The organism is Psychrobacillus sp. 05T411 (assembly GCF_056396485.1).
Genome location: NZ_JBFTLO010000023.1, coordinates 1 through 46,261 on the forward strand (window position 1 = coordinate 1; position 46,261 = coordinate 46,261).

Consider the following 46,261-nt stretch of genomic DNA (forward strand, 5'->3'; position numbering starts at 1 on the left):
TGGGAGCAACCAGTTCTATATGGAAAGCAACTAAATCAGCACGAGAGCAACCAAATTACTCGTGAAAGCAACCAATTCTCAAAATGGCTCTTTACTTGATGTGAGACAACTATAATTCCGACCTATTATAGGAATTATATGTCTTAAAGTCCGTCGAACACGCCTGGCCGGCATCTACTCGACTAGTTTGTTGTGTTCAGCTATCTTATTGGCGCGTTCACAGTGGATATTGTCTCGTTCAACCATTTATTGTTAATATGGGATCTCAATAATTTAGCAATCTCCATTGATTTTCGCTGCAGGCGGCGACTCCAGTGGGATCAAGTGAGTAAGATGAGACTTCACAACGTACGCGCAAGCGGCGGTGAAGGCTCATCACTCACCCCACGGAAAGCGTCCGTCCTGCAGCGAAAATCATAGCGGTCACTAATCAACACACTACGTCGCCGTTTCCCTACACGGCGCAAGTTACTATTTATTAGTGAATATCCTTCTTCTTAAACCGGCCGCCGCGTACTTCTGCAATATTGCCAATGGCTAAAAATGCATGGTCGTCAATTTCTTCAACAATCGACTTAAGTTTTGCTTCTTCTATCCTAGTAACGACTGTAAAAATCACTTTTTTATTGTCCCCCGTATAGGCACCTTCCCCGTGTAAGTAAGTTACTCCGCGACCAAGTCGATCCATAATGGCGTCCCCGATATCTTCGATCTGCTCGCTAATAATATAAACAGATTTGGACTCATCCAGTCCCTGAATGACAATATCAATTGTTTTGAAGGCGATAAAATAAGCCAAAAAAGAATACATGGCCTGCTCCCAAGTAAATACAAAGCCCGCCACACTGAAAATAACTAAGTTAATAATCATAATAATTTCACCAACTGAAAATGGCAGGGCTTTATTGAATAAAATCGCTAAAATTTCTGAACCATCTAAGGAACCACCGTTTCGAATAACTAGACCGACACCCATTCCTAAAATGATTCCACCAAATACAGTGGAAAGCAATAAATCAGAAGTTATAGCATCAATATTATGTAAATAAGAAGTAAAAATGGATAAGACAGTAATGCCAAAAAGAGTTGATAATGCGAAGGTTTTTCCTATTTGTTTATAGCCTAGGAAAAAGAATGGAATGTTGAGGACAAATATGAAAATACCTAAACGGACCCCAGTTAGGTGAGAAATGATGATGGATACCCCAACGACCCCGCCGTCTAATATTTGGTTTGGGACTAAAAATAACTCTAATCCAACTGCCATTAAAATGGCACCAATAGCAATCATTAGCGTACGCGCAAAAATTACTTTTTTGGGAGCATTTTTATGAGGGAGCTTTCCAACTTTTGTGTTGCTATTTAGTTCTGCTGATATGTCACTCAATTTAATCTCCTCTTTTCTAGTAAGTTCTCTTATTATCATTTTATAGAAATTTGCAACATATGAAAAGAAAAAGATAGAAGGTTTAACAAGTAGCAATCATTTTGTTTGACGAAAAAAGAAGATGTAATTATAATGGTTACATCGGGAGGCGAATAGATATGAAAATCAGTAGTCGATTTACAGTTGCTGTGCATATACTATCTCTTGTAACTTTAGATCGAAACGTCGTTTGCACTTCTGAGTGGATTGCAGAAAGCGTGAATACAAACCCAGTAGTAATTCGGAGAATAATGGGTATGTTAAAAAAGGCAGAAATCATTGATATTAAACGAGGGCCAGGCGGTATAACATTACAAAAGCCATTACATGATATTACATTATTAGATGTATATCATGCCGTAGATGTAGTGGATAAGGGCGAGCTTTTTCAAATTCATGAAAACCCTAATCCCAATTGTCCGGTAGGAGCCAATATTCAAGGTATATTGGAACTTATACTAGTTCGCGCACAAGATGCAATGGAAGCAGTTTTAAAGGAAGTTACGATGGATGAGTTAGTTCAAGTGTTAAGTCAAAAAATTGGATCATAAGCATTCAATTTTTTTGCAATAGTTGTAACTTTAGTGGTTACAGCAAATTAAAATTTAATCGGAGGTAAGTAATATGAAAATAGGTGTAATTGGAGCAACAGGTAAAGCAGGAAATTTAATCTTTAAAGAGGCAGCAGACAGAGGGCACGAAGTAACTGCTATTGTGAGAGATGCTTCTAAATTGAATGATCAACAAGTTCAAGTTTTAGAAAAAGGCATATTTGATCTTACAACAGATGATGTGAAACAATTTGACGTAGTCGTAAATGCATTTGGAGCTCCACTTGGAGAAGGGCAAGCACATGTAGATGCAGGGCACGCTTTAATCGAGGCACTTAAAGGAACGGACACACGAGTAATTGTAGTAGGTGGAGCAGGAAGCCTATTTGTAGACGAAGCTAAAACAATCCGTGTAATCGATACACCGGAATTCCCGGAAATATTTAAACCAACTGCTGATGGTCAAGGACGCAACTTGCAAGAACTTCAAGAAACAACGGATATCCAATGGACATTTGTAAGTCCAGCTGGTCACTTTGATGCTGAAGGTAAAAGAACAGGCTCTTATCAATTAGGAAAAGACAATCTAATATTAAATTCAAAAGGCGACAGCTATATAAGTTATGCAGATTATGCAATTGCTATTGTAGATGAAATCGAAAATCCTAAACATATTAACACACGTTTTTCTGTAGTAGCAGAAGCGGAGTAAACGATGGAAATTGGAATTTATACATTTGGAGACATCGGTCCAAATCCTCTCACGGGAGAAACAATTAGTGCAAAGCAACGCTTAAAAGAAGTTATTGAATTAGGGAAATTGGCGGATGAAGCGGGCCTTGACGTTTTTGGTGTGGGGGAACATCATCGATTGGATTATACTGTTTCATCGCCAGCAATTGTCCTTTCTGCCGTTGCTCAAGCAACTAAACGTATTAAACTGACGAGTGCAACGAGTGTGATAAGCACTCTAGATCCTGTTCGTTTATTTGAAGATTTTGCTACACTAGACGTCATTTCCGAAGGTAGAGCGGAAATCATTGCAGGAAGAGGGGCATTTATCGAATCTTTCCCTCTTTTCGGCTATGACTTGGATGATTATGATGCGTTGTTTGAAGAAAATATTCAATTGCTTCAGTTATTGAATAAAGAAGAAATCGTCACATGGCAAGGACAATTTCGTCCAAAACTTTCAAATGCAATGATTTCGCCAAGACCCGTTCAAGAAAAGCTCCCACTTTGGGTAGGAGTAGGCGGGACTGCAAAAAGTGCAATTAGAGCTGGGAAACTTGGAACAGGGCTGGCACTTGCTATATTAGGAGGACCATTAACCCATTTTAAAGATCTAGTTGATTTGTATAAGCAAGCAGGTGTGGAAGCTGGACATAAACTAGAAAGCTTACCGATTGCTGTCAATGGGCACACGTATATAGCAAAAGAAAGCCAACAAGCAAAAGACGAATTTTATCCTTATTACGCTAATTATTGGTCATATGTGAATAAGCAAAGAGGGATGGGAACTAGAATGTCTCGTTCCGATTTCGAGCATATGTCAAGTCCAAAAACTGCATTATTTGTAGGTAGTCCAATGGAAATCACAGAAAAAATTCTTCGACAACATGAAGCATTTGGACACGACCGATTTATCGCACAAATGGATATAGGTGGCCAATCATTTAGCGAGATTGCAAAAGGTATTGAACTGCTAGCAACAGAAGTAGCACCTATAGTAAGAAGAGAAACAAGTAAATAACTTTAAGGAAATGGCTAAGATGCATAAAGTATCTTAGCCATTTTTTGTTCTGGGAACAAGTAAATCTATGACGTAAGGTATGACACTATTTAGGGATAATGCGTCGTAAGGAAATGCAGTAATTCCAATAAATGACTAAGGGCAACTGATCAGGCATTGAAAGCAACCAACCCTATTCGCAAAGCAATTAAATCAACGCGAAAGCAACAAGATTCGGACGAGATCAACCAAATTGTTGATGAAAGCAATCAATTCATAAAATAGCTCTTTACTTGGGGTGAGACGCTAATTACTATGACGCATTATCCCTATATTTTTATTACGCACACTATTATTTGTCAGAAGCTGAGAATCGCACTTAAAGTACCCTTCTACTTTTAGTAAATATACTAAACTTAATATTTGTAATTGTAATTCTAATCTGACAAAATGATATAGAGACTATTTTTTATTTTAATAGTTTTGGAAGCGCATACACAAATAGATATCTGCATATATATTTGTGATGTGCAAAAAAATGTTGCTAAGGGGAGGAATTACAAAATGGTTTATGCATTTCCGAATACTGAAGGTTCAAAGGTTTCGTTTAAGGACAAGTATGAAAACTATATTAACGGTGAATGGACACCCCCAGTAAAAGGACAATATTTTGATAACGTTACACCAGTAACAGGTAAAGTATTTACACAAGTTGCGCGATCAACGGCAGAAGATATCGAACTTGCATTAGATGCAGCACATGCAGCAAAGGATGCGTGGGGCAAAACTTCTGTTGCAGAACGATCCAATATATTAAACAAAATTGCAAACAGAATCGAAGAAAACTTAGAAACATTAGCGGTAGCAGAAACATGGGATAACGGGAAAGCAGTTCGAGAAACATTAAATGCCGACTTACCACTGGCTATTGATCATTTCAGATATTTTGCTGGAGCTATTCGTGCACAAGAGGGGGGACTAAGCCAAATTGACAATGATACAGTCGCGTATCACTTCCATGAACCGCTTGGCGTTGTGGGACAAATTATCCCTTGGAATTTCCCGCTTTTAATGGCTGTTTGGAAGCTAGCGCCAGCTCTTGCTGCAGGTAACTGTGTTGTGTTAAAGCCGGCTGAACAAACACCTGCTTCTATTTTAGTATTGACGGAGTTAATTGGTGATTTATTGCCGCCTGGTGTTTTAAATATTGTGAATGGCTTTGGTTTAGAGGCTGGAAAACCTTTAGCGTCTAGTCCGAGAATTAGTAAAATTGCATTTACTGGAGAAACAACAACTGGTCGATTAATCATGCAATATGCTTCTCAAAACTTAATCCCAGTAACGTTAGAACTTGGAGGAAAATCACCAAATATTTTCTTCGAGGATATTATGGACGAAGATGATGCATTTTTAGATAAAGCGGTAGAAGGATTTGTTATGTTCGCTCTTAACCAAGGAGAAGTATGTACATGTCCTTCACGCGCACTTATCCAAGAGTCTATTTATGATAAATTTATGGAACGTGTTCTACAAAGAGTAGAAGCAATTCAAACAGGAAATCCACTAGATCCAACTGTGATGATGGGTGCTCAAGCTTCTACAGAACAAATGGAGAAAATCTTATCTTACTTAGATATTGGCAAGCAAGAAGGTGCAGAATGCTTAATCGGTGGAGAACGCAATACACTGGAAGGGGAACTTTCAGAAGGGTATTATATTAAACCAACTGTGTTTAAAGGGAATAATAAAATGCGTATCTTCCAAGAAGAGATTTTCGGACCAGTAGTATCTGTTACAACGTTCAAGACGAAAGAAGAAGCACTAGAAATTGCAAATGATACATTATACGGACTAGGTTCTGGTATTTGGACAAGAGATATGAACACGGCGTACCGATTTGGGCGTGGCATTCAAGCTGGGCGAGTTTGGACAAACTGCTATCACCAATATCCTGCACATGCGGCATTTGGTGGATACAAAATGTCCGGGGTAGGTCGTGAAAACCACTTGATGATGTTAAGTCATTATCAACAAACGAAGAATCTGCTTGTAAGCTACAGTGAAAATAAATTAGGATTCTTTTGATAGAGGAAAGGGTGAGTGTAGATGGTTGAGCGCGTAATTGCAACAGACGCTGCACTGGAACTCATAGAATTGTTAAAAAGTAAGCATGGACCTTTGATGTTCCACCAGTCAGGTGGTTGCTGTGATGGTTCATCCCCGATGTGTTATMCCGATGGAGATCTTATTGTAGGAGATCAAGATGTATTATTAGGGCGAATTGGGGAAGTGTCGTTTTATATGCATAAAAATCAGTTCGATTACTGGAAGCACACGCAGTTAATCATTGATGTGGTAGACGGTAGGGGAGGAATGTTTTCATTAGAAGGAGTAGAAGGAAAACGTTTCCTAACAAGATCGCGTGCATTTACGGAAGAAGAAAATAAGCAACTACAAATATAATAAAGGGGCGAATGAGGAAGTCAAAAACTTCTTTATTCGCTTTTTATAATGAAAAGAGAAAAAACAATGTTTAATAAAAATATAAGTTCGAATATTGTTATAATTATGTTAAACTATTAATAATGATATTTATTAAAGTTTGGTTGGATATGTTTAGTTGGAAGGGAAGATTACATAGCAATGATTATTGGTTTACTTATTATACTACTGTTCGTTTTATTTTTACCTTTTAGTGTTAAATACGTGGAGCATAACTTAGAAGTCTTTTTATTCATCATGGGTATTGCAGCGGCGATTGTTAGTGGCGTGTTGGATATGTCCCTATTTATAAAAGCACTAGAAGATCCTATTAAAATAACGCTAGCTGTTTTAGTAGCGGGATTATTATTCAAATGGCTTCAAACTCCTTTAGAAAAAGGGATTTTAGGCATCAGTAATGCAATGCCTTTTCGCTTATTTATTGCACTAGTCGTTATTATTTTGGGGTTACTTTCTAGTGTCATTACTGCAATTATCGCGGCTTTAGTGCTAGTGTTAATCGTTAGTGTGATTAAGCTTGACCGTAAATCAGAGGTACGCCTCGTTATTTTAGCTTGTTTTTCTATTGGTCTAGGGGCAGCTTTAACGCCAATTGGAGAACCACTTTCGACAATAGCTATTAGTAGATTAGATCAAGACTTTTTCTATCTTTTCCGTCTAATCGGACCTGAAATTATTTCTGCGGTTATCATTTTTGGGATATTAGCAGCTTTCCTAGTAAAGCCGAAACAAAACGAAGAAGGTCTATCTAGTAAGCAAGAAAGCGAATCATATAAGGAAATCATTATTCGAACAGTTAAAATTTACTTGTTTGTAATGGGGCTAACATTACTTGGAGCAGGTTTTGAACCACTCATTAATAATTATTTACTTGATTTGAATCCTGCTATTTTATATTGGATCAATATGATTTCAGCTGTACTAGATAATGCTACGTTAGCAGCTGCTGAAATTAGTCCAGCTATGAGTGAGGAAACGATTCGAGCGATTCTACTAGGACTTATGATTAGTGGAGGAATGCTCATTCCTGGGAACATACCGAATATTATTTCGGCAGGTAAACTAGGTATTCAAAGTAAAGAATGGGCCAAGTTTGGTTTTCCACTTGGACTAGTAGCAATGGTTGTATATTTTATTGTGCTATTCGCATTCTAAATTATTTAAAGCATAAGAGCGGATGAAAGTGTCTATGGAAGGCACATTTGTCCACTCTTTTCGTTTTTTCGGTATACTTATAAATAACAATTAAAAGTGAAAGAGGTTATCGCAAATGGTAGAAAAACTATTACGTTCCCATTCATCGGTTCGAAAGTATAAAGACTATACGCTAACGAAAGAAGAGGTCTCAGAGTTAGTCCAAACCGCTCAACATGCAGCAAGCTCTCACTTCGTACAAGCATATAGCGTCATTTGGGTAAGGGACGCGGCTAAAAAAGAGGAACTAGGTAGACTTTCACAAAATCCTAAACAATTTGAAACAGCGGGAGCTGCTTTATTATTATGTGCTGATTTTCATCGCCTACAAGCAGCAGGAAAACTACATAACACGCAAATTGAAATCGATACAACTGAAAATGTATTAGTTGGAGCAGTCGATGTTGCTTTGTTTGCCCAAAATCTAGTTATTGCTGCAGAATCAAAAGGTTTTGGGATTTGCTTCATAGGTGGAGTGCGTAATGCACCAGCAGAGATTAGTCAATTAGTCGGCTTGCCGGAAGGAGTATTTCCGTTATTTGCGATAACTTTAGGGGTACCAGATCAGCAAAACGAAGTAAAACCTCGTCTTCCTGTCGCTGCAATTTTACATGAGAATAGCTATGATAGCGCAAAATACGAATCGCTATTAAAGGAATACGATCACACGATGGAAGCGTATTATGCAAGTCGTGGTTCCAATCAAAAAGTAGCAAATTGGACCGAACAAATGGCAGAATTCCTAGAAAAACCACGCCGTCCACATATGGCAGAGTTCCTTGCAAGTAAAGGATTCCACTTAAAATGAAATGGTCAATCGATCTTGTGAAAAGTTATATGGAACCTCACCGAAACGAAGAAAATGCATTGCCAATGGCTGCGTATATGAAAAACAATTTTCCGTTTTTAGGTATTAAAACACCCGAAAGAAGAATGCTATTTCGTGCACTGATAAAGGAAAATGAACTTCCACCAATAGATTCTGTACAAGAAGAAGTTTGGGCACTTTTCCAATTAAAAGAGCGTGAATATCATTACGTAGCGATTGAATTGCTTGCCAAATACCAAAAGCAATTAACAATCGAGGATTTACCTTTTTGTCTAAAACTCATTGAAACGAATTCTTGGTGGGATAGTGTCGATGCAATTGCTCCTAAAATTGTTGGAAACATTGTGAAAACGGATAGAGTAGAAGGGGAAGCTGTTATGATGGAGTGGGCCAAGTCTGCTAATATGTGGACAAATCGTGCTTCCATTTTACATCAGTTAAAGTATAAGCAAGAGGCGAATGAAGAATTATTATTTGCAATCATTAATCGACATTGGAGTTCAAAAGAATTCTTTATCCAAAAAGCGATCGGTTGGGTACTTAGGGAATATGCAAAAACTAAGCCAGAAATTGTTCGTCAGTTTGTAGAAAATACACAACTTGCACCGTTGAGCAAAAGAGAAGCGTTAAAACATTTTAAATGAAAAAAGAATCCTTCGACTGGAAGGATTCTTTTATTTCGAGAAAAAGTTCTCCGTATAGTAAGGGGTAGCATTTTTATTGAAAGCCGTTCCTACACCTAAATTTCGGTAATCTCTATTTAATATATTTTCCCGATGACCCTTAGAATTCATCAACCCTTCATGGGCGAAAATACTACTAGTTTGTCCATAAGCTAAGTTCTCACCTGCATATGAGAAAGTTAAACCGTCATCCTCTAGTCGATCAAAAGGGGACTTTCCTTTTAAGTTTTCGTGACTAAAGTAATTATGATTCGCCATATCCTCACTATGTTTACGGGCTGTGTTACTGACAGCTTCATCATATGTAAGAATAGACAAGCCCCTAATAAATCGGGCGGAATTTGTTAAGTCAAAAAGCTGAAACTCAAAACCTGTTTTTAATTCCTCGGATGGTTCCCCGAATGTTGTAGAGTGATTTTTTTCTACAGATTCCTTCATAATTTGTATAGCGGTAATTGTATTATTCTCATGTAAGTCGTAAAAGAAGGTTACATAATTATGATCGATTAGGAATAAATCATATTCCCCTGCGTCAGGAAGTATATAGATAACATTTCCTTTTTTTAATTTCTTAATCGGTTCCCCTAGTTTAGCGAGAACTTCATCTCTTGTACTATCCATAGGTAATCCTAAAAAGGAAGACTCGGAAGGCTGGTTTGTGAACATGGCATTCACTGCATTTTTGCTATCGTATGAAACCATCATGAAATTTTGATATTCTTCATGGTAGGTATGCCAAACTAAATCATATTCATTTAAGCTCACTCGTTTTGCATTGCCATGAATTTTTTCAATCTCACTTTTTTTCATCCCAATGGTGATTTGATCTAATTCGATTCCTTCGCCAGGAAGTGTTTGTTGATCGGAAGAAATATTGGTGACTGGTTCATCTTTTATTTCTTTCCAGTATGCCTTTGCTTCGTCCAAATAGTGCGTAACCTCTATTGACTCGATCCATTCATCAACGGGTTCTAAAAAAGCAAGATCAACATATTTTGTAGCATGCTCTTCCCATAATGGTCTAGAGAAGAAAATGGCTATAACTAAAAGGAGCAACCAGCCTATCGTTTTCATCCGAATCACCTTCCAACCTATTTCTTAATTTCCCCACAAACGATACGATTTCCGGAATTACCGGAAGGGTCTGTCTTATAATCGTCTGCACTTTCATGGATAATAATAGAACTTCCATCCGCGTCTAACAAGGAGTTACTTTTCCCTGCTGCTAACACTACCGCTGGAGATACTGTTTCTAATTCAACTATGCCATTTGCATCAACTTCAATATTAGGTAAATCTCCTAAATGATAGCCTTTTGGGTTTTGAAAGCCATGCTCTTTATGTGTAGGGTTAAAATGGGCGCCGGCAGTTTTGAAATCTGGTTTTTCACATAAAGCCGTCTCATGAAAATGAATTGCCTTCACACCTGGTTGTAGGCCTTCCGCTTTTATGGAAATATGAACCCCTTTTGCTTGGTCTGTTAAAGTAGCTTGTCCTACTTCCTTCCCTTCCGTGTTTAGCAGTGAAACTTGCACTTGTTCATTTGAACCAGCATCTGCTAACGGAAAACTACATCCGCTAAGTATAACTATTATTAAAACGTATAAACTAATGTATGGTTTCTTCATCTGTATTCCCTCCTGAATATATGTCCATTCAAGTCTTGCCAAATAGAGGGATAATATACATAATATAAACGAAAAAATTAGAAAAGAAAAACCGTTCAGCTTTTACGCCAAACGGTCTTTTTTCTTTTGTAGTCCTATAAATAAAAGGAGGGCTGCAAAAACGATTACGCTAGACATTACATATAAGTTTTGATAGCCAAATTGTGTAGCAATTATTCCAAGTAAAAAAGATCCTATTGCTAATCCTGTATCAAATAATGTAAAGAATGTAGCGGTTGCATATCCACTTCTTTCATGCGTAGTAGATTGGATAGCAAGTGTTTGAAAGCTGGGTACAACTGCTCCATAACCAAGGCCGATAAATGCACCTGAAAGTAAAAATAGGAATGAAGAGTTCATAAAAGCAAGTAAAACAAGGCCGACAATGAATGAAATTAGCCCAGGGATAATAATATACTTCGGTCCCTTTTCATCGAAAATTCTTCCAGTTAACGGACGAGTTACAAGCATGACGATTGCAAAGACTGCAAAAAAGCTACTTGTTAAATGTAGCACTCCTTTTTGTTGTGAATAAATCGACAAATAGGAGAGGACACCTGCATAGGAAAACCCAACAATACAAGCATTAAGCGCAATAGGCAAAGCCTTTTTCTCAAATAGGTCATTCCAAGTCAATCGGGACTTGGCAGGAGGAGTGGAAAGTTTCTTATCAGCGGGTATCATTAAAGCTGCAATTGCACCAATAATAAGCAGTGCGGTCAACATTAAGAACATCATATCATATGAGAAATATTGAATAATAGTTAATGTGACAAGAGGTCCGACAACAACAGCTAAGTTTGTTGACATAACAAAATATCCTAATCCTGCACCACGTCTAGAGACAGGAATATTGTCTGCTGCCAAAGATCCACTTGCTGTCGTTGCAATACTAAAGAAAATTCCTTGTACAAGTCGTAAAACTAATAACGCTTCAAATGGCACCACGAAGTAATAAAGTGCAGTACATAACAGATAAAGAAAGAAAGTAGTCCACAGTACTTTCCGCTTACCGACTAGATCTAACAATTTTCCAGAGAACGGACGCACAATAATGGCGGAGATTAAAAATATTGTCATTAATAAACCGGCATCTTCGTCAGAACGAGATAAAATATCCGTTGCATACAGAGGAAGGGCGGACACTAAACCATAAAATATAATAAAAATAGAAAAGTTTGTAGCAAACAAACTGATAAATGCTTTTGTCCAAATAGGTTCTTTTTTGTTCACATGTATTTCCCCTTACTTCATTTTGCGTAAAAGTTCGATAAATATAGTTTCTTCTTCTTTTGTGAAACTTTTGACCATTCTATCTTCAAATTCCAAGATAGATTCTTTAATGTCGGAGAAGTCTTGAGAAGCCTTTTCGGATAAACGGACAATTTTTTCACGACGATCTTTTCCAGGACGAATGTCAATCCAACCGAGCTCGACTAAACGATAAACAGTACGAGTAATGGTTGGTGCTTCCACGTTTAAATACTTCCAAATTTGTGTTAATGACATTTCTCCATGTTTTTGAATTGTATAGAGAACTGTCCATTGGGAAGCGTATAAGTTGTGTTTTTTTAAAGTAAGGTTTATTTCATTCGTTAAAAAACGAGATTTTTGAAAAAGTTCATGAAAAAGTGGGTTCATCGATTAAACGACTCCTTTTTAATTGGTTAAAGAAATATATTTACCTAGCTAAACATATTTTACTACGATTTAGGCACTCTGTAAAGAAAGATGAAAAAGCACAAGTGTTGATTAACCAAAAGTGCTTAGTGAATTGCTTCATAAAATTGTAATATCAAACAAGGCTCTTTAAGTATTGGTGCCTTTGGAGTACTTTGAACTAAACTAGTTCTACACTATTTCCTCGGTAATTATGTAGTGATCATTTTGTCCAAAGCGAACCGAAACGTACAGGTGGAAAAGGGATGCTTGCTCAATTCTTGAGAAATTTTAATGGTGGAAATTGATTATGCAACAGACATGATAAAAAACGAATTGAATTGAATTGAATTGAATTGAATTGAATGCGGTAGACTTGTCCAAACTAATAAGAAAGGTGAAAAAAGGAGATGGGATGAGATGACAGAATTTCCTATAATACATACAAATATTTGGGATTCTCTTTGGGCGGTACCGGTTATTATTGTGATAACTGAAATTTTGAAAGTAATGCTACCTATTCGACCGCAATACATTTCGACTATTGCCACGTCAATTGGACTGATCATTTCTATTTTTATAAGCCATCCACATAATTTATCGGCAGGTATCTTTATGGGCTTTTTCTATAGTGGAGCAGCAATTGGAGCATATTCTTCTATTAAAACCTCCCTTATGGCTTACCGTAATCGTGCATAAAAAACCGAGCATCTCTGCCCGGTTTTACGTTAGAAACATTGAAAAGAAGAAATTCTATTTAAATCTGTTCCATAATATGTCCACATACGTCCAGTCCATCTAAATCCTGCTACCGACCTTCTACCAACAAACGTTGGGAAAAACCAGAAAGAACTTCCGTTTACTAGCCAGATGAATGTATTTCGGAATAAACACCCTCTTATAGAACCCGCATCCACAGCAAAAGTACCTATAGACTGTTGCTGACGTTGTGGGGTAAAGGACGGCGGTGGGCTTGTTGGTGGATTCCCTTCTGGACTATGCTGTTGCCCTGGCGGAAAACTAGGGGGAAAAGATGGTCCTTGTTGCCCGGGGAATTGCCCAGGAAATTGTCCAGGGAAACGACCAGGGAATTGATCAATTGGTGGCATCATTGGCATCTGATTCCCGGGGAAACGTGAACTGCCCGGTTGAAATTGGTTTTGGTCTTGTGGAAATGGAAATTGATTGTTCAAAGTAAAAATCCTCCTTTCCTTACATTGTCAAGTTAGTATATGGAGGGAGGATTTTTGTGGAACGGTGATTTACCTTATTGCATATAAAAAAGTGCTTTTTCTATTAATTGTTCACTAGATAATGTATTTTCGCCTCCTCCTTGTGCCATTTTATCATTGCCTCCTCCTTTTCCATTTATGTAAGGAAGAACGTTTGTGATTAATTCTTTCATGCTTTTTTCTACTATGTCACCTTTAGCGGCTATGATTTGTAGGTTGTGTTCATTTTCGGATACAAGGACGCAAATCGTTTCAGGTGCGTCTGCTACTACCGTCTTTGCTAATTTCTGTAGCTCTTGAATAGAGCGATTTTGAAAAGTATCCGTAATAATAGATGTTTCTGCTTTCGATATTAGCTCTTTTGCTTCGTAGTGTATAAGTGTATCTTTTAAATCGGCTATTTGTTTTTCAGAAGCTTTTCCGTTGTCTAGAGAAACCCTTGCTGCATCTACTAACTTTTCTTCAGGAGCATTTAATGTACTTATTAAATTTAATAGTATTTGTTGTTTGCGGTGTAAATGAGTAAGGACTCTTTCCCCACAAACGAATTCGACTCGAATATGTCTTTTTTGTTTTTCTGTCTGTAGTATTTTGATGAGTCCAACTTGTCCTGTTCCTTTCGGATGTGTACCTCCACATGCGTTGTAGTCGAAATCCGGTATGATGACGAGTCGAATATCTTCTTTTAGAGTGGTTGCTTTTCGCAACTTGTACTGGGCAAGCTCATCCAATGTGACCCATTTCGTTTCAATTGGTCGATTTTCTAGGATGATCTGATTGGCGAGTTTTTCTGCTTCTTTTAATTGTTCGGGTGTAACGGCGGTCGTGTCTAAATCGATTGTTTCACTTTCTTTTCCTAAATGAAAACTAATCGTCTGAAAACCAAATAAACTTTCAAAAGCAGCAGATAAAATATGTTGTCCAGCGTGTTGTTGCATATGGTCAAACCGTCTTTCCCAGTCAATGGAGCCTTCTACTACTTCTGTATTTTCTGGAAGGGATTTTGCTAGGAAATGTCTTATTTCCCCGTCAATTGTTTCCACATTCATCATATCAATCCCGTTTAAGGTACCGGTATCATGTGGTTGTCCGCCGCCAGTAGGGTAGAATGCAGTCTCTGAAAGAACGACGTAATCCTGTTCCTGTTTGATGACACGTGCGGAAAATGTTTGTATGTATGGATTTTCATAATATAGCTTGTTAGTCATTTGCGATCTCTCCTTTATAAAAATATAGCATGTTAAAGAAAAGACCGCATTTTTAGGCGGTCTCCTCTGGTTGGTTAATCATCTGCAAAGCATAGGCGATTGCATCATCTTTATGTGCAAAGAACTGATCGGAACCAATCAGTTCATAGATACTTCCTCGTTTTAATCCATTGATAAACTTTGGCGAAGCTTCAGCAACAAGTAGTATCCCATTATTTTTTTGCACGTATTTTATTATATTTAATAAATTCTCTTCAGCAGTTGTATCAATGAAAGGGACATTTTTCATGCTGAGTATAAGTACGTTCGCCTCTGAATGGATCATGTCGATTACTCGTTGTTCAAATAGCTCGGCCGTCCCAAAAAATAAAGGGCCATTAATCGTGAACATATCGATTTGAGGAGAACCGTAGTCTGGTACTATTTTTGTAACGATTTGGATAGTAGTCATTTTTCGAATAAATAACACGACAGATAATATAAGTCCAACTAATACAGCAGTTGTAATGCTTGTGAAAACCGTAAAGAAAAATGTTGTTAATAAAACAAGAGACTCGCCATTTTTAAGTTTCAAAACTCGACCAAATGCTTTCCGTTCACTCATATTCCAAGCAACCATCATGAGCACGGGTGCCATGCTGGCAAGTGGAATTTGCGATGCAAATGGAGCAAATAGTAATAAGGTCACTAAAACGATTAATCCATGAAAAACTCCCGACATTCTAGAAACAGCACCAGATTTAATATTGGTAGCAGTTCTAGCGATTGCTCCAGTAGCGGGGATACCACCGAAAAGGGGAGTGACGATATTAGCAATTCCTTGTCCGATTAATTCTTTATTACTATTATGTTTTGTACCAGATATTGTGTCTGCAACAACTGCAGATAGGAGCGATTCTATCCCACCAAGCACTGCGATTGCAAAGGCAGGAACGATCAATCGTTGTATTCTTTCCCAGCTAAATTCAGGAAGATGGAATGCTGGAAGCGAATTCGGAATACCTCCATATGCAGAACCGATAGTCGCTATTTGGTCCGCAAAAAAGAAGTAACCGATTAATGTAGATATCAATAGACCAATAATCGGGCTAGGAACTTTAGGAAAGACTTTTGGTGTAGCAAGTATGAAAAAGAAACAAATAATGCTGATGGCAATACTATAAACATTGAATGTAGGGAAATGAATGACAATTTCGCGCATATTGGCAATAAAGCTTTCATGTTTTTCGATGCCTTCCAAACCAAAAAAGTTTGCGATTTGCCCAGTGAAAATAATAATAGCAATCCCTGCTGTGAAGCCAATCGTAACTGGGCGTGGAATAAATTTAATGAGCGAGCCGATTTTGAATATCCCCATGATAATTAGTATTATTCCAGCTAATAATCCAGCAAGTAGAAGATCTTCGTAACCATAAGCTATAACAATACCGAGTAATATAGGAACGAACGCTCCCGTCGGACCACCAATTTGAAACTTAGAGCCACCGAATATCGAAATGATAATACCTGCAATAATGGTTGTATAAATTCCATATTCCGGTTTAACTCCAGACGCAATAGCAAAAGCCATTGCTAGTGGAATAGCAATGACACCAACGATCAGCCCAGAAAGTAAATCTTTCTGAAGATGATGTAAGGAATAATTTCCTTTATTCAACTGAAATGGTCCTTTCACATTTACCCCTTCTTTTTCTCTCTATTTTTACTGCTCTTCTAATTCTTCATACATCGATAAAGTATCAATCAAATGGTTGTTAAAAAGTTCTTTTGCTACGTTGAGCAAATCAACAATTGCTGGGTCGCGTAATGAATAGACAACCCGTTTTCCGTCTTTCGCCCCAATGACGATGTTTTTTGCTCGGAGTACACTTAATTGTTGAGAAACAGTAGAGCCTGAGCTACCTATAATTTCTTGAATTTCATTGACGCTTTTTTCTCCGGTAGATAATATTTCTAAAATCCGAATTCGTAATGGATGAGAAAGTGCTTTGAAGAAATCAGCTTTAAATTGTTGTAAATCACTCCACATAAAAACGCTCCTATGTTATACATATTTAAATATTTGAATATGTTGATGCATTTATCATAAGACGAACTCATTTGATTTGCAATAGTATTTAAGTAATTGTTTTAATATACTAATAGTAAGGCAATAAAGAATTGAGGGATTCAATATGAATGAACGAGCGCAAAAGTATTGGAATACATTTTGGGCAGGAAATGATGAACCTAAATCAGTTAGTGCATGGCAATTCGGAGGAAGCCCAGATGAATTAGCGCAGCTAGTAGTAGACGGAGTGAAATCTGCAACATGCTCGGGGCATATATTTTATGAGATAGAAAAAGAACCACTGCCAAAAGTGGATGATTACAGTATTGTGTTAAATAGTAAAGATGAACCTGTTTGCATCATTCGAACTTCTGAAGTGAACATCATGTCTATGAATGAAGTATCGGAAGAGTTTGCATACGCAGAAGGGGAAGGGGATCGTTCCTACAAATATTGGAAAGATGTGCATGTTGAATTTTTTACAAGTGCATTAAATGAAGTAGGATTAGCGTTTTCTGAGGATATGCTTTTAGTTTGTGAGCGTTTTGAATTGATTGACGTCAAATAATGGGGTGAGAAAATGTTTCAAGCAGTAAAGTTATATACAGATAAACTAAAACAACTGAAGGGCTTCTATGGAAATGTATTAGGGCTTACTATTGTTGAATCAGGCGATGAGTATTTCAAATTATCCATTGGTACGTCCACATTAACTTTTCAGCAATCGACTAAAAAGGCTTTGTATCATTTCGCTATTAATATTCCTGGCAATCAATTTACACTTGCAAAACATTGGGCAAAAGAAAGAGTCACGCTAAATAGGGAAGATGCAGTAGATGAAACTTATTATTCCCGTTTTGATGCAGATGCATTTTACTTTGAAGATCCAGCAGGTAATGTCGTGGAACTAATTGCAAGACGGAATGTAGATAAGTGGAGTGATTTCAATATTGACTCGCTTTTAAACTTAAGTGAAGTTAGTATAACAACTCCTTTTGTTCAGGAAGTAGGAGAGCAAATACAAGACATTGGTATACATGTTTCAGGACATGTGGATATAGAGGCGAATGAGCTAAACTTTTTAGGAAGTAAAAATACATTTATTTTATTAGTCCCTCCTAATAGAAGGTGGTACTTCTCCAAAAAAATGAGTGTAACGTCGCCTATTGATATAGAACTTACAGACGGGCAAACGATTAAAGTGTCGGAAGATGGAAAAGTAGTAATAACCTAATAAAAAGTGACTAAGCGACCTTTTTCAGGAGGTCACATAGTCACTTTTTTATGCTGTATGGAGATTTTAAAAAGATGGTGCGCAACTGTATATAAATGATGCGTCATAATGAGTTGGATGAGGTGGTGTCCGCTGGGATTTTCGCTGCAGGTCGGACGCTTTCCACGGGGTGAGCGATGAGCCTTCACCGCCGCTTGCGCGTACGTTGTGAAGTCTCATTATGCTCACTTAATCCCGTTGGAGTCGCCGCCCTGCAGCGAAAATCTATGGAAATTACTAAATTATTGAGATCCCATATTAACAATAAATGGTTGAAAGAGACAATATCCACTGCGAACTCGACAATCAGGCAGCTGAACACGACAAACCGGTCGAGTAGATGCCGGCCAGGCGTGTTAGGCGGGCTTTAAGACATATAATTCCTATAATAGGTCGAAATTATAGTTGTCTCACATCAAGTAAAGAGCCATTTTGAGAATTGGTTGCTATCACAGGTATTTTGGTTGCTCTCGTGTTGATTTAGTTGCTTTCGTAGTAAAACTGGTTGCTCCCAGTCATCGGTTGGTTGCCCTAAACCATTTATTGGATGAATGCAATGAAAAACTGGTTGAAATTTTGTTTTTTTAACGGGATGGTATTGATAATTGGACAATTTCCATTGATTTTCGCTACAGACGTCGACTCCTGCCGGAGGCCAACAGGACGTTGGTCACGAAGGCGTTGCCACACGATGTGGCGCACTTAGCCTTTGTTCCTCATGGGCTAATGAGACATCCCAACGTACGCCAAAGCGGCGGGGATGGCTCATCGCTCACCCGGCGGAAAGCGTACGGCTGCAGCGAAAATCACAGCGGACACTTTATACAACGCACTAAGACGCATTATCCCTATAATGCGTAACACAGCATATTTAATCTCCTAAGACCATTTTTTTTATTAAGCGTTTTCCTTCAATGCTTGCATTAAACTCGAATATGTCTTTATGCTTGTAAAATCGATATCGAGTGAAAGAAGAGATTGTGCCAATTCGGGGCGAATACCTGAATATATGGCTTCGACACCGATAAGATTAAGCGCTAATAATAGTTGGTATAACTGGTGTGATACCAGTGAATCAAGTATTGGGACTGCCGAAAAATCAATAAAAATAGTCGTGAGTTTTTTTGCAGAACTTTGCGCTAAGGTAGATTCAAAAATTAGTTTTGCTCGTTCATTATCAATACTTCCAACGAGTGGTAACACCCCAATTCCTTCTTTAATAGGAATGACAGGACTACTAAGCGCTTTGATCAATGCTTGCTTTTTAATCAGAACCTTTTGTGAGTATTCATGATGATGTTTAGCAAATAGCTCAATGATATAATCGATCGCCGTATTCATCAAATCGGCCCAAATGGCTACATCAATGCCAGTAACTTTTTCATCTGTTTGGTCGATAAACTTTTCAACATAATTCCAAAATACCTTCCGCACTTTGTTGAATGCATGAATACTTTCATAAAGAGGAAATGATTTTTCTACTTGTATCTCCACCACTTGATAAGCACAATTTTCGATATACGCTCGAAATTCTTTTTTATCTTGGATGTATACAGAAGAAATTGCTTCTATTAGGGAATCGCTTTCAAGTCCCAGAAACCCTTCCATGTCCGATGTAGTATAGGAGGGATCATCCAATAATCTGCCGGCTAACCATTCATCGGTTATATTTGATTTGCTTTCCATGAGAAAGTTATATAATTCTTTGTTTAAGTTACTCACTTTGCATTCTCCTTCACCGTTCTTTCTAGTATGTATATTGTAAAATATTGCTGAGTTTTATTCTAGTCATGACAACGGAAAGAATGAGAATAATAGTATACAATAGAAGAAGTAGTAGCAAGTTGAGGAGGGAAACGATTGCATAAAACAACGTGGTCAATTATAGGAATAGCCCTTATTTTACTAGTTGGTGTATTTTATGTATTAAATAGTAACCAGAAGCAAGTGAAGCAAGGGGATATGGATCAGTTAGATGTGAAGACACATAACTTCCAAAAAGTATTGGCTTACGAAAGTGACTACATGGGTGATGCATCGAATATTAATAATCTATTTAATAATCTCCCGTTTTCAGATCACAAAGGAACAATTGAACTAGATTCGGATACTTTCACATTTATCATCAATTATGATGTGGAAAGTGATGATAAAGTTGTCATTTACAATGCAACAGCAGCTTTTGTGTTAATTAAAAACTTAGAAATAGTGGACATGCGTTTTTCTGATCGATCCTATGAGATTACAAGAAACCAAGTAGAAGGATGGTTTGGCCCTGATTTCGAAGTATTAATCGATCCAACTGTATTTAAAGAGAAGGTACAACAGCCTTTGCTGGAGAGTAATACGAGTGAATGGATAATTCATTAAAGTTACATGGGGGATATAAGAATGAGAAATAATTTAATGAAGCATATTGAATATATTCAAAACGAAATTGGCTTTTCGGGATCCGTCCTTGTAAAACAAAGAGGGAAAGTACTTGTTCAAAGCAGTGGTGGTTATGCCAACCGGGCGGATAAAATTGATAATGAAATTGGAACCCGCTATGGTATAGCTTCTGGATGTAAAATTTTTACGGCAATTGCTATTTGCCAACTTGTTGGGGAAGGCAAGCTTTCTTTTGATACAAAGTTAAAGGAATGCTTAGATATCCCTTTCCCTGAATTCGATGAAAATATTACGATTCATCACCTCTTAACACATACTTCAGGTATTCCTGATTATTTCGATGAAGAGATAATGGATGATTTTGAGGAACTATGGATAGAAAAGCCGATGTATCATATGAGAAGTCTGCATGATTTTTTACCATTATTTCAACATGCCCAAATGAAATATAGCCCTGGTGAGAAGTTCCATTACAATAATGCTGGATTTATCGTCCTTGGTTTAATCATTGAAAAAGTAAGTGGTCTTGTTTTTAAGGATTATGTCCAACAGCATGTTTTTGAAAAAGCAGGGATGACGAACTCAGGTTATTTTGCTTTAGACTCCCTACCTGGAAAAACAGCAATCGGTTATATAGAGCAGGAAGATGGTACTTGGAAAACTAATATGTACTCTCTCCCTATTCAAGGTGGTTCCGATGGAGGAGCTTTTGTAACAGTAGAGGATATGCTAAAGTTTTGGGACGCTCTTGTGAATAATGTATTACTGAGTGAATCATTGACGAAAACGTTACTGACCCCTCATGTTCAGGAAGAAGTGGATGATTTTTATGGGTACGGAGTATGGATTAAGAAAAAAGAAGATATGATTTTAAAGTATCATTTAATGGGCTATGATCCAGGGGTAAGCTTCCATTCCGCTTATTATCCAGAAATGGATGCTCAACTCGCCATTTGTGCGAATATTTCTAGCGGAGCATATAAAATAATGAATGAAATTGAGGAACGACTAAAATAATCAGTTCCTTGTCTTCCTTTGCTTTCTTAAAAGCTTAATCGCTAAAAAGAGCATTGTAACGGCAAGTACAGTTGAAAGAATAGAGTAAAGTATAGTATTTAGTCCTTTTCCAAATACTAATAATAAGAGGTAAAGTGGAACGATTATATAAATTAATTTCTCAGCACTAAGTTTCATAGTATTGACTCCTCCTTTTGTAATAATATATTCATTATACCAACAATATAGAAATTGAATTGTTTTTTTAAAAACATGATAAACTAAATAAACGGAGGTGGACATAGTGAAGATAACATCCTACGAGGTTGATAAAATAAAGGATCCAACGGGCATTATTACGGGGGATCGCTATGAGTTTTTATTGGGAATAGAAGTACCGGAAGATGACGAATTATTTGATGAAGATAATTCTTTAGATTTACGTGTAATTTTAGCAGTAGTGGAAACGGAAGAACGTATTGTGCAATACCATTTCTTAAATCGAAGTAATGGGAATGTGCTAGACTATGCACTAGAAGAGGAAGAAGAAGTAGAGGTTCTTGCTTTTTGTAAAGAACATTATAAAGAAGCAATTTAAACCGAGAAGGGACTTCCTTCTCGGTTTTCTTCTTTTGTTAATTGCGGTAAACTGTAATGTACAATCGATTTCACAAAAAGGTGGCCACTTTAATGGAAATAACAAAGTTAATGAAATATGTAAATGTAATAGAAGTAAAAAATGCACAACAAATAGATATAAGAGGACTTGCTTATAATTCACGAAAAGTGGAAGAAGGACAAGTATTTGTTTGTATAAAAGGATTTAAAGTAGATGGACACCAGTTTGCAGGACAAGCTGTTGAAAATGGAGCAGTAGCACTAGTTGTGGAGGATTTTATCGAAGGTTTGGAAGTTCCTCAGTACAAAGTAGAAAATGGCCGTATTGCACTTGCCACACTTGCAGATGCTTTTTATGATCATCCAACTCGTAAATTAAAAACGATTGGCATTACTGCGACAAATGGGAAAACTTCTACTTCGTTTATGACGAACGCTATATTAGAGAACCACGGTTTGAAAACAGGATTAATGGGAACGGTTGTGGTTAAAATCGGTGATTATGCAGAACCATCTGAGCTGACAACACCCGAATCTCTAGATTTACAACGATTTTATGCACAAATGGTTAAAGAGGAAGTTACACATGCGACGATGGAAGTCTCTTCATCTGCACTTGAATTGAACCGTGTGGGCTGCGTTGATTTTGATATTGTTACGTTGAATAATATTAGCCGAGAACATATTGACCTACATTCGTCGTTTGAAAATTATTTTGAACATAAGTCTAGTCTAATTCGTAATGCAGGAAAGAATAAAATAGCAATCTTAAATTTAGACGATTCGTATTCCGCTTCACTTGTAGATCAAACAGAAGCAAAAGTCATTACTTATGGCGTAGAAGAGCAGTCCGCAGATGTTACTTGCAAGAACCTAGACTTATCAACAGGTCGTGCAAAATTCACGGTAGTCATTTCTAAAGACATCGTTACGAAGGATATAGTTATTCCGAAGCAACAATTCGACATTGAACTTTCTACACCGGGTTTCCATTCTGTCTATAATTCGATAGTTAGTATAGTTATTGGCTTATTATGCAAAGTACCTGTTGCGACGATTCAAAAAAGCTTGCGAGAATTTGTCGGAGTAGAACGTCGTTTTGAAATTATTTTTGAAGATGACTTTAAAATTATCGATGATCACTTTGCCAATAGCGGAAATATCGATATTACATTAGGGACATTAGAAAAAATGGATTTTAATCGTATTTCCCTTGTCTATGCCATTCGAGGAGATCGAGGAGTCACGGTGAATAAAGAAAATGCAGAAACGATTGCTAAATGGGCACCAAGATTGGGTATTCATGAAGTGATTGCTACATTAAGCCGCTCCCACGTAACGCAAAAGGACGTTGTTTCCGATAGCGAGCTAGCTGTATTCGAAGAAGTGATGGAAGAAGCAGGCATTAACATACGTTTATACGAAGAATTACCAAATGCAATTGAACAAGGATTACGTGACGTAGAAGAAGGCGATCTTGTATTACTTGCAGGGTGCCAAGGAATGGACTACGGAGCAAAAATAGCGTTAGAACAACTTGAAACCATTCGACCAAACGTAGATAAAAAGAAATTATTCCAAGCGCTAGAAAAACGTGTAGCTGGAAATTCATGATAATGAAAAAAGACCGATAATATTCAATCGGTCTTTTTATTATTTTTACTATCTTCTCCATCATTTTCTACTACATACTTCAGTTTAGATAACTTATTATTCCAGAATTGATCGTAGTAAGAAAGCCAATCTTTTAACTCTTGAAATGATTCTGGTTGTAGTCGGTATCTTTTTTCTCTACCGACCTTTTGCCCGCTTATTAAATTGGCTTCTGATAGTATATGGAGATGCTTTGCGACTGCTGTTCGACTCATCGGAAAATGGGAAGTAATTTCTGCTATTGGCAGCTCCTGATGAGCAAGCAATTTTAATACTTCTCTCCGTGTTGGGTCAGCTATTGCTTGAAACACATCATATTTTTGGGCTGAAGAAGACAATTAATTTTCAACAGCCTTACGCAAGCTTTTCTGAACAAGACCCATCCAACCTTGGGACATTGTATCATGAATAATAGCACTTTTTTGATTTGCTTTTGTGATGATTGCATCCGGTTGTTTCCAGCCACCGTGAATAAGCGTAAACTCTGTTTGATCCCCTAATTCTTTTAAAATAAAAGAAACAAACCAACCATCTATATCCCATATGAATGAAAGCTTATTAGGAGCATTTACTTCCGTCACTTTGCAAGGAGCTGGTCCGAAAGGTGATTGAATATGAAATTCATAACCTTCTTCTAGTTTAAAGTCGTTCGGCATTAACCATGAGGCAATACCTTCGGATGTAGCAACGGTATCCCATACTTTTTGAATCGGCGCATTTAAAATGACTGTTTGTGTAATATCTTGTAAAGTATTTTCCAATGGTTTCCCTACTTTCTTCCCAAATAATATGAAACCTTTTAGTTTCACTTTATTTATTATATGAAACCATTTGGTGTTATGTCAAGTTGCGGATATTCGTATTACCATTCAATATTTTCTGGGTACTCGACATGTACCTTCAGTTCATGGATTGACATTTTTGTTCTATTTGCCTCAGCTAGTACCTGTTGTTTAATAGAATGATATTCTTCATTATCCACTATAATATTTTGGACAATAGCTGCAAAAGACTGTAAACGCTGCTCTTTTGACATATTGATATAAGACAAATTTAACATATCAATATATTGGATTGCATATTCTTCTACAGTTGTGCCCGGAGAGAGTAAAGCGGAAAGAATTACTGAATATGCCTCTTTGGACATGTTTTCTTGTAATCCCTCCGCAATAATGGACTGAAATTTTCGTGCATTTACTAAATGCGTATCAATTTCCGTAGTATGTTCGTATTTTAAATAAAGTTTAATAAAATCGTTCATTGCTAAAAATGCGAAAATAAGTTCCGGCCAAAGTATTTCCGTAGCAAAATAAATATTGTGGTTCGGTGCGATAAAATTATGTGTTTTCATTACTTCTTTGGGCAAGCCATTTGCAACAAATTCCACCTTACGTTCCCCACGAGAGGCGTGCCGCAAATTGTAGGCAATACTTAGTAGACGTATTCGGGCGCCTTGCCATTCGAAATATCGACCTTCTTCTCCCAATAAATGATAAATAGAAGAGCAAGTTTCATCTAAGTCCCAAAAGTCGCCACTAATGCTTGCGCCGGTTAAATTTTCCGTATTTTTTAGTAATAACATGTAAACACCTCCTGCTATTCTATTACCGTTTTGGTGAATAGTTAAGCGTCGAAAATAATTCTTTTTTTTCGATTGGAGTCAAGTCTCTCCATTCCCCAATGGCAAGACCATCTATTGTGATGTTCATGATTCGAATACGTTGCAATCGTTTAACCGTAAAGCCAAGTGCAGAGCACATTCTTCTAATTTGTCTATTTAGACCTTGTGTCAATGTAATGTTAAACATGTTTGGGCCTAATTTTTTTACTTTACAAGGAAGGGTTTTCGTACCGAGTATATTTACTCCAGCAGCCATTTTAGTTAAAAATGTATCCGTAATTTTTTCATTGACTGTGACGATATATTCTTTCTCATGCCCTTTTTCAGCTCGCAGAATTTCATTGACAATATCACCATCGTTCGTTAATAGAATAAGACCATCTGAGTCTTTATCTAATCGCCCAATATGGAAAATGCGAAGTGGATGATTCACATAGTCGACGATGTTTCCTTTAATATGTCGCTCCGTAGTGCTAGTGATACCAACAGGCTTATTTAAGACGAGATAGACTAGTGGTTGTTCTACAACAATCGGTTTTCCGTCTACTTGTACATCATCGCCAGCTTCTACCTGGCTACCTAACTCCGCTTGCTTTCCATTTATCATGACTCTACCATCTGTAATCCACTTGTCTGCGCCTCGGCGAGATACAATGCCAGCTTCACTTAAAAATTTATTTATACGTATGATTGCCACCTACTTTTATTAGTTAAAATAATTATATCAAAGCGTGAAACCATTATAGTGCAAATTACGTAAAAAAGAAAAGGAGTGAGCGAAGATGACGGTAAATGAAAAAATCGAAAGAACATATAATGCACTTAAAAAAGTTTTGGGCTGGACGGTAGATAAAAGAGTAACATTATCACTTGCGGGGTATTATGTAACATTAGAGAGAGAATTTAACGACAAGAGATATCATGAAATTTCAGCCCATATTAAAAAAAGTGCAGGTATGTTTAGTCCATTACGTTCTCACTTACATCCTCTTTTCGTATCCACGCTAGATGTAAGTGACATGGAACCAAATCAAGCAGTAGATTTACTTATAGAAAAAGCAGAAGCGTTAAAAGCAGCTTCTTTTAAGATGAATAGCTACACGTATTTAGCTGCGTTAATGATGTCTGATAACAAAGAGAAATGGCCAGAAGAAATAAAAGGTGCAGAGCAATTGATGGCAGATATGAAAAAGCATCACCGTTTTTTAACATCTACAGATGACTATCCTTATGCAATGTTTTTAGGGAAGCTAGACGGTGACACTGCCCTCCGTGCGGAAACGATGAACAAGTATTACAAAGAATTAAAAAATCATAAGTTTTACACGGGAAATGAATTGCAATGGATGTCCCAAGTATTAACGTATACGAGTCCCAACTACGAAGAAAGTTTAATACAGAGAGCAGTTATTATTCGGGACGGGTTAAAGACTGTTAAAATAAAAACATCTGCGCCACAATATCCGATTATTGGATTTATGGCCGCACTAAAATTAGAGGAAGACCAGCTAAATGAAATCGTGACTACTTACCAATCAATCGCAAGTATGAAGTTGTTTTCCTGGTATAAAGAGTCGGCATTGCCTATAGCGTTTGGACTTTCCTTAAGATCGTCACAAGACATATATGCAACAGCAGCCATTTCGATGGCAACTTCTCTCGAAATTATACTGCAAGCACAACAAGCGATGATGATTTCTACCATTGCAGCAACGAGCGTAGCAACGACTTCCAGTTCTAATTAACCATCATGGTATACTAACAAAGAATAGAAACAGACGATTAAAGGAGCAATAAAGATGAATACAAACCCGATGAGCCAATCTAGAACAATCCAGTCCCATTTAGTCCTCCCACCAGACACAAACCACCATCAAACGATTTTTGGTGGAAAAGTACTTGCTTATATCGATGAAATTGCAGCAATTACTGCAATGAAGCATGCAAAAGGTGCGGTAGTAACAGCATCAATCGATTCAGTGGATTTTGTTTCTTCTGCAAAGGTTGGGGATGTAATTGAGCTAGATGCCATTGTTTCTTCAACTGGCCGTTCTTCCATGGAAGTATATGTACGTGTAACATCCTTGAATGTTCTAACGGGGGAAGAAAAGTTAACAACCGAGTCTTTTGTAACGATGGTTGCTGTGGACGAAAATAACAACCCGATTCCTGTACCAGGCATTCATCCGGAAACAAAAGATGAAATTCGCTTATTTGAAACGGGACCTGCAAGACGCTTACATCGTAAACAACGTATGGAGATGAGATACTAGCAGAGTAGGAAGTGATCGTATGCTAAAGCAAATCGACGAACTTTACAAATTTATCCTGATTATACTGCTCGTCGTTTATTTGATCAATTCTATTTATTTAAAGGAACTGATGCTCACATTTATCATTATAGGCCTTGTGATTATTTTGGAATTCGTAAAACATCGACATCGCATTAAGCAACTGACATTCTCACAGCTTGCTATTATCGGAGTTGTGCTACTCTCAGGCGGTGCAGGTACCATCTATTTACTCGTGTTGTTTCAGATTTTTTTAGAGCCTTTATCTATACCATCTGGTCTGGAAACAGGGTTATTAATCTTGTTTGTGCTCGTATGTTTATATGGATTAGGATATTTTTTGAAAAGAATATTTGGGCGAGCAATCGAGAATCGATAAAATCTCCTTTAGAAGTTATGAAAAGATAGCTTCTAAAGGTTTTTTTTGTGAAACTATACAGAATGTTCAATCGTATGTAATGGTAGAGGTGTTGCAAATGAAGCATATATATGAACGGACAGCAAAGTATACGAAGTTAGGTTCATTATTAACATTAGTTATTTATTTGGTGCTAGTCATTATTTTTCGTGATGTTATGTGGAAAGATCTCGAGTCTCATTTTATGACAGGATTTGCAGTATGCATGCTGTTAGGTACTTCTTACTTTTTTCAACTTGCAGCAGAAAAGTTGCCAGATGAAAAGAAAATAGATAGCAAATATTATTCTCTCGATTTTCCAGTTAATGAGCTAAACTTTCAAAATGATGTAACGCTCATTCCTCATAGTTACTTAGTTTCCCATACAGGAGAACAGCTTTACACAATTACACCGACAGAAAATGAACCGCTCAAGCGTAAGTTAACTACCTTTGCTATTTTAAAAAGTGGATTGTTTTTTCCAATTACATATGATTTGATGACAATGGATGGGAAGGTCGTTAGTCAATTTTCTATTCGAAACAAATTCAAATTTATGCAGATGAGCGTATATGACCAAACGAACACACTTATTTCTACGGTCGTCATGCCAATTGCTTCCGTTAAAAATAGAGCGGTTATTTTCGATGCGAATAATGAAAAAATGCACGAAATGAAAGCGAAAAGTGCATACGGAGATATTGATGTAAATAGTTTTGAAGGAAAACGCTTGGCCACGTACCGTTTTGGGATGTTTCCTTATGCGACACACCCAGCATTTGAAGCACAAGCAATGAACACACATATATCACTAGCTTCGGATTTATCCCATATAGAAAAACTAACCTTTACCGCGTTGTTTTACTACTGGACTGCCATTCAATAAGGAGCTGACATTGTATTGTCAGCTCCTTCATTAATGCGCTTTATAGTTATAAATTGGTTTAATCACTTCCAACACATCTACAGTATCCTCAATATGAGCAAGTATATCTTGCATATCTTTATAAGCAAATGGCGATTCATCAACCGTACTCGCTACAACAGAAGTGCTCCATACATCCTTCATCGAATCTTGAAAATCTTCCAATGCAATTAGCTTTCTTGCTTGGGAGCGGCTCATAATACGGCCTGCACCATGTGAACCAGAATAATTCCAATCAGGATTTCCTTTTCCACGACAAATTAATGAACCATCTCGCATGTTCATCGGAATAATGACAATTTCTCCATCTTGTGCAGAAATTGCACCTTTCCGTAGAATCATATTATCTAAATCGATATAATTATGAATCGTGTCGAATGCTGATTCTATCTTCCAGTTCATACCCCTGCATATAACATCGACCATCGTTTTTCGATTAAGTGCTGCGTACTTTTGTGCTATAGAAAGATCCCATAAATAATCTTTCATATTTTGACCCTCTACATAGGCTAAATCTTTCGGAACAGCATTCCCTAGAGATTGGTGGGCAACTTGCTGATAATGTTCTGCAATTTGTTTTCCTAAATTTCTGCTACCTGAGTGGATGACTAAATAGATACTGCCATCTTTTCCTTCATTCAGTTCGATAAAATGATTTCCGCCGCCAAGTGTTCCTAAGCTCAAGCGAGCACGGCTTTCATTAACCGGAGCGGCAACTTCTGCAAATGGTATTTCTATTGTATGACGATGTTCTTTATTTCTAACTCTTGTTCCGCTCGGGACATTTTTCTTAATCGTTTTATCAAGGATATCGAAATTTACATCTTCTTTTTTAATTTCTAGTTTTGCACAAATCATCCCGCAACCTAAGTCGACACCAACAAAGTTAGGTACCACTTTGTCGGAAATTGTCATCGTCGTTCCAACAGTGCATCCTTTTCCTGCATGAAGATCTGGCATCATTCGTATTTTCGAATCTTGTAGAAAGGAAAGACTACAAAGCTCCTCTACTTGATGCTTTGCTGTTTCTTCTATTGTATCCGTAAAAACAACTGCATGATTAAATGTTCCTTTTATTTCTATCAAAATTTCACCTCCATAAGTTAGTTTTTAAATAAGTTAAACCAGCCTTTATATTTAAACCAAGCAAGCATTGATACTGCAATGATTAACATAATACCAAGTACAATAAAATAGCTATAAGACCATTCAAGTTCTGGCATATTCGTGAAATTCATCCCATACACTCCAGCGATAAATGTCAAAGGGATGAAAACGGTGGAAACAATTGTTAAAATCATCATAATTCTATTCATATGACTCGAGTTAATGGACATTTGACTATCTCGTATGTCGGCTGTCAACTCTCTATTCGATTCCACCATATCCGCAAGTTTTAATAGATGATCGTAAATGTCACCAAAATATGCTTTTTCTGTCTGTTGCAAATCGACACGTTCGGAATTCATCACCCGATAAAGCAAATCCCGCATCGGAAGAATAGTACGACGCAATCTGAGCAAATCGCTCCTAAGGTCAAACACTTGATCCAAAGATAAATGGTACACATCGGATGATAATTTATCTTCTATTTCGTTTAAATAATCTTCAATTTTATAGACAATGGGAAAATATGCATCCACTACTTTATCAACAATATGATACGCTACATGCATTGCTCCGCGGTCCCAGCCTTTTGGGTTTTGCACAATACGTTCGCGTGCTTGATCTAATTCGTGCATAGGAGGAAAGTGGAAAGACACTACAAAGTTTTGTCCAACAAATAAGTTCAGTTCTTCTGCTTCAAGCGTCTCTTCGTTAAATGTATGCAACACAAAAAAAGAATGTCCATCATAATGGTCCACTTTTGGTCGCTGAAGTCGGAACAAACAGTCTTCAATTGCCAGTGGATGAAAATGAAAAAAGGAACTAAGTAAAGTTTCCTCTTCTTTTGTAGGTTCACCAATATCTACCCAATACCATTCAAACTTGTTTTCTGTAATATCTTCTAGTTGGAAATCACTTATTATTTTTTGATTGCTTGCTTTTCCAATTGTTCGAATCATCCTAAAACCCCCTTGCAGCATTTATTATCTCATAATCAATTCTATGTATTCAAAAGTATGCCGTTTTTTTTAAAGAAAAATGTAAAATGCCAAGGGGAAATGAATAATCCTTGGCATTTTAATATTATTTCTTTTTAATTTTCATCAGTTTTGCTTCTTTTTTTAACCCCATCATTAAAGAGGCAATCATGAGAAGCATGACGAAAGAAAATGGTAAAGCAGCAATAATGATTGTATTTTGTAAAGCTGTGAGACCATTAACAGACAGCAAAACGATAGCAATGACTGACAAGGTGATTCCCCAAACAAGTTTCACTTTATTTGGTGGGGTTAATGAACCATTAGTTGATAGCATACCGAGAACAAAAGTTGCGGAATCGGCCGATGTGATGAAAAAGCATGCAATAAGTATCACGGCAAAAACCGATATAATGGTCGCCATTGGCATTGCATGAAACATTTCAAATATAGTCAACTCAGTAGATGCTTTCGCTAAATCGGCAATACCTTCTTTTTGCATATTGATAGCAGTGGAACCGAATGCAGAAAACCAAATTGCTCCAAGTAACGTAGGTGCAACCAATACGGCAGTAACGAACTCTTTAATCGTTCTTCCTTTTGAGACACGAGCTATAAACATACTGACAAATGGTGCCCATGAAATCCACCAAGCCCAATAAAAGATGGTCCAAGCTTCGAGCCATTCGCGATTAGTCGCGCTGAGTGGTGCTGTACGGAAACTCATTTGAACAATATTGGATAAATATCCTCCAAAAGAGTCCGTGAACATATCAAAAATGAGTAATGTAGGACCTAGGATAATAACAAAACCAAGTATTGCTAGTGCTAATACTAAATTTGTATTCGATAAATATTTAATTCCTTTACTTAAACCGGACCATGCAGAAGCAAGGAATAGGACCGTTACGATAGCGATAATAATTACTTGAGTAAAGATACCAATCGTCCACCCGAAAAGATAGTTTAAACCTGCATTAATTTGAACGGCACCGAAGCCGAGTGAAGTAGCCACACCAAAAGCAGTAGCAAAAATAGCAAGGACGTCGACCAGTATGCCCAATGGTCCTTCCATCTTCTTACCGAAAATTGGTTTTAATGTTGCTGATATTAACCCAGGTTCATCTTTACGGAACTGAAAGAAGGCAAGGGATAAACCTACAACTCCATACATAGCCCACACGTGAAATCCCCAATGGAAGAAAGTATAGCGTAGAGCCTCTTTAAAAGCTGCAGCTGTGTTTGGTTCCGCTGTTGCTGGATCGATTGCATAATGCGATAAAGGCTCGGCAGCACCATAAAAAACGAGTCCAATACCCATTCCAGCAGAAAACAGCATAGAAATCCATGTGACTGTTGAAAACTGTGGACGATCTGTGTCTTTTCCTAACCGGATCTTTCCGTATGGACTGAAGATAAAAAATATACTAAGTGCTAACATGAATGTCATTAGTAGCATGTAGTACCAACCAAAGGAAGATGCAACAAAGCTTTTGATGGCTGTGGTGATTTCCTCAAAGTTTTCGGGCCAAATTGCTCCATATCCAGCAGCTAAAATGATTAAGCTCATAGTGATATAAAATGTAATAGATAGTTTTTTCATACTTCCCCCTCGTAGAATGAATAATTTAAATGGTTTACTATACTAATAAAACACTGTGAAATCAAATGATATCAAGGGTTCCGTTTCTTCAAAATCATACCCGAAATAAGAGGATTTGAAACAATTAAAGGCAACTAAATAAAAAGATTATTCGAAAATTAGTATTGACAGAATAAACTAAATAATGTAAGGTAATAGTCAATCAAATAAAACAACTTTCTTATCAAGAGAGGAGGAGGGACTGGCCCTACGATACCTCAGCAACAGGCTTTTTGTACTGTGCTAATTCCAGAAGCGTTTTATGCTTGAAGATAAGAAGAGAAAAATCACTGGTGACGTGTAAACCTCTTCTTGTTTCTAAGAAGGGGTTTTATTTGATTTCCAATTCAAATTTAGGGAGGAAGAAATCATTATGACAACTAAAACAGCAATTGCAGCACCATTCAGAGCGGATCACGTAGGGAGTTTATTAAGACCTGAAAGTTTACTTCATGCAAGAAAAGACTTTAAAGCAGGGGCTATTACGAAAGAACAATTAAAAGAAATAGAAACAATAGAAATTAAACGCATTGTCGACAAACAAATTGAAGTTGGATTGGAACTTGTAACAGACGGTGAATTCAGACGTGGCTGGTGGCATCTAGACTTTTTAGAGCATCTAAATGGATTTGAAGGGTATGTACCGGAAAAAGGATATCAATTCGAAGGGGTAGAAACAGACAAGTACGAAGTGCGCAATATCGGCAAAATCTCGTTCAACCCAGACCATCCATTTATCCAAGACTTTATCGAGTTTAACAAAATCGTAGATGGTCGCGCAGTTGCAAAACAAACGATTCCAAGTCCAAACCAGTTATTCCACCCGGGTATACGTGATGAAAGTATTTACCCGGACGTAGAAGAGTTCGCAAAAGATATTATTAAAGCTTACCAAGACGCTATTCAAGCATTTTACGATGCAGGGGTAAGATATTTACAAATAGATGATGTATATATTGCGGGTCTATCCTCACCAGATCTTCCTTATAAAGAAGGAGAAAGAGAGTTTTTAATCGACCTTGCACTTCGTGTAATGAACGGAGCATTGGAAAACAAACCAGCTGATTTAGTAGTGACGACTCATCTATGCCGGGGAAATTACCAATCGACTTGGGCATTCGGGGGAAGTTACGCACTAATCGCTCCAACGTTTTTCGCAAAAGAAAAAGTAGATGGATTCTTCTTAGAGTATGATGACGATCGATCAGGCGACTTCAAGCCACTTGAACATATTMCAAACGGCGGAGCAAAAGTGGTTCTAGGTGTTTTCACATCGAAAAATGGAGAACTAGAAAATAAAGAAAATATTATCGCACGTGTCAAAGAAGCATCTGAGTATGTGCCACTGGATCAATTAAGTATTAGCCCACAATGTGGCTTTGCTTCTACACATCATGGTAATAAGTTAACAGAAGAGCAACAGTGGGAAAAACTAAAATACATCGTAGACATTTCAAAAGAAATTTGGGGTTAATGAAGGGCAACACCTCGTTATTAGCCAATTACCCATTTGTAAGGCTAGAACGAGTAAATATAAAATACTTTCTTTCCTAAAGGTCTCATTTGATCGAGTAGGAAAGAAAGTTGAAAATTGCAAGACAACACCACACACATGAACATAGGAAGTATGAAAAGAGCGCAATCTTATGAGGCGTTCTTTTTTATATTAAGCGCAATCTTGAGATAGTGCGTCGCAAGCAAACGTAATAAATCCAATAAATGCCTAAGGGCAACTAATCGGGTATTGAAAGCAACCAGTTCTATTCGGAAAGCAACTAAATCAACGCGAGAGCAACCAGATTCGTACGAGAGCAACCAAATTGCCAATGAAAGCAATCATTTCTCAAAATAACGGGTTTACTTGTTATTGAGATGACTATGGCACCGACGCATTTTCCCTTAATTGTGCAAACTATCCTTAATAAAGGAATTTTTTTATTTGCAGTGAACTGAGATGTTTGTCTAGTTTGTTAGCCGGTCTTTTGCATCTACTAGTATAAGTGCAAGAAGGAGGTGATTTAATCATGAACCAAAATCGTCATTCATGTAGTTCATGCGGGCAAAAACAACAATGGGGACACCAACCATGTGGTTGTGGGCAAGTATCACCATGGCAACAACCACCAGCTCAACCAATAGTATGTCCTCCACAATATCGGATGCGGGATTCATTTTTACCAAGAATGCAGCCTGTGATTCATCCAATTGTGAATGTAAACAGAGAACATATTGTTAACGTGCCTCAACATTTCTGGACTGAAACAAACCGAAATGTAGTTGTGAATCCACCTCAGCAAGCTTTCCCGATGCAACAAGGAGGATTCCCACAACAGTTCCCGATGCAACAAGGGGGATTCCCACAGCAATTCCCAATGCAACAAGGTGGGTTTCAACAACCTTATGGACAACAGCAATTCTTTCCAGGGCAACCTAGATAATTAATGCCTAAACGTACCTATTTGCGATTAGCAAATGCATTTTAAGTGCATTTGCTTTTTTTGCTTATTTTACCTTTTATAATAGTTTGACATGTTGTAATTTTCAATCTATTTTGATAGAGTAGTAATTATTCAGCTTTTGGAAATGTTTATCCAAAAAGAAAAAGGATATGGGGATGATGCGTGATGAAACTTTTTGTTTCAATAGATATGGAAGGGATTACAGGCTTACCGGACTATACATTCGTCGATTCTAGTAAGCATAATTATGAACGTGCACGACGTATAATGACGCAGGAAGCAAATGCGATTGTGGAAGGAGCTTTATCAAGCGGCATAAAAGAAGTTCTAGTAAACGATAGTCATTCGAAGATGAATAATATTTTGATAGAAGAGCTACATCCAGAAGCGTCTTTAATAACAGGCGATGTGAAACCGTTTTCAATGGTGCAAGCCTTAGATGAATCATACATAGGAGCAGTATTTGCTGGTTATCATTCAAGAGCTGGACAACCAGGAGTAATGAGCCATTCGATGATATTTGGCGTAAGAAATATGTATATAAACGATGTGGAAATTGGTGAATTGGGATTGAATGCATATGTAGCAGGTCACTTCGGTGTACCAGTTATTATGGTTGCTGGGGATGATGGAGCGTGTAGAGAGGCAGAGGCACTGATTCCCGGAGTTATCACTGCTGTAGTGAAAGAATCTATTTCTAGATCTGCTGTTAAAACATTGCATCCACAAAAAGCACATGCATTATTAAAAGCAAAGGTTGCTGAAGCGATAAGTAATCACGAACAAATAAAACCTCTCGTACCACCAAAGGCTCCAACGTTACGGATTGAATTTGCTAATTATGGTCAAGCGGAATGGGCAGCACTTATGCCAGGTTGTGAAATCATAGAAGAAACAACAATCGTCGAGTTCGAGGCGAAAGATATATTAGAAGCATATCGTGCGATGCTTGTAATGGTAGAGCTAGCAATGCAAACGAAATTTTGTTAAGGGGGAGTTTGCCTATGACGAAGTATATTATTAAACGTTTTCTCATGATGATTGCAACAATTCTTATCATTTCTACCTTAACATTCGTATTAATGCACTCCATCCCGGGTTCTCCATTCGACGAGGAGCGTACTTCTAATCCAACTATTCAAGCCAATTTAGAGAAATTTTATAAACTAGATGAACCAATGCATGTTCAGTATTTATATTATTTAAAGTCGATTGTGACTTTTGATTTTGGACCTTCCATTAAAAAACCAAACGAGTCCGTGAATGAGTTGCTTGCAAGAGGATTTCCAATCTCGTTTGAGCTCGGTATGCTCACCATACTAGTCGCATTATTGTCCGGAACTATTTTAGGAACGCTTGCGGCCCTCCGGCATAATGGCATTATAGATTATTTAGCAATGACCTTTGCGGTAGTTGGCATTTCCGTACCAAACTTTGTTTTAGCGACATTGCTTATACAACAAGTTGCCGTAACTTGGGAGTTACTCCCAGCTGCGACATGGAGTAGCCCTTTGCATATGATTTTACCGATTCTTGCTCTAGCAACAGGGCCAACTGCAATTATTGCTCGTTTAACGAGATCTAGCATGCTAGAAGTACTAACCCAGGATTATATAAAAATGGCTCGTGCAAAAGGCCTTTCACCAGTTCGAATTGTCGTCAGGCACGCATTAAGGAATGCACTTATGCCTGTTGTAACCATTATGGGGACGATGCTCGCAGGTATTTTAACTGGAACTTTTGTTATTGAAAAGATTTTTGCGATTCCTGGAATGGGAAAATATTTTGTAGAAAGTATTAATAATCGTGACTACCCAGTAATAATGGGATCTACCGTATTTTATAGTGCATTTCTCGTGTTCATGCTTTTCCTAGTGGATATTGTATATGGATTTTTAGATCCACGCATAAAATTACATCGAAAAGAGGGGGATGCATAATGACGAACATACAAAATCCGGTATCCCCGTCGACTATTAAAGATGAATGGTTCCGTCCCAAACAGAAAGAACGAGGAAAGGCAGAGTCTGTTGTAAGACCCTCCTTGTCTTATTGGCAAGACGCTTGGAGGAGACTCCGCAAAAATAAGCTTGCAATGGGTGGACTAGTATTCCTAGTTTTACTTATGTTCTTTGCAATATTTGGTCCGATTTTTTCTCCTTACTCCGTAACAGCAACTGACTATCCGAGTCAGAACCAAGCACCATCTGCGGCACATTGGTTCGGTACGGATGAAGCAGGAAGGGATGTATTTACTAGAACTTGGTATGGTGCACGAATTTCCTTATTTGTTGGAATTATGGCAGCCCTTATCGACTTTTTTATCGGAATTATTTACGGCGGGGTTAGTGGTTATAAAGGTGGTCGTACAGATACATTAATGATGCGCGTAGTGGAAGTACTTTACGGATTGCCGCATTTGTTAGTAGTTATTTTACTTATGGTCGTCATGGGAGCAAGCCTAACTACGATTATAGTAGCTCTTACTGTAACCGGATGGGTAGGTATGGCTCGTATTGTTCGAGGGCAAGTACTGCAGATTAAAACGTATGAATTTGTGACAGCATCCAAATCGTTTGGTGCGAAGACTTCTCGTATTATTCGGAAAAACCTACTCCCAAATACGATGGGTCCTATTATCGTGCAAATGACACTTACTGTTCCAAGTGCTATTTTTGCAGAAGCATTCTTGAGTTTCCTAGGTTTGGGTGTTGCAGCTCCTTTTGCAAGTTGGGGGGTAATGGCGAACGATGCATTACCGGTTATTTTATCTGGTCATTGGTGGCGTTTATTCTTCCCAGCACTTTTTATATCCCTGACAATGTTTGCATTTAATGTACTAGGAGATGGTTTACAAGATGCACTTGATCCGAAGCTTAGGAGGTAGGAATTGGTGAATGGGCGAAAGAAAAAAGAAAAGAATATGAAGTCTAGTGAAAAAGTATTACAAGTGAATAATTTACAAATTTCTTTTCGAACATATGGCGGTGAAGTAGAGGCCGTTAGGGGTGTCGACTTTGACTTATATAAAGGTGAAACGCTTGCAATAGTTGGAGAATCTGGTTGTGGGAAAAGTGTTACGTCCAGTGCAATTATGGGGTTAATCCCACAGCCACCTGGCATTATTAAAAACGGAAGTATTTTGTTTAAAGGAAAAGAATTAACGAAGATGTCTAAGGGACAGTTAAGGAAAATTCAAGGTGTCGACATTTCGATGATATTCCAAGATCCAATGACGGCCTTAAACCCGACGTTAACAATTGGGGAGCAGTTAACGGAAGGGTTACGCACGCATAAGAAAATAGGAAAGAATGAAGCGAAGGAAAAGGCAATTGACATGTTGAAGCTGGTAGGAATTCCGAATCCAGAAGAGCGATTAAAGCAATTCCCTCACCAATTTTCAGGTGGTATGCGCCAACGGATTGTAATAGCGATTGCGCTCATTTGTGAGCCACAAGTTTTAATAGCGGATGAACCAACGACTGCATTAGACGTTACCATACAAGCACAAATTTTAGAACTGTTTGAAGAAATTCAGGCGAAAAAAGGAATTTCTATTGTATTAATCACGCATGATCTTGGAGTTGTAGCAAAAATAGCAGATCGTATTGCAGTTATGTATGCAGGAAAAATTGTAGAGATTGGCGATAAAAGAGAGATTTTTTATACTCCTGAACATCCGTATACGAAGGGGTTACTAAACTCAGTACCCCGTCTAGACTTAATGGAAGAAGAGTTGCAACCAATCGAAGGAACACCTCCAGATTTATTTTCACCACCGAAAGGGTGTCCATTTACGGCACGATGCGATTATGCAATGGAAGTTTGTGATCATGTATATCCATTTTCAACTAAGTTATCCGAAACACATGGAGTAGATTGTTGGCTACAAGACGAACGTGCAAAGGTATTGCAAGCACAAGATAGAATCGGATGAGCGCGCGAAAGTGCATTCACATATACAATACAAAGGGGGAACTAGGATGAAGAAATGGTTATCGTTACTTGTAATGGGATTATTCGTACTTATGTTAAGTGCTTGTACAGCTACGGAAAATGCTGGGGAAAAACCAAGCACAGAAACAGAAGGAGAAAAAGAGGAAGCAGGAACAGAAACAGAGACGTCGCCAACAGAAAAAGTACTCTATTTGAATAATGAAAATGAACCAACCTCTTTCGATCCATCGGTAGGGTTTGATGCAGTGTCTTGGAATTCTTTAAATAATCTAATGGAAGGGTTAGTAAGACTTTCAGAAGACCATCTGGCAGAGCCTGCAACAGCTGAAAAAGTGGATGTGTCAGATGATGGTTTAACGTATACATTTACGATTAAGGATGATGCAAAATGGTCTAATGGTGATCCAGTTTTAGCGAGTGATTTTGTGTATGGCTGGCTTCATATGCTTAATCCGGAAACTGCATCTCCAGCAGCTTTTCTTGCATACTTCATCGAAGGAGCGGAAGCTTACAATAGCGGCACTGGGACTGCAGATGCAGTAGCGATTAAAGCTTTGGAAGAAAAAGTGTTTGAAGTGAAACTAAATACACCAACAGAAGCATTTTTAAATATCATCACAAACCCAAGCTTTTTCCCGGTTAATGAAAAAGTAGCAACAGAAAATCCAACATGGTTTGCAGAAGCGGACTCATTTGTAGGGAATGGTCCATTTAAACTAGCAGCGTGGGAGCATGATGTGAGCTTTACATTTGTGAAAAATGAGAACTATTGGGATGCGGATACAGTTAAACTAGACAAAGTAGAGTGGGCGATGATAGACGATTCGAATACAGAATATCAAATGTATAAAACGGGTGACTTGGATATATCGTATGTTCCAGCTGAACTTGCTGATCAGTTAATGAATGACCCGGAACTTAAAAATGAGGACCAAGCAGGGCTATATTTCTATCGTTTCAATACGTCAATGGAGCCATTTACAAATAAAAAAATTCGCCAAGCATTTGGATTAGCGGTAGACCAACAAGAGATGGTGGAATTTGTCACGAAAAATGGGGAAAAACCAGCAGAAGGATTTGTTCCTTATGGATTTATCGGTCCTGATGGCAAGGAATTTAGAGAAACTGCGGGGAAACTAGTAGGTTTTGATGCAGAAAAAGCAAAAACGTTATTAGCGGAAGGTATGAAAGAAGAAGGCTATACAGAACTTCCAGCAGTCACATTAACTTATTCAACTAGCGATTCTCATAAGAAAATTGCGGAAGCACTTCAAAGTAAATTTAAAGAAGTATTGGGAGTAGACGTGGCACTACAAAATGTGGAACCGAGTGTGTTCGGAGCAGAACAAAAAGAATTTAAATATCAATTATCCCGTTCTTCTTTCTTATTTGATTATGCTGATCCAGTGAATGCGCTAGAAAGCTTTATTACTGGTTCATCGATGAACCGTACTACATGGTCCAATGCTGACTTTGATAAACTAATTACGGATATTAAAAATGAAACGGATGAAGCGAAACGCTGGGCTATGCTAATAGAAGCGGATGCATTATTGATGGAAGAAATGCCGATCTTCCCACTTTATTATTATAATCAAGTGACGCTTGAAAAACCGTCAGTATCAGGTATTGTTAGACATCCAGTAGGTTATTTAGACTTAAAATGGGCTGACAAAAACTAAAAAGACGCGGCACTTTACTTAGTGCCGCCCTTTTGTTTTAGAAGGAGAAGATAGAGATGAAAATTCGTCCAAAACGATTACAAAAAGGAGATACGATTGGTATTATTGCACCTTCCAGTCCTCCAAACTTAGAACAGCTAAAGTGTTCTTTGGCATTTTTAGAAGAGCTAGGCTTGTCTTATAAAATGGGGAAACACGTAGAAAACGTACACGGTTATTTAGCTGGTACAGATGAAGAGCGTTTAGAAGATTTACACGAAATGTTCGCGGATCCAAGTATTGCCGGAATCATTTGTGCGGGTGGAGGATACGGTTCTGCTAGATATACCGATAAAATCGATTTTCAATTAATGCATGAATGTCCGAAAATTTTCTGGGGCTACTCAGACATCACTTTTTTACATACAGGTATGAATTTGTACTCTGATATCGTGACTTTTCACGGTCCAATGCTAGCTTCCGATATAGGGAAAGATACCTTTTCCGACTTATCGAAGAAAATGTTCGGACAGCTATTTGAACCGATGGAACTTCATTATACAGAAGCAATATCTCCCCTCGAAAGGCTTTCAGGAGGAGTAGTGAGAGGTGAATTGACAGGAGGGAACTTATCGCTCCTTGCAAGTGGTATTGGAACAAAGTACGAAGTCGATGCAAGAGGAAAATTATTGTTAATAGAAGACATAGGGGAAGAACCATACCGAGTGGATGGCATGCTCAATCAGCTAAGACAGGCGGGTATATTGGAGTCTGCAGCAGGTTTTGTGATTGGTGATTTTAATGACGCAGAACCCAAAAAACGCAAAGTTTCCCTAACACTAGATGAAGTGCTAGATCACTACTTAGCGCATTTAGGGAAGCCCGCTGTCAAAGGATTTAAAATCGGACACTGCGAACCGCATTTTGCTGTTCCACTAGGAGCGGACGCGGAGCTGGATGCAAATAATTTATCACTAGTAATTTTACCGGGAGTTGAATAAAGGAGGGGCGACTAATTGATTATCCAATCTATTGAAACGTTCGACGTAGCTATACCACTTACTAAACCGTTCAAAACAGCATTAAGGACAGTCACTACGGCTTACTCCATCTATGTGAAAATTACTAGTAACGACGGTATTGTTGGATACGGGGAAGCCCCTCCGACACATGTGATTACGGGAGAGTCAATGGCTAGTATTCGGTATGCGATTAATGAAATAATTGCGCCGCAGCTTATAGGGTTAAATCTTTTAGAAAGTGAACGTATCTTTCAAAAACTAAATGGTTCACTAGTCAGAAATACGAGTGCCAAGGCGGCGGTTGATATGGCACTTTATGATTTACTTGCCAGACAAGCTAACCTTCCTTTGTTTCAATTTCTCGGAGGGTTTAGGGATACACTTGAAACTGATTTTACAGTTAGTGTAAATGATCCACAGGAAATGGCGGATGATGCAGAAAGGTATATTAAAGACGGATTTAGTGTGTTAAAAGTGAAAGTCGGTATAGGTGATGTGAAGGAAGATATTGCCCGAATTCATGCTATTCGCAAACGAATTGGATATGACCCAAAACTACGACTGGATGCCAACCAAGGTTGGAATGCGAAAGAAGCTGTACGAGCGATTTGTACGATGGAAGAAGCGGGGCTTGAAATTGAATTAGTCGAGCAACCTGTTCCAGCGCGCGATTTAGAAGGATTAAAGTATGTTACTGACCACACAGAGACGCCAATTATGGCAGATGAAAGTGTATTTTCCGTCTATGAGGCAAAAAAGGTATTAGAAATGCGAGCAGCGGATTTGATCAATATTAAGTTAATGAAATCTGCTGGTATTTATAATGCCATTAAGATTAATGCACTTGCAGAAGCAAATGGTGTTGCATGCATGGTAGGCAGCATGATTGAAACGAAAATAGGAATTACAGCCGCTGCCCATTTCGCTGCTAGTCAGCCAAATATTGAGTACTTCGATTTTGATGCACCACTGATGCTGGCAAAAGATTTCGTTTCTGGTGGGGTCGTCTATGAAGGAAGTCAGATGACGTTTTCAAAAGGGCATGGTCTTGGTATCTCAAGTTTGGAAATCATTTAGGAGGGATTTGGATGGGAGCAATAGCGAGGGAGTGGGTTTGTTCTGTAAAAGTAGCAACGATTTGGACGGAGCCGTCTTCAGCGAGAGAACTGGATACCCCTGGGACATCGAACCCGGTTTTATTGGCAGAGTGGTTGGAAGCATTGACCTATAAAGAGCGACTCGCACTTTGTGATGAAAACCGCATCCAAACCCAGCTACTTTATGGGGAACCGGTGCTTGTAGAAAAGATAGAAGGTGAATGGGCAAAAGTCATTGCTGTGTGGCAACCTTCTAAAAAAGATACTCGTGGATATCCTGGTTGGGTGCCGGTAAAGCAATTACAAAAATCGGTGTCTGTAGATTTCATCGGTGTTGCACGTGTATGTGGTTCGAAAGTGCAACTATGGGATGTAGAGGGGGAACCGTTACTTATCGTTCCGTTTAATACAATCCTACCAGTTATCGCAGAGAATGGATTCGCATTTATTGTTCAAACACCTCATGGGCAAGCACTGCTAACGAAAAAGGATGCTGCATTTGCAGCGTCTACAGAACAATTTGCAAAACGCACTGCAGAAGATGCAGTAACCCTAGGTGAACGTTACTTAGACTTACCTTATTTATGGGGTGGGATGTCAACATATGGCTACGATTGTTCTGGATTTACGTACAATATGCTAAAGGCATGCGGGTATTTAATACCGCGTGATGCAGGTGATCAAGCGGTTAGTGGAGAAGAAGTTTCGCTACATAATCCATCCGCTTGGAAAAAAGGGGACTTGTTGTTTTTTGCAAACGATGAGGGCACTGGTCCAGTTCGGCATGTCGGATTTTATTATGGAAATGGGCAATTATTGCATTCACCTTCAACAGGAAAAACAGTTGAAATTTTGACGTTAGCAGGATCAAAGCTAGAAAAGGAAATTTGTGCAGTGAGAAGATTTGCCGTTTAGGGGGGATTTACATGGCAGAGAAAGTTCTTTTATCCGTACAAGATTTAAAACGACATTTTGAACTCGGGCGCGGTGAAACGTTAAAAGCGGTAGATGGTATTAGTTTTGACATTGTAAAAGGGGAAACATTTGGCCTGGTTGGAGAGTCTGGTTGTGGCAAGTCTACTGCAGGTCGAACGATTTTAGGATTATACAATAAAACGGAAGGTAATGTTCTGTTTGAAAATAAAAATGTCCATGAAATGAACGATAAAGAGCGAAAAGAATACCTCAAAAAGATGCAAATGATCTTCCAAGACCCGTATGCTTCCCTAAACCCAAGATCAACCGTACTAGAGATTATTGCGGAACCAATGGAAGTACATAATCTGTATAAAACGAAAGAAGCATTAAAAAGCAGAGTATATGAGTTACTAGAGGATGTAGGTCTAAATAGGAATCATGCTAACCGCTACCCTCATGAATTTTCGGGTGGACAAAGACAGCGGATAGGAATTGCACGTGCACTAGCATTAGACCCTGAATTCATCATTGCAGATGAACCAATCTCGGCTTTAGACGTTTCCGTTCAAGCACAAGTGGTGAAGTTGTTGCAGCGATTGCAAAAGGAAAAAGGGTTAACGTATTTATTTATTGCACATGATTTATCCATGGTGAAATACATCTCTGATCGGATAGGAGTTATGTATTTAGGACATATGGTGGAACTCACAACAAGTAACCAATTGTATGATGACCCGTTGCATCCATATACACAGGCATTATTATCTGCTATTCCTATTCCAGACCCAGATATCGAGGAATCCCGTGAACGTATTTTGTTGCATGGAGAGCTACCGAGTCCAATCAATCCTCCATCTGGTTGTGTTTTTAGAACGCGATGTGCACATGCCATGTCAATTTGTGCAGACAAAAAGCCTTCCTGGAAAGAACAAGAACCTGGACATTTTGTGGCCTGTCATTTGTATAATTGACATACGACTAAATTTATTGTATTCTGAAAACAACTTAAAGAAAAAGGAGTGAGGCATTATGGCAAATTTAATTTTCAATACACAAATCAGTAAGTTCATGATGTCCCACTCTCAATATATCTAAAAAAGCATCGTTTTTTATGCTCTTCTTTGGATATGCTTCTTTTCTAATGACCGGGAAACCATGATTGCTGATTTGTGCAATCATGGTTTTTTTATTGTCTAAAATTAGGAGGAAGTTAAATTGAATTTAATCGAACAATATGGTTGGAATAATACATGGGAAGAAAAAAAGCAAGGTAATGGAATTGCAGGTCGCGTTCTTTTAGAGCATAAACATTTATATCGAGTTATAACAAATGAAGGAGAATGGCTATGTTCCCTTTCCGGAAAGTTTAAATTTGAGCATGGCCGTGAAGCTTTTCCAGCGGTTGGAGATTGGGTTGTATTGGAACAAATGCCGGGAGAGGAAAAAGGAATCATTCATGAAGTACTTCCTCGAAGCTCTCAGTTCTCGAGAAAAGTGGCTGGCTTAACAATAGAAATTCAGTTGGTCGCAGTCAATGTTGATTATGTATTTCTCGTGATGTCCTTAAATGACGACTTTAATGTCCGTAGATTAGAGCGGTATTTATTGGCAGCATGGGATTCTGGAGCAACACCAGTAGTTGTATTAACCAAAAAAGATGCATGTGACGACTTGGCGTACTATATAAGTGAAGTAGAATCGGTTGCTTTTGGCGTAGATATATTCGCGGTCAGCAGTGTGACAGGGGAAGGGATCGATAATCTAGCGAATCTTTTATCTGCAGGCAAAACAGGAGCACTTTTAGGTTCTTCAGGAGTAGGAAAGTCTTCTTTGATCAATGCCTTGTCCGGTGAAGAAGTAATGGTTGTTAACGATATTCGAGAAGATGACAGCAAAGGCCGACATACAACGACACATAGAGAGCTTACATTACTACCGGGTGGCGGTTTATTAATAGATACTCCGGGGATGCGAGAGTTTCAACTTTGGGATACAAGCGAGGGAGTAAGTGCGAGTTTTAAAGATATTGAAGAACTTGCGGAAGGATGTCGTTTTCGGGACTGTAAGCATGAAAAAGAACCAGGCTGTGCTATACAAGAGGCGATACACACAGGTGCGCTTAAAGAAGACCGGTATAGAAGCTATGTAAAGCTAATGAGAGAGCTTGCTCATATCGAACGAAAAAATGACGTTGCTGCTCGAAAAGTAGAGCGTGATAAATGGAAACAAGTTACGAAAACACAAAGAAGTAATTATAAAAAGAAAAAATAAAAGTTGCGATAGAAAAAATGAAGACTTCCTAACTACTAATCTGTCTGATTAGTAGTTTTTTTTAGGGAAACATAAAGTAGACGGTATGCCGTAGTTTTGGGATACTGCGACGTAGTGCGTTGACTAGTGACCGCTATGATTTTCGCTGCAGGACGGACGCTTTCCGTGGGGTGAGTGATGAGCCTTCACCGCCGCTTGCGCGTACGTTGTGAAGTCTCATCTTACTCAGGTAGAGGAACAAAGGCTAAGAAC

Annotated in this window: 48 protein-coding genes and 1 riboswitch; of the genes, 31 read left to right on the forward strand and 17 right to left on the reverse strand. The window is 38.1% G+C overall.

The window, feature by feature from the left end:
- Positions 1–478: 478 nt before the first annotated feature.
- The gene (locus AC1DFT_RS15560; protein ID WP_478159746.1) at positions 479–1,291 is read right to left on the reverse strand and encodes a YitT family protein; all 813 of its coding nucleotides are present in this window, start codon (positions 1,289–1,291) and stop codon (positions 479–481) included.
- 254 nt (positions 1,292–1,545) lie between these two features.
- Between AC1DFT_RS15560 and AC1DFT_RS15565 the strand changes: the two genes are divergently transcribed.
- The 8 genes from AC1DFT_RS15565 to AC1DFT_RS15600 all read left to right on the forward strand — a co-directional run bounded on the left by AC1DFT_RS15565 (position 1,546) and on the right by AC1DFT_RS15600 (position 8,878).
- Positions 1,546–1,977 (forward strand): Rrf2 family transcriptional regulator, encoded by a 432-nt coding sequence (locus AC1DFT_RS15565; RefSeq protein WP_478159660.1) that lies wholly within the window; start codon positions 1,546–1,548, stop codon positions 1,975–1,977.
- A 73-nt stretch (positions 1,978–2,050) separates the two neighbouring features.
- Positions 2,051–2,689 carry an NAD(P)-dependent oxidoreductase gene (locus tag AC1DFT_RS15570; protein ID WP_478159662.1) on the forward strand — a complete coding sequence of 213 codons (639 nt, stop codon included), beginning with the start codon at positions 2,051–2,053 and terminating at the stop codon, positions 2,687–2,689.
- A gap of 3 nt (positions 2,690–2,692) precedes the next feature.
- Positions 2,693–3,730 (forward strand): LLM class flavin-dependent oxidoreductase, encoded by a 1,038-nt coding sequence (locus AC1DFT_RS15575; protein WP_478159664.1) that lies wholly within the window; start codon positions 2,693–2,695, stop codon positions 3,728–3,730.
- Positions 3,731–4,273: 543 nt separating this feature from the next.
- Positions 4,274–5,794 (forward strand): aldehyde dehydrogenase, encoded by a 1,521-nt coding sequence (adh, locus tag AC1DFT_RS15580; RefSeq protein WP_478159666.1) that lies wholly within the window; start codon positions 4,274–4,276, stop codon positions 5,792–5,794.
- Between the two features lie 21 nt (positions 5,795–5,815).
- Positions 5,816–6,172, forward strand: coding sequence for a DUF779 domain-containing protein (locus AC1DFT_RS15585; protein WP_478159668.1), 357 nt, complete (start codon positions 5,816–5,818; stop codon positions 6,170–6,172).
- 180 nt (positions 6,173–6,352) lie between these two features.
- Positions 6,353–7,366: a DUF1646 family protein gene (locus AC1DFT_RS15590; protein WP_478159670.1), complete on the forward strand. Its 1,014-nt coding sequence runs from the start codon at positions 6,353–6,355 to the stop codon at positions 7,364–7,366.
- Between the two features lie 115 nt (positions 7,367–7,481).
- A complete protein-coding gene (nfsA, locus tag AC1DFT_RS15595) occupies positions 7,482–8,213 on the forward strand; it encodes an oxygen-insensitive NADPH nitroreductase (protein ID WP_478159672.1) in 732 nt (243 codons plus the stop codon).
- Positions 8,210–8,878 carry a DNA alkylation repair protein gene (locus AC1DFT_RS15600; protein WP_478159674.1) on the forward strand — a complete coding sequence of 223 codons (669 nt, stop codon included), beginning with the start codon at positions 8,210–8,212 and terminating at the stop codon, positions 8,876–8,878. Before nfsA ends, AC1DFT_RS15600 begins: the two co-directional genes overlap by 4 nt.
- A 30-nt stretch (positions 8,879–8,908) precedes the next feature.
- Here the strand turns inward: AC1DFT_RS15600 and AC1DFT_RS15605 are convergent, their stop codons facing one another.
- The 4 genes from AC1DFT_RS15605 to AC1DFT_RS15620 form a co-directional block, all read right to left on the reverse strand.
- Positions 8,909–9,991, reverse strand: coding sequence for a CAP domain-containing protein (locus AC1DFT_RS15605; RefSeq protein WP_478159676.1), 1,083 nt, complete (start codon positions 9,989–9,991; stop codon positions 8,909–8,911).
- A gap of 17 nt (positions 9,992–10,008) precedes the next feature.
- Positions 10,009–10,545, reverse strand: coding sequence for a superoxide dismutase family protein (locus AC1DFT_RS15610; protein WP_478159678.1), 537 nt, complete (start codon positions 10,543–10,545; stop codon positions 10,009–10,011).
- Between the two features lie 102 nt (positions 10,546–10,647).
- Positions 10,648–11,817, reverse strand: a complete 1,170-nt coding sequence (locus AC1DFT_RS15615) for an MFS transporter (RefSeq protein ID WP_478159680.1) — start codon at positions 11,815–11,817, stop codon at positions 10,648–10,650.
- A gap of 12 nt (positions 11,818–11,829) precedes the next feature.
- A complete protein-coding gene (locus tag AC1DFT_RS15620; protein WP_478159682.1) occupies positions 11,830–12,225 on the reverse strand; it encodes a MarR family winged helix-turn-helix transcriptional regulator in 396 nt (131 codons plus the stop codon).
- A 438-nt stretch (positions 12,226–12,663) separates the two neighbouring features.
- Between AC1DFT_RS15620 and AC1DFT_RS15625 the strand changes: the two genes are divergently transcribed.
- Complete coding sequence (locus AC1DFT_RS15625; protein ID WP_478159684.1) at positions 12,664–12,942, forward strand: hypothetical protein; 279 nt, start codon at positions 12,664–12,666, stop codon at positions 12,940–12,942.
- A gap of 29 nt (positions 12,943–12,971) precedes the next feature.
- On the opposite strand, the gene AC1DFT_RS15630 is transcribed toward AC1DFT_RS15625, so the two are convergent.
- The 4 genes from AC1DFT_RS15630 to AC1DFT_RS15645 all read right to left on the reverse strand — a co-directional run bounded on the left by AC1DFT_RS15630 (position 12,972) and on the right by AC1DFT_RS15645 (position 16,712).
- Positions 12,972–13,361, reverse strand: a complete 390-nt coding sequence (locus tag AC1DFT_RS15630; protein ID WP_478159748.1) for a transporter — start codon at positions 13,359–13,361, stop codon at positions 12,972–12,974.
- A 149-nt stretch (positions 13,362–13,510) separates the two neighbouring features.
- Positions 13,511–14,683 (reverse strand): alanyl-tRNA editing protein, encoded by a 1,173-nt coding sequence (locus AC1DFT_RS15635; RefSeq protein ID WP_478159686.1) that lies wholly within the window; start codon positions 14,681–14,683, stop codon positions 13,511–13,513.
- Positions 14,684–14,735: 52 nt separating this feature from the next.
- Positions 14,736–16,358, reverse strand: coding sequence for a SulP family inorganic anion transporter (locus AC1DFT_RS15640; protein ID WP_478159688.1), 1,623 nt, complete (start codon positions 16,356–16,358; stop codon positions 14,736–14,738).
- Between the two features lie 27 nt (positions 16,359–16,385).
- On the reverse strand, positions 16,386–16,712 hold the full coding sequence (locus AC1DFT_RS15645) for an ArsR/SmtB family transcription factor (RefSeq protein WP_402825543.1): 327 nt from the start codon (positions 16,710–16,712) through the stop codon (positions 16,386–16,388).
- 145 nt (positions 16,713–16,857) lie between these two features.
- Between AC1DFT_RS15645 and AC1DFT_RS15650 the strand changes: the two genes are divergently transcribed.
- Together AC1DFT_RS15650 and AC1DFT_RS15655 are read left to right on the forward strand one after the other, a co-directional pair.
- Positions 16,858–17,301: an ASCH domain-containing protein gene (locus AC1DFT_RS15650; protein ID WP_478159690.1), complete on the forward strand. Its 444-nt coding sequence runs from the start codon at positions 16,858–16,860 to the stop codon at positions 17,299–17,301.
- A gap of 12 nt (positions 17,302–17,313) precedes the next feature.
- Positions 17,314–17,967, forward strand: a complete 654-nt coding sequence (locus tag AC1DFT_RS15655) for a hypothetical protein (protein WP_478159692.1) — start codon at positions 17,314–17,316, stop codon at positions 17,965–17,967.
- Positions 17,968–18,903: 936 nt separating this feature from the next.
- On the opposite strand, the gene AC1DFT_RS15660 is transcribed toward AC1DFT_RS15655, so the two are convergent.
- Positions 18,904–19,728 carry an STAS domain-containing protein gene (locus tag AC1DFT_RS15660; RefSeq protein WP_478159694.1) on the reverse strand — a complete coding sequence of 275 codons (825 nt, stop codon included), beginning with the start codon at positions 19,726–19,728 and terminating at the stop codon, positions 18,904–18,906.
- Between the two features lie 138 nt (positions 19,729–19,866).
- On the opposite strand from AC1DFT_RS15660, the gene AC1DFT_RS15665 reads away from it, so the two are divergent.
- The 4 genes from AC1DFT_RS15665 (at position 19,867) to AC1DFT_RS15680 (ending at position 23,625) form a co-directional block, all read left to right on the forward strand.
- On the forward strand, positions 19,867–20,376 hold the full coding sequence (locus tag AC1DFT_RS15665) for a DUF4825 domain-containing protein (RefSeq protein ID WP_478159696.1): 510 nt from the start codon (positions 19,867–19,869) through the stop codon (positions 20,374–20,376).
- Between the two features lie 21 nt (positions 20,377–20,397).
- Positions 20,398–21,414, forward strand: coding sequence for a serine hydrolase domain-containing protein (locus AC1DFT_RS15670; RefSeq protein ID WP_478159698.1), 1,017 nt, complete (start codon positions 20,398–20,400; stop codon positions 21,412–21,414).
- A 283-nt stretch (positions 21,415–21,697) separates the two neighbouring features.
- Entirely contained in the window at positions 21,698–21,991 is a 294-nt protein-coding gene (locus tag AC1DFT_RS15675) for a DUF6509 family protein (RefSeq protein WP_478159700.1), read from the forward strand.
- Between the two features lie 92 nt (positions 21,992–22,083).
- The gene (locus tag AC1DFT_RS15680; protein WP_478159702.1) at positions 22,084–23,625 is read left to right on the forward strand and encodes a Mur ligase family protein; all 1,542 of its coding nucleotides are present in this window, start codon (positions 22,084–22,086) and stop codon (positions 23,623–23,625) included.
- A 23-nt stretch (positions 23,626–23,648) separates the two neighbouring features.
- Here AC1DFT_RS15680 and AC1DFT_RS15685 read toward each other — a convergent pair whose 3' ends face one another.
- The 4 genes from AC1DFT_RS15685 to rluF all read right to left on the reverse strand — a co-directional run bounded on the left by AC1DFT_RS15685 (position 23,649) and on the right by rluF (position 25,973).
- Positions 23,649–24,002 carry an ArsR/SmtB family transcription factor gene (locus tag AC1DFT_RS15685; protein WP_478159704.1) on the reverse strand — a complete coding sequence of 118 codons (354 nt, stop codon included), beginning with the start codon at positions 24,000–24,002 and terminating at the stop codon, positions 23,649–23,651.
- A complete protein-coding gene (locus tag AC1DFT_RS15690) occupies positions 24,003–24,425 on the reverse strand; it encodes an SRPBCC family protein (RefSeq protein WP_478159706.1) in 423 nt (140 codons plus the stop codon).
- Between the two features lie 101 nt (positions 24,426–24,526).
- Positions 24,527–25,246 carry a DUF6904 family protein gene (locus tag AC1DFT_RS15695; RefSeq protein ID WP_478159708.1) on the reverse strand — a complete coding sequence of 240 codons (720 nt, stop codon included), beginning with the start codon at positions 25,244–25,246 and terminating at the stop codon, positions 24,527–24,529.
- 22 nt (positions 25,247–25,268) lie between these two features.
- Positions 25,269–25,973: a 23S rRNA pseudouridine(2604) synthase RluF gene (gene rluF / locus AC1DFT_RS15700; RefSeq protein WP_478159750.1), complete on the reverse strand. Its 705-nt coding sequence runs from the start codon at positions 25,971–25,973 to the stop codon at positions 25,269–25,271.
- 94 nt (positions 25,974–26,067) lie between these two features.
- Between rluF and AC1DFT_RS15705 the strand changes: the two genes are divergently transcribed.
- From AC1DFT_RS15705 to AC1DFT_RS15720, 4 genes are all read left to right on the forward strand, one after another.
- Positions 26,068–27,030: a DUF4003 family protein gene (locus AC1DFT_RS15705; protein ID WP_478159710.1), complete on the forward strand. Its 963-nt coding sequence runs from the start codon at positions 26,068–26,070 to the stop codon at positions 27,028–27,030.
- A gap of 54 nt (positions 27,031–27,084) precedes the next feature.
- Entirely contained in the window at positions 27,085–27,558 is a 474-nt protein-coding gene (locus AC1DFT_RS15710; protein WP_478159712.1) for an acyl-CoA thioesterase, read from the forward strand.
- A gap of 19 nt (positions 27,559–27,577) precedes the next feature.
- The gene (locus tag AC1DFT_RS15715) at positions 27,578–27,955 is read left to right on the forward strand and encodes a hypothetical protein (protein WP_478159714.1); all 378 of its coding nucleotides are present in this window, start codon (positions 27,578–27,580) and stop codon (positions 27,953–27,955) included.
- Positions 27,956–28,052: 97 nt separating this feature from the next.
- Positions 28,053–28,859 (forward strand): hypothetical protein, encoded by an 807-nt coding sequence (locus AC1DFT_RS15720; protein WP_478159716.1) that lies wholly within the window; start codon positions 28,053–28,055, stop codon positions 28,857–28,859.
- A gap of 30 nt (positions 28,860–28,889) precedes the next feature.
- Here AC1DFT_RS15720 and AC1DFT_RS15725 read toward each other — a convergent pair whose 3' ends face one another.
- The 3 genes from AC1DFT_RS15725 to AC1DFT_RS15735 form a co-directional block, all read right to left on the reverse strand.
- Positions 28,890–29,984 (reverse strand): RtcB family protein, encoded by a 1,095-nt coding sequence (locus AC1DFT_RS15725; protein WP_478159718.1) that lies wholly within the window; start codon positions 29,982–29,984, stop codon positions 28,890–28,892.
- A 17-nt stretch (positions 29,985–30,001) separates the two neighbouring features.
- Positions 30,002–30,964, reverse strand: a complete 963-nt coding sequence (corA, locus tag AC1DFT_RS15730) for a magnesium/cobalt transporter CorA (RefSeq protein WP_478159720.1) — start codon at positions 30,962–30,964, stop codon at positions 30,002–30,004.
- Positions 30,965–31,088: 124 nt separating this feature from the next.
- A complete protein-coding gene (locus AC1DFT_RS15735) occupies positions 31,089–32,585 on the reverse strand; it encodes a BCCT family transporter (RefSeq protein ID WP_478159722.1) in 1,497 nt (498 codons plus the stop codon).
- Positions 32,586–32,802: 217 nt separating this feature from the next.
- A riboswitch (SAM riboswitch) is annotated at positions 32,803–32,903 on the forward strand.
- Between the two features lie 94 nt (positions 32,904–32,997).
- On the opposite strand from AC1DFT_RS15735, the gene AC1DFT_RS15740 reads away from it, so the two are divergent.
- The 12 genes from AC1DFT_RS15740 (at position 32,998) to rsgA (ending at position 46,009) form a co-directional block, all read left to right on the forward strand.
- Positions 32,998–34,098 carry a 5-methyltetrahydropteroyltriglutamate--homocysteine S-methyltransferase gene (locus tag AC1DFT_RS15740; RefSeq protein WP_478159724.1) on the forward strand — a complete coding sequence of 367 codons (1,101 nt, stop codon included), beginning with the start codon at positions 32,998–33,000 and terminating at the stop codon, positions 34,096–34,098.
- 550 nt (positions 34,099–34,648) lie between these two features.
- Positions 34,649–35,062, forward strand: coding sequence for a hypothetical protein (locus AC1DFT_RS15745; RefSeq protein WP_478159726.1), 414 nt, complete (start codon positions 34,649–34,651; stop codon positions 35,060–35,062).
- A 186-nt stretch (positions 35,063–35,248) separates the two neighbouring features.
- Complete coding sequence (locus tag AC1DFT_RS15750) at positions 35,249–36,073, forward strand: M55 family metallopeptidase (protein ID WP_478159728.1); 825 nt, start codon at positions 35,249–35,251, stop codon at positions 36,071–36,073.
- A gap of 14 nt (positions 36,074–36,087) precedes the next feature.
- Complete coding sequence (locus AC1DFT_RS15755) at positions 36,088–37,023, forward strand: ABC transporter permease (RefSeq protein WP_478159730.1); 936 nt, start codon at positions 36,088–36,090, stop codon at positions 37,021–37,023.
- The gene (locus AC1DFT_RS15760; RefSeq protein WP_478159732.1) at positions 37,023–37,970 is read left to right on the forward strand and encodes an ABC transporter permease; all 948 of its coding nucleotides are present in this window, start codon (positions 37,023–37,025) and stop codon (positions 37,968–37,970) included. The genes AC1DFT_RS15755 and AC1DFT_RS15760 overlap by 1 nt, the downstream gene beginning before the upstream one ends.
- Positions 37,971–38,006: 36 nt before the next feature.
- Positions 38,007–39,020 (forward strand): ABC transporter ATP-binding protein, encoded by a 1,014-nt coding sequence (locus AC1DFT_RS15765; protein ID WP_478159752.1) that lies wholly within the window; start codon positions 38,007–38,009, stop codon positions 39,018–39,020.
- 46 nt (positions 39,021–39,066) lie between these two features.
- Positions 39,067–40,722, forward strand: coding sequence for an ABC transporter substrate-binding protein (locus tag AC1DFT_RS15770; RefSeq protein WP_478159734.1), 1,656 nt, complete (start codon positions 39,067–39,069; stop codon positions 40,720–40,722).
- Between the two features lie 56 nt (positions 40,723–40,778).
- Positions 40,779–41,702, forward strand: coding sequence for a S66 peptidase family protein (locus AC1DFT_RS15775; protein ID WP_478159736.1), 924 nt, complete (start codon positions 40,779–40,781; stop codon positions 41,700–41,702).
- 15 nt (positions 41,703–41,717) lie between these two features.
- Entirely contained in the window at positions 41,718–42,800 is a 1,083-nt protein-coding gene (locus AC1DFT_RS15780; protein ID WP_478159738.1) for a mandelate racemase/muconate lactonizing enzyme family protein, read from the forward strand.
- 11 nt (positions 42,801–42,811) lie between these two features.
- Positions 42,812–43,735, forward strand: a complete 924-nt coding sequence (locus tag AC1DFT_RS15785) for a C40 family peptidase (RefSeq protein ID WP_478159740.1) — start codon at positions 42,812–42,814, stop codon at positions 43,733–43,735.
- An 11-nt stretch (positions 43,736–43,746) separates the two neighbouring features.
- Positions 43,747–44,709, forward strand: a complete 963-nt coding sequence (locus AC1DFT_RS15790; protein ID WP_478159742.1) for an ABC transporter ATP-binding protein — start codon at positions 43,747–43,749, stop codon at positions 44,707–44,709.
- 244 nt (positions 44,710–44,953) lie between these two features.
- Positions 44,954–46,009 carry a ribosome small subunit-dependent GTPase A gene (gene rsgA / locus AC1DFT_RS15795; protein WP_478159744.1) on the forward strand — a complete coding sequence of 352 codons (1,056 nt, stop codon included), beginning with the start codon at positions 44,954–44,956 and terminating at the stop codon, positions 46,007–46,009.
- Positions 46,010–46,261: the final 252 nt, after the last annotated feature.

Bases quoted from the DNA above. Each gene is read 5' to 3' on its own strand.
- AC1DFT_RS15560 (WP_478159746.1), bottom strand. From the start codon at position 1,291: ATGATTGCTATTGGTGCCATTTTAATGGCAGTTGGATTAGAGTTATTT.
- AC1DFT_RS15565 (WP_478159660.1), top strand. From the start codon at position 1,546: ATGAAAATCAGTAGTCGATTTACAGTTGCTGTGCATATACTATCTCTT.
- AC1DFT_RS15570 (WP_478159662.1), top strand. From the start codon at position 2,051: ATGAAAATAGGTGTAATTGGAGCAACAGGTAAAGCAGGAAATTTAATC.
- AC1DFT_RS15575 (WP_478159664.1), top strand. From the start codon at position 2,693: ATGGAAATTGGAATTTATACATTTGGAGACATCGGTCCAAATCCTCTC.
- adh (WP_478159666.1), top strand. From the start codon at position 4,274: ATGGTTTATGCATTTCCGAATACTGAAGGTTCAAAGGTTTCGTTTAAG.
- AC1DFT_RS15590 (WP_478159670.1), top strand. From the start codon at position 6,353: ATGATTATTGGTTTACTTATTATACTACTGTTCGTTTTATTTTTACCT.
- nfsA (WP_478159672.1), top strand. From the start codon at position 7,482: ATGGTAGAAAAACTATTACGTTCCCATTCATCGGTTCGAAAGTATAAA.
- AC1DFT_RS15600 (WP_478159674.1), top strand. From the start codon at position 8,210: ATGAAATGGTCAATCGATCTTGTGAAAAGTTATATGGAACCTCACCGA.
- AC1DFT_RS15605 (WP_478159676.1), bottom strand. From the start codon at position 9,991: ATGAAAACGATAGGCTGGTTGCTCCTTTTAGTTATAGCCATTTTCTTC.
- AC1DFT_RS15610 (WP_478159678.1), bottom strand. From the start codon at position 10,545: ATGAAGAAACCATACATTAGTTTATACGTTTTAATAATAGTTATACTT.
- AC1DFT_RS15620 (WP_478159682.1), bottom strand. From the start codon at position 12,225: ATGAACCCACTTTTTCATGAACTTTTTCAAAAATCTCGTTTTTTAACG.
- AC1DFT_RS15625 (WP_478159684.1), top strand. From the start codon at position 12,664: ATGACAGAATTTCCTATAATACATACAAATATTTGGGATTCTCTTTGG.
- AC1DFT_RS15630 (WP_478159748.1), bottom strand. From the start codon at position 13,361: ATGCCAATGATGCCACCAATTGATCAATTCCCTGGTCGTTTCCCTGGA.
- AC1DFT_RS15635 (WP_478159686.1), bottom strand. From the start codon at position 14,683: ATGACTAACAAGCTATATTATGAAAATCCATACATACAAACATTTTCC.
- AC1DFT_RS15645 (WP_402825543.1), bottom strand. From the start codon at position 16,712: ATGTGGAGTGATTTACAACAATTTAAAGCTGATTTCTTCAAAGCACTT.
- AC1DFT_RS15650 (WP_478159690.1), top strand. From the start codon at position 16,858: ATGAATGAACGAGCGCAAAAGTATTGGAATACATTTTGGGCAGGAAAT.
- AC1DFT_RS15655 (WP_478159692.1), top strand. From the start codon at position 17,314: ATGTTTCAAGCAGTAAAGTTATATACAGATAAACTAAAACAACTGAAG.
- AC1DFT_RS15670 (WP_478159698.1), top strand. From the start codon at position 20,398: ATGAGAAATAATTTAATGAAGCATATTGAATATATTCAAAACGAAATT.
- AC1DFT_RS15680 (WP_478159702.1), top strand. From the start codon at position 22,084: ATGGAAATAACAAAGTTAATGAAATATGTAAATGTAATAGAAGTAAAA.
- AC1DFT_RS15695 (WP_478159708.1), bottom strand. From the start codon at position 25,246: ATGTTATTACTAAAAAATACGGAAAATTTAACCGGCGCAAGCATTAGT.
- AC1DFT_RS15705 (WP_478159710.1), top strand. From the start codon at position 26,068: ATGACGGTAAATGAAAAAATCGAAAGAACATATAATGCACTTAAAAAA.
- AC1DFT_RS15710 (WP_478159712.1), top strand. From the start codon at position 27,085: ATGAATACAAACCCGATGAGCCAATCTAGAACAATCCAGTCCCATTTA.
- AC1DFT_RS15715 (WP_478159714.1), top strand. From the start codon at position 27,578: ATGCTAAAGCAAATCGACGAACTTTACAAATTTATCCTGATTATACTG.
- AC1DFT_RS15720 (WP_478159716.1), top strand. From the start codon at position 28,053: ATGAAGCATATATATGAACGGACAGCAAAGTATACGAAGTTAGGTTCA.
- corA (WP_478159720.1), bottom strand. From the start codon at position 30,964: ATGATTCGAACAATTGGAAAAGCAAGCAATCAAAAAATAATAAGTGAT.
- AC1DFT_RS15735 (WP_478159722.1), bottom strand. From the start codon at position 32,585: ATGAAAAAACTATCTATTACATTTTATATCACTATGAGCTTAATCATT.
- AC1DFT_RS15745 (WP_478159726.1), top strand. From the start codon at position 34,649: ATGAACCAAAATCGTCATTCATGTAGTTCATGCGGGCAAAAACAACAA.
- AC1DFT_RS15750 (WP_478159728.1), top strand. From the start codon at position 35,249: ATGAAACTTTTTGTTTCAATAGATATGGAAGGGATTACAGGCTTACCG.
- AC1DFT_RS15755 (WP_478159730.1), top strand. From the start codon at position 36,088: ATGACGAAGTATATTATTAAACGTTTTCTCATGATGATTGCAACAATT.
- AC1DFT_RS15760 (WP_478159732.1), top strand. From the start codon at position 37,023: ATGACGAACATACAAAATCCGGTATCCCCGTCGACTATTAAAGATGAA.
- AC1DFT_RS15765 (WP_478159752.1), top strand. From the start codon at position 38,007: ATGAAGTCTAGTGAAAAAGTATTACAAGTGAATAATTTACAAATTTCT.
- AC1DFT_RS15770 (WP_478159734.1), top strand. From the start codon at position 39,067: ATGAAGAAATGGTTATCGTTACTTGTAATGGGATTATTCGTACTTATG.
- AC1DFT_RS15775 (WP_478159736.1), top strand. From the start codon at position 40,779: ATGAAAATTCGTCCAAAACGATTACAAAAAGGAGATACGATTGGTATT.
- AC1DFT_RS15785 (WP_478159740.1), top strand. From the start codon at position 42,812: ATGGGAGCAATAGCGAGGGAGTGGGTTTGTTCTGTAAAAGTAGCAACG.
- AC1DFT_RS15790 (WP_478159742.1), top strand. From the start codon at position 43,747: ATGGCAGAGAAAGTTCTTTTATCCGTACAAGATTTAAAACGACATTTT.